This window comes from Streptomyces sp. NPDC111606 (assembly GCF_055656945.1).
Map to the genome: position 1 here is coordinate 57,672 of NZ_JBVKBY010000016.1, position 45,173 is coordinate 102,844.

General features: G+C 70.8%; 41 protein-coding genes and 3 pseudogenes (1 of these 44 only partly in view). 30 read left to right on the plus strand and 14 right to left on the minus strand.

The features are described 5' to 3' along the window. The 6 genes in view from ACZ7M7_RS40595 to ACZ7M7_RS40620 are tightly spaced (at most 24 nt apart) and all read left to right on the plus strand, a layout consistent with a single transcriptional unit that may run on beyond the window. On the plus strand, nt 1-2,051 hold the 3' portion of the coding sequence (locus ACZ7M7_RS40595) for a lantibiotic dehydratase (protein ID WP_472125994.1). It extends 655 nt beyond the left edge of the window; the window shows 2,051 of its 2,706 coding nt (coding positions 656-2,706); its start codon lies off the left edge, out of view; its stop codon occupies nt 2,049-2,051. Continuing rightward, on the plus strand, nt 2,048-3,103 hold the full coding sequence (locus ACZ7M7_RS40600; RefSeq protein ID WP_472125997.1) for a lantibiotic dehydratase C-terminal domain-containing protein: 1,056 nt from the start codon (nt 2,048-2,050) through the stop codon (nt 3,101-3,103). The genes ACZ7M7_RS40595 and ACZ7M7_RS40600 overlap by 4 nt, the downstream gene beginning before the upstream one ends. Beyond that, nucleotides 3,100-4,212: a peptidase M50 gene (locus ACZ7M7_RS40605; protein ID WP_472126000.1), complete on the plus strand. Its 1,113-nt coding sequence runs from the start codon at nt 3,100-3,102 to the stop codon at nt 4,210-4,212. Before ACZ7M7_RS40600 ends, ACZ7M7_RS40605 begins: the two co-directional genes overlap by 4 nt. 24 nt (nt 4,213-4,236) lie before the next feature. After that, the gene (locus ACZ7M7_RS40610; protein ID WP_472126003.1) at nt 4,237-5,220 is read left to right on the plus strand and encodes an ABC transporter ATP-binding protein; all 984 of its coding nucleotides are present in this window, start codon (nt 4,237-4,239) and stop codon (nt 5,218-5,220) included. Then, nucleotides 5,217-5,972, plus strand: coding sequence for an ABC transporter permease (locus ACZ7M7_RS40615; protein ID WP_472126006.1), 756 nt, complete (start codon nt 5,217-5,219; stop codon nt 5,970-5,972). Before ACZ7M7_RS40610 ends, ACZ7M7_RS40615 begins: the two co-directional genes overlap by 4 nt. Continuing rightward, the gene (locus ACZ7M7_RS40620; protein ID WP_472126008.1) at nt 5,969-7,930 is read left to right on the plus strand and encodes a TOMM precursor leader peptide-binding protein; all 1,962 of its coding nucleotides are present in this window, start codon (nt 5,969-5,971) and stop codon (nt 7,928-7,930) included. Before ACZ7M7_RS40615 ends, ACZ7M7_RS40620 begins: the two co-directional genes overlap by 4 nt. A gap of 98 nt (nt 7,931-8,028) precedes the next feature. Here ACZ7M7_RS40620 and ACZ7M7_RS40625 read toward each other — a convergent pair whose 3' ends face one another. After that, nucleotides 8,029-8,205 (minus strand): thiazolylpeptide-type bacteriocin, encoded by a 177-nt coding sequence (locus ACZ7M7_RS40625; protein ID WP_053760578.1) that lies wholly within the window; start codon nt 8,203-8,205, stop codon nt 8,029-8,031. A 244-nt stretch (nt 8,206-8,449) separates the two neighbouring features. Between ACZ7M7_RS40625 and ACZ7M7_RS40630 the strand changes: the two genes are divergently transcribed. From ACZ7M7_RS40630 to ACZ7M7_RS40645, 4 genes are all read left to right on the plus strand, one after another. Then, nucleotides 8,450-9,772, plus strand: a complete 1,323-nt coding sequence (locus ACZ7M7_RS40630; protein ID WP_472126011.1) for an amidohydrolase — start codon at nt 8,450-8,452, stop codon at nt 9,770-9,772. A gap of 241 nt (nt 9,773-10,013) precedes the next feature. Further along, nucleotides 10,014-10,211, plus strand: coding sequence for a hypothetical protein (locus ACZ7M7_RS40635; protein ID WP_472126014.1), 198 nt, complete (start codon nt 10,014-10,016; stop codon nt 10,209-10,211). 181 nt (nt 10,212-10,392) lie between these two features. Beyond that, nucleotides 10,393-11,487 carry a DUF475 domain-containing protein gene (locus ACZ7M7_RS40640; protein ID WP_383611704.1) on the plus strand — a complete coding sequence of 365 codons (1,095 nt, stop codon included), beginning with the start codon at nt 10,393-10,395 and terminating at the stop codon, nt 11,485-11,487. Nucleotides 11,488-12,214: 727 nt separating this feature from the next. Continuing rightward, a complete protein-coding gene (locus ACZ7M7_RS40645; RefSeq protein ID WP_472126017.1) occupies nt 12,215-12,574 on the plus strand; it encodes a DUF6463 family protein in 360 nt (119 codons plus the stop codon). Nucleotides 12,575-12,600: 26 nt separating this feature from the next. Here the strand turns inward: ACZ7M7_RS40645 and ACZ7M7_RS40650 are convergent. The 3 genes and pseudogenes from ACZ7M7_RS40650 to ACZ7M7_RS40660 all read right to left on the minus strand — a co-directional run. Further along, nucleotides 12,601-12,960, minus strand: a pseudogene (locus ACZ7M7_RS40650) (transposase); the annotation flags it as partial. Nucleotides 12,961-13,064: 104 nt separating this feature from the next. After that, the gene (locus tag ACZ7M7_RS40655; RefSeq protein ID WP_472126092.1) at nt 13,065-13,964 is read right to left on the minus strand and encodes an MBL fold metallo-hydrolase; all 900 of its coding nucleotides are present in this window, start codon (nt 13,962-13,964) and stop codon (nt 13,065-13,067) included. 66 nt (nt 13,965-14,030) lie between these two features. Beyond that, nucleotides 14,031-14,244: pseudogene (locus tag ACZ7M7_RS40660) on the minus strand (NADP-specific glutamate dehydrogenase); the annotation flags it as partial. Between ACZ7M7_RS40660 and ACZ7M7_RS40665 the strand changes: the two are divergent. The 5 genes from ACZ7M7_RS40665 (at nt 14,212) to ACZ7M7_RS40685 (ending at nt 17,494) form a co-directional block, all read left to right on the plus strand. Continuing rightward, nucleotides 14,212-14,403 carry a hypothetical protein gene (locus tag ACZ7M7_RS40665; RefSeq protein WP_472126099.1) on the plus strand — a complete coding sequence of 64 codons (192 nt, stop codon included), beginning with the start codon at nt 14,212-14,214 and terminating at the stop codon, nt 14,401-14,403. The pseudogene ACZ7M7_RS40660 and the gene ACZ7M7_RS40665 overlap by 33 nt on opposite strands. Nucleotides 14,404-14,501: 98 nt before the next feature. Beyond that, a complete protein-coding gene (locus tag ACZ7M7_RS40670) occupies nt 14,502-16,055 on the plus strand; it encodes a GMC family oxidoreductase (protein ID WP_472126020.1) in 1,554 nt (517 codons plus the stop codon). Between the two features lie 54 nt (nt 16,056-16,109). Continuing rightward, nucleotides 16,110-16,523: a hypothetical protein gene (locus tag ACZ7M7_RS40675; protein ID WP_472126023.1), complete on the plus strand. Its 414-nt coding sequence runs from the start codon at nt 16,110-16,112 to the stop codon at nt 16,521-16,523. After that, nucleotides 16,520-16,801 carry a hypothetical protein gene (locus tag ACZ7M7_RS40680; RefSeq protein WP_472126026.1) on the plus strand — a complete coding sequence of 94 codons (282 nt, stop codon included), beginning with the start codon at nt 16,520-16,522 and terminating at the stop codon, nt 16,799-16,801. The genes ACZ7M7_RS40675 and ACZ7M7_RS40680 overlap by 4 nt, the downstream gene beginning before the upstream one ends. Before the next feature lie 48 nt (nt 16,802-16,849). Further along, nucleotides 16,850-17,494: a DUF1345 domain-containing protein gene (locus tag ACZ7M7_RS40685; protein ID WP_472126030.1), complete on the plus strand. Its 645-nt coding sequence runs from the start codon at nt 16,850-16,852 to the stop codon at nt 17,492-17,494. Nucleotides 17,495-17,731: 237 nt separating this feature from the next. Here ACZ7M7_RS40685 and pntB read toward each other — a convergent pair whose 3' ends face one another. Both pntB and ACZ7M7_RS40695 read right to left on the minus strand, forming a co-directional pair. Continuing rightward, the gene (gene pntB / locus ACZ7M7_RS40690) at nt 17,732-19,186 is read right to left on the minus strand and encodes a Re/Si-specific NAD(P)(+) transhydrogenase subunit beta (protein WP_472126033.1); all 1,455 of its coding nucleotides are present in this window, start codon (nt 19,184-19,186) and stop codon (nt 17,732-17,734) included. Between the two features lie 6 nt (nt 19,187-19,192). After that, nucleotides 19,193-20,761 (minus strand): Re/Si-specific NAD(P)(+) transhydrogenase subunit alpha, encoded by a 1,569-nt coding sequence (locus ACZ7M7_RS40695; RefSeq protein ID WP_472126036.1) that lies wholly within the window; start codon nt 20,759-20,761, stop codon nt 19,193-19,195. A 375-nt stretch (nt 20,762-21,136) separates the two neighbouring features. Here ACZ7M7_RS40695 and ACZ7M7_RS40700 point away from each other — a divergent pair, with 375 nt between their 5' ends. Beyond that, entirely contained in the window at nt 21,137-21,811 is a 675-nt protein-coding gene (locus tag ACZ7M7_RS40700; RefSeq protein WP_472126039.1) for a hypothetical protein, read from the plus strand. 84 nt (nt 21,812-21,895) lie between these two features. Here the strand turns inward: ACZ7M7_RS40700 and ACZ7M7_RS40705 are convergent, their stop codons facing one another. Continuing rightward, on the minus strand, nt 21,896-22,471 hold the full coding sequence (locus ACZ7M7_RS40705) for a DUF4383 domain-containing protein (RefSeq protein WP_472126042.1): 576 nt from the start codon (nt 22,469-22,471) through the stop codon (nt 21,896-21,898). A 59-nt stretch (nt 22,472-22,530) separates the two neighbouring features. After that, a complete protein-coding gene (locus ACZ7M7_RS40710) occupies nt 22,531-23,040 on the minus strand; it encodes a MarR family winged helix-turn-helix transcriptional regulator (RefSeq protein WP_383611731.1) in 510 nt (169 codons plus the stop codon). A gap of 73 nt (nt 23,041-23,113) precedes the next feature. Between ACZ7M7_RS40710 and ACZ7M7_RS40715 the strand changes: the two genes are divergently transcribed. The 9 genes from ACZ7M7_RS40715 to ACZ7M7_RS40755 all read left to right on the plus strand — a co-directional run bounded on the left by ACZ7M7_RS40715 (nt 23,114) and on the right by ACZ7M7_RS40755 (nt 35,755). Next, nucleotides 23,114-25,228: an MMPL family transporter gene (locus tag ACZ7M7_RS40715; protein WP_472126045.1), complete on the plus strand. Its 2,115-nt coding sequence runs from the start codon at nt 23,114-23,116 to the stop codon at nt 25,226-25,228. A 77-nt stretch (nt 25,229-25,305) separates the two neighbouring features. Next, a complete protein-coding gene (locus ACZ7M7_RS40720) occupies nt 25,306-26,199 on the plus strand; it encodes an SDR family oxidoreductase (protein ID WP_472126048.1) in 894 nt (297 codons plus the stop codon). Between the two features lie 219 nt (nt 26,200-26,418). Then, complete coding sequence (locus ACZ7M7_RS40725; protein WP_472126050.1) at nt 26,419-27,993, plus strand: SDR family oxidoreductase; 1,575 nt, start codon at nt 26,419-26,421, stop codon at nt 27,991-27,993. Between the two features lie 36 nt (nt 27,994-28,029). Further along, a complete protein-coding gene (locus ACZ7M7_RS40730; RefSeq protein ID WP_472126052.1) occupies nt 28,030-29,403 on the plus strand; it encodes a cryptochrome/photolyase family protein in 1,374 nt (457 codons plus the stop codon). A 15-nt stretch (nt 29,404-29,418) separates the two neighbouring features. After that, nucleotides 29,419-30,918, plus strand: coding sequence for a cryptochrome/photolyase family protein (locus ACZ7M7_RS40735; protein WP_472126055.1), 1,500 nt, complete (start codon nt 29,419-29,421; stop codon nt 30,916-30,918). Nucleotides 30,919-31,048: 130 nt separating this feature from the next. Continuing rightward, a complete protein-coding gene (locus ACZ7M7_RS40740; RefSeq protein ID WP_472126058.1) occupies nt 31,049-32,191 on the plus strand; it encodes a polyprenyl synthetase family protein in 1,143 nt (380 codons plus the stop codon). Next, a complete protein-coding gene (locus ACZ7M7_RS40745; RefSeq protein WP_472126060.1) occupies nt 32,188-33,759 on the plus strand; it encodes a phytoene desaturase in 1,572 nt (523 codons plus the stop codon). Before ACZ7M7_RS40740 ends, ACZ7M7_RS40745 begins: the two co-directional genes overlap by 4 nt. After that, a complete protein-coding gene (locus tag ACZ7M7_RS40750) occupies nt 33,759-34,754 on the plus strand; it encodes a phytoene/squalene synthase family protein (protein ID WP_472126063.1) in 996 nt (331 codons plus the stop codon). The genes ACZ7M7_RS40745 and ACZ7M7_RS40750 overlap by 1 nt, the downstream gene beginning before the upstream one ends. Beyond that, entirely contained in the window at nt 34,751-35,755 is a 1,005-nt protein-coding gene (locus ACZ7M7_RS40755; RefSeq protein ID WP_472126066.1) for a DUF5914 domain-containing protein, read from the plus strand. Before ACZ7M7_RS40750 ends, ACZ7M7_RS40755 begins: the two co-directional genes overlap by 4 nt. Nucleotides 35,756-35,781: 26 nt before the next feature. On the opposite strand, the gene ACZ7M7_RS40760 is transcribed toward ACZ7M7_RS40755, so the two are convergent. The 5 genes from ACZ7M7_RS40760 to ACZ7M7_RS40780 form a co-directional block, all read right to left on the minus strand. Continuing rightward, the gene (locus ACZ7M7_RS40760; RefSeq protein WP_472126095.1) at nt 35,782-37,293 is read right to left on the minus strand and encodes an FAD-dependent oxidoreductase; all 1,512 of its coding nucleotides are present in this window, start codon (nt 37,291-37,293) and stop codon (nt 35,782-35,784) included. 56 nt (nt 37,294-37,349) lie between these two features. Beyond that, nucleotides 37,350-38,081, minus strand: a complete 732-nt coding sequence (locus ACZ7M7_RS40765; protein ID WP_472126068.1) for a class I SAM-dependent methyltransferase — start codon at nt 38,079-38,081, stop codon at nt 37,350-37,352. Continuing rightward, nucleotides 38,078-39,301, minus strand: a complete 1,224-nt coding sequence (locus ACZ7M7_RS40770; protein ID WP_472126071.1) for a lycopene cyclase family protein — start codon at nt 39,299-39,301, stop codon at nt 38,078-38,080. The genes ACZ7M7_RS40765 and ACZ7M7_RS40770 overlap by 4 nt, the downstream gene beginning before the upstream one ends. Beyond that, the gene (locus ACZ7M7_RS40775) at nt 39,298-40,008 is read right to left on the minus strand and encodes an SDR family NAD(P)-dependent oxidoreductase (protein WP_472126074.1); all 711 of its coding nucleotides are present in this window, start codon (nt 40,006-40,008) and stop codon (nt 39,298-39,300) included. The genes ACZ7M7_RS40770 and ACZ7M7_RS40775 overlap by 4 nt, the downstream gene beginning before the upstream one ends. Before the next feature lie 187 nt (nt 40,009-40,195). Continuing rightward, complete coding sequence (locus ACZ7M7_RS40780; protein ID WP_472126077.1) at nt 40,196-41,239, minus strand: MerR family transcriptional regulator; 1,044 nt, start codon at nt 41,237-41,239, stop codon at nt 40,196-40,198. 166 nt (nt 41,240-41,405) lie between these two features. Here ACZ7M7_RS40780 and ACZ7M7_RS40785 point away from each other — a divergent pair, with 166 nt between their 5' ends. The 4 genes from ACZ7M7_RS40785 to ACZ7M7_RS40800 all read left to right on the plus strand — a co-directional run bounded on the left by ACZ7M7_RS40785 (nt 41,406) and on the right by ACZ7M7_RS40800 (nt 43,984). Next, entirely contained in the window at nt 41,406-42,035 is a 630-nt protein-coding gene (locus tag ACZ7M7_RS40785) for an RNA polymerase sigma factor (protein WP_472126080.1), read from the plus strand. Nucleotides 42,036-42,157: 122 nt separating this feature from the next. Further along, a complete protein-coding gene (locus ACZ7M7_RS40790; RefSeq protein WP_472126083.1) occupies nt 42,158-43,000 on the plus strand; it encodes a DUF4397 domain-containing protein in 843 nt (280 codons plus the stop codon). Nucleotides 43,001-43,217: 217 nt separating this feature from the next. After that, the gene (locus ACZ7M7_RS40795) at nt 43,218-43,643 is read left to right on the plus strand and encodes a class F sortase (protein WP_472126085.1); all 426 of its coding nucleotides are present in this window, start codon (nt 43,218-43,220) and stop codon (nt 43,641-43,643) included. Between the two features lie 80 nt (nt 43,644-43,723). After that, a complete protein-coding gene (locus tag ACZ7M7_RS40800; RefSeq protein WP_451175959.1) occupies nt 43,724-43,984 on the plus strand; it encodes a hypothetical protein in 261 nt (86 codons plus the stop codon). Between the two features lie 157 nt (nt 43,985-44,141). Here the strand turns inward: ACZ7M7_RS40800 and ACZ7M7_RS40805 are convergent, their stop codons facing one another. After that, nucleotides 44,142-44,450 (minus strand): hypothetical protein, encoded by a 309-nt coding sequence (locus ACZ7M7_RS40805; RefSeq protein ID WP_369275549.1) that lies wholly within the window; start codon nt 44,448-44,450, stop codon nt 44,142-44,144. A gap of 415 nt (nt 44,451-44,865) precedes the next feature. Here ACZ7M7_RS40805 and ACZ7M7_RS40810 point away from each other — a divergent pair. Beyond that, a pseudogene (locus tag ACZ7M7_RS40810) lies at nt 44,866-45,173 on the plus strand (DNA-directed RNA polymerase subunit alpha); the annotation flags it as partial.

Genomic DNA, 45,173 nt, shown 5'->3' on the forward strand with positions numbered 1-45,173 from the left:
GCGACGACCCGTCGATTGCGCTGCGCGCCCAGTGGCGGGGGCGGGTGCGGCTGAACGTCGTGGTCCTTGCGCGGTTCGCGGAGCAGGTCCTCGGCTCTCCCGCGCTGCGCGCCGACCTGCCGGTGCGGCTCGCGTCCGGGTGGGGCAGCGACGATCAGCGGGTGCGGTACGTGCGGCGCTGGGTCACGACCGGCGACGACGACGCGGCGGTCACCTTCGACGCGGTCAAGGACAGGCTGTTCTTCCTGCGCCGCAGCGGCACGCTGGACCGGCTCATCGCCCTGCTGAGCGAACGGGATCTGCGCTACGGCGAGGTGGTTTCCTGGCTGTGCGCCGAGTACGACGCCGACGCCTCGCTGTGCGAGACGTATGTGTCGGCGCTGCTCCAGCTCGGCATGATCCGCGTCCCGTGCCTGGACACCGACGTGCACACCGCCGACCCGCTGCGCTCCTTCCAGGACGCGCTGCGGGCACTGGACCGGCCGTGGGCTCATGACCTCGCCGGAGAGCTGGACACCACGGCCAAGCTGATCGACGCGTACCCGCACGCGGACACGGCCGGACGGGCGAGGCTGCTGCGCCGGCTGCGCGCCGCTCTGGGCGGGGCTCAGAAGCTGCTGGGCGTCGAGGAACCGTCCCTGCCGCAGACCCTGCTCTACGAGGACGCCGACGCCGGAGACGATGTGGCCTGCGGTCTGGGCGCCTGGACCGGCACGGACGGCGGCGCGCTGCGCTCCGTGGAGCGGATCCTGCCGGCCTTCGACCTGACGCTGCCTCAGCGAGTGACGTTCAAGGGGTTCTTTTTGGCCCGCTACGGCAAGGGCGGCCGCTGCGACGACCTGCTCGGTCTCGTGCACGACTTCCACGAGGACTTCTTCGACCAGTACCTCTCCTTCACCGCCAAGCGGTCCCCGTTCGACGCGCGGGGCGACTACGTGCCTGAGGAGAACTGGCTCGGGCTGGCGGACATCAAGTCCCTGGACCGGGCCCGCCGCACGTTCATCGACCGGATGCGGGCGCTGTGGGCCGGGCACGCCGCGGAGACGGACGTCGTGCTGGACGACACGCACCTCGACGAGGTTGCGGCCGAACTGGAGGGCCTGCGGGCCCCGTTCACCCCGCAGAGCCACCACCTCCAGCTCACCACAGAGGGCGGTGAGCCGCTGACGGTGCTCAATCGCTCCTACGGCGGACTGTCGTTCCCGTTCAGCCGGTTCACGCACGTCTGGGACGAGCCTGCCGGCCCCGGCCTCTCCGAACCGCTCCGGGAGCACGCCACCCGGCTGACACCGCCCGGAGCCGTGCTCGCCGAACTGACCGGCGGATCGGTGACGACCAACCTCAACCTGCACGGACGCCTGACCGAGTACCAGATCGTCTGCCCCGGCGAATCGAGCAGCGTCCCCGAGGACCGCCGTATCCACCTGGAGGACCTCCGCCTCGAACACGACGAGGACGAGGACCGGCTGCTGCTGCGCTCCGAGCGACTCGGCCGTGAGGTGATCCCGGTGTACCTCGGCTACCTGGTGCCGCTCGCCCTCCCCGAGACCCCGCGCACACTGCTTCTTCTGTCGCCCACCTCGATGGCCCCGCTCGACGTCTGGGCCGGTGTCCCGCACGGCCCGGCGCACGAGGGCGTCACCCGCCGGCCCCGGGTGCGGCACGGCAACCTCGTGCTCGCCCGGCGCGGCTGGTCCACGACCGCCGCGGCGCTGCCCGGTCGGCCGGCCGGCACGCCGGACGACGAGGCGTTCCTGGCCTGGCGGCGCTGGCGCCGCGTTCACGGGCTGCCCGCCCGCGTCTTCGTCACCGTCTCCAGCGGCCCCCGGGGCGGGGCGGGCGCCAAGCCGCAGTACCTCGACTTCGACAGCCCGCTGTCCCTGGCCGCCTTCGAAGCGCTGGTCAAGTCGCCGGACGACCGGATCGAGCTGCGCGAGATGCTCCCGGCGGAGAACGGCCTGCACGTCGTCTCCGAACGCGGCAGCCACGTGGCCGAGCTGTCGGTCGAGACCTTCACCTCACTCAGCCGTTTCGAGGAGAGCCCCGCATGACCGACCTGACCCCCACCCCCGGCGCGTGGCAGGCCATGCACATCTTCTACGCCGCCAACCCGCAGCCCCTGCTGGTGAAGTGCGTGGGCCCGCTGATCCGGGACCTGACCGGCGACGGACTGCTCGCCGGGCACTTCTTCATCAACTACTGGCTGGAGGGCCCGCATGTGCGGCTCCGGCTGCGGCCGGCGAGCGAGGAGGCGACGGCCGAGGTGCGCCGCCGGGCCGCGGAAGCCGTCGACGCGTTCCTGCGCAGCCGTCCGGCGCTGTACGAGGTCGACTCGGGGTTCCTCAACGAGTTCTACAACACCCTCTTCGAGATCGAGTTCCCGGAGGGCGACCGCGGGGAGTTCATGGGCGAGGACGGCCGGATGCGGCTGCGCCCGAACAACTCACGTTCCTACGAGCCGTACGAGCCGGAGTACGGCAAATACGGCGGGCCGGCCGGAGTCGCGCTGGCGGAGTGGCACTTCGCGCACTCCAGCGATCTGGTCATCGATGCGCTGGGCTCGATGAACCTGCACCTGAGGACCGTACTGCTCGGCACGTCGGCCCAGTTGATGATGGTGATGGCGGGCTGCTTCCTGCCCGACGAGGACGACCTCGCCGACTATCTGGAGCGGTACTACGAGTTCTGGCACCGCGCGTTCCCGGGCACGGGGTTCATCGGTTCCACGGAGTACGACCGCAGCTACGCCGAGATGGCGCCCCGGCTGGGCCGCCGTTTCGACGAGATACGCCTGGCCGTCGCCGCGAGACGGCTCGACCGGCTGCCCGCGTTTCTGCGCGGCTGGGCGGCGCACTGCCTGGAGCTGCGGCAGAAGGCGGTCGCGCTGGCCGAGGCGGGCGAACTGGTCTTCCGGTCCTGGGACGGCACCCGCGACGAGCAGGTCAACGACCCGTCGCTCGCCCTGCCGCTGCTCCTCTCGCCGTACATGCACATGACCAACAACCGGCTGCATGTGACGATCCGCGACGAGGCGTATCTCTCCCACATCCTCGGCCGGGTGCTGCGCTCGGGCACGGGAGCCACGTCGGAGGCCCTCCAATGAGACCCGACGTCTTCACCCACCGGCCCCGGCTGCGGCCGGACATCCTGCTCAGCGCGCCCCTGCTGCGCGGTCCCGCCACCGTGCACCTGATCAAGGATCCGGCGGACGGCTCGTCGTTCGAGGTGGGACCGAAGGAGTACTTCCTGATCTCCCGGCTGGACGGGGACCGCAGCCTCGAGGAGATCGGCGCCGAGTACGCCTCCGCCTTCGGGCGACGCCTCGGCGAGGCCAACTGGCGGCAGCTTCTGGGCCTGTTGGGCACCAAGCGGCTCCTCGAAGGAGCGCCCGTCCGCGACGTCCCCGCTGCCCCGCCTTCCTCGCCTTCCTCGCCCTTCACCGGCAGCCTCTACAAGGGCAGCCTGCGACTGGTCGCCGACGCCGGGGCGACGACCGAGCGACTGCACCGGGCCCTGCGCCCGCTGCTACGCCCGCCGGTCCTGATAGCCCTGCTGACGCTCTGCCTGGCCATGGAGGCCGTCCTGGCCGCGGGTACCGGCCCGCTTGTCCGGGACACGGGGTGGCTGCTGCGGCAACCGGTGGCGCTGGTCGGCGTGTTCACCCTGCTGTGGCTGAGCACTACCTGTCACGAGCTGGCGCACGGCGTGGCCGCCCGGCACCACGGCGGCACGGTGAGCGAGATCGGCCTGCGCTGGCGGCTGCCCATGGCGATCATGTACTGCCGCGTCGACAACTACCGCTTCCTCGCGAGCCGTCGGCACCAGCTGGTCATCGGCGCGGCCGGGGCCTTCGCGAACCTGCTGTTCCTGCTGCCCTTCGCCGTCTGGTGGACGGCGCTCGAGCCCGGCGACCCGACGCGCCGGGTGCTTTCGGGACTCCTGCTGCTGGGCAGCGTTCAGGCACTGGTCAACCTGGTGCCACTCCCGCCCCTCGACGGATACACCATGATCGGTCACGCACTGGGTGTGTCCAACCTCGCCCCGGAGAGCGGGCGTTACCTGAGACTGCGCCTGCGCGACCGGCAGGCCGCGGCCACCTACCCGCGCCGGGCGCGGGCCCTGTACACGGCATACGGGATCGGCTCGTCCGTCCTGGTCTGTCTGATCGCGGCCGGCCTGGTCGCGGCCGCGTTTGTCCTGCTCGCCCCCTGACGGACCTGTTCCGAGGAGCTGTTCATGACGGAGACCGAAACCGTGCCGGCGGACCCCGGCAACCGCGCGGCGGACACCGCGATCCACGTCGAGGGGGTGAGCAAGCGCTACGGCAGCCGCCAGGCGCTGGACGGGGTGTCGCTGCGCATCGACCGCGGAGAGTTCTTCGGCCTGCTCGGGCCCAACGGCGCCGGCAAGACCACGCTGGTGGAGATCATGGAGGGCCTTCGCCAGGCCGACGCCGGCACGGTCGACGTGCTGGGCGGCGCACCCTGGCCCCGCAATGTCGCGCTGCTGCCCCGGCTCGGTGTGCAGACCCAGTCGTCCGCCTTCTTCGTACGGCAGACGGCGTACGAGCACCTGGCAACCGTGGCCGCCCTGTACCGCGCGGACACGGCGGCCGTCGAGCGCACGCTGGCCGCCGTCGGCCTGGTGGACCAGCGGGCCACCCGCGTGGAGAACCTCTCCGGCGGCCAGCGGCAACGGCTCGCCATCGCCTCCGCGCTCGTCCACGACCCGGAGCTGATCTTCCTCGACGAGCCCACCGCCGCCCTCGATCCGCAGGCCCGACGCGATCTGTGGGAGGTGCTGCGCGGACTGAAGGAAGCCGGCCGGACGATCGTGTACACGACGCATCACCTGGACGAGGCCGAAGCACTCTGCGACCGGGTGGCGATCCTCGTCGAGGGCCGGATCGCGGCACTGGACTCCCCGCGCGGACTCGTCGGCGCGGCGGGCGCACCGATCTCACTGCTGCTGCCGCCCGAGCGGATGACGGTGGCGGAGGCCGAGGCGGTCCCCGGCGTCGACCGCGCGGAAGTTCGCGGCGGCAGCCTCGTCCTGGAGACGAAGGTGTCCGGGAAGGTCATGTCGGCGCTGGACGCCCTCGGCGGCCTCGACGGCGTACAGACCCGGACCGCCACCCTGGAGGACGTCTACCTCCAGCTCACGTCGAACGCGAACACCGGCGACATCCCGCACGCGCAGAACACGGAGCATCAGGCATGAGCGCATACGGCGCACTTACGGCGTCCGGCTACCGGGCCCAGGTCCGCGACACGGCCACACTCTTTTTCACCTTCGCCTTCCCGCTGGTGTTCCTCCTGGTGTTCGGGCTGATCTTCAGCGGCCAGGAGGTGGAGGAGACCGGCAGGCCGTACATCTCCTACATCGCGCCCGGCGTCATGTCGTGGGGCGTGGCCAACGCGGCGGTGTTCGGCATCGCGTTCACGCTGATGCAGTGGCGGCGCGACGATCTGCTGCGGCTGATCCGGATGACCCCGACGAGCCTTCCGACGGTCCTGGCCTCGCGGTACGTGCTGGCCCTCGCCGTGGGAGGGGTCCAGGCGGTGCTGTTCATCGCGGTGGCGATGCTGCCGGGCTTCGGCCTGGAACTCGACGCCCGCTGGCCGCTGGCGCTGCCCGTGCTGGTGCTCGGCATCACGGCGTTCCTGTCGATCGGCGTGATCATCGGCTCGTACGCCGACACGCCGGAGGCGGTGGCCGCGATCGCCAACTTCATGATGGTGCCGATGGCCTTCCTGTCCGGCTCGTTCTTCCCCCTGGACCTGATGCCGTCGTGGCTGCAGACGATCTCCCGGGTGCTGCCGCTGCGCTACTTCAACGACGCCGTCTCCGCCGCGCTCACCGGCAACGGCAGCCTCGGCGACATCGGGATCGGGTGCGCCGCGCTCGTGGGCTTCACCGTGGTCTTCGCGGCGATCGGGCTCAAGACCTTCCGCTGGAGCAACCGCGCATGACACCCGTGCTGGAGGGCCTGCCGCTGGAGCAGGCACGGCTGCGGCTGCGGTCGGCGCTGGAGGAGCGGGACGGCTCACCGGCCTCGATCCATCGAACATGGACGTCACGGCCGCACGGCCCCGGGCCCGAGGTGGTGCCCCTCGGAACACGCGCCGTGCGGGACGACCCGTATGCCGACGTGCGGCCCGGCGCACGGGTGCATCTGACGTCCCGGCAGGTGCTGGTGGGCCCCTGGGGCGGCGACGCGGACGCGCGGGCGTGCGGCACCTGCCTCGCGATGCGCTGGCAGCGGCTGCGCTCACGCACCGAACGGGACGCGCTGGAGACGGGCTCGCCATGGAGCTTCGCCCCTGCCTGGCCGGAACTGCCGGACTTCGTCACCACCGCCGTGCGCGCGCTGTACGAGGCGGTCATCCCCGGAGACCCGGATCCGCCCGGCGAGACGGCATCCGAACGTGCCCTGCCGCAGGTGTCCTGCCTCGACCTCGCGACGCTGGGCGTACGGACCTTCCCGCTGTACGCCGACCCGCTGTGCCCGCACTGCGGCACCGGCGGCTCGGACACCCGGGAGTCGGCCGAACTCGCCCTGGTCAGCAGGCCGAAGCCGGCCGAGGACAGCTACCGGCTGCGACCGGCGTCCTCCTACCGACTCGCGCCGGCGGCGCTCGCCAACCCGGTCACCGGCCTGCTCGGCGCGGGCACCTGGCTCAACATCACCTCGCCCACCACGGCCCCCGTCGCGGGCAGTGTGTTCATGCGCGGGTACGCCGGTCTGACCGACGTGACCTGGAGCGGGCAGGCCAACGGCTTCTCCGCGAGCCGGAACCTGGCCTTCCTGGAGGGCCTGGAACGGTACGCGGGAACACACCGGCGGCGCGGCACACGGCTGCTGACGGCGTCGTACAACAGCCTCGGTGAGGACGCGCTCGACCCGGCCGACTGCGGCTCCTACGCGCCCGAGACCTACCGCGACGATCCGCTCGTGGACCCCTTCGACCCGGACCGGCCGATCCCGTGGGTCTGGGGGTACTCCCTGCGAGACGAACGTCCGCTCCTGGTGCCGGCCCGGCTCGTCCACTACAGCGCGGGGCTCGCGGCGGACAACTTCGTCTTCGAGTGCTCCAACGGCTGTGCGATCGGCAGCTGTCTGGAGGAGGCGGTGCTCGGCGGGCTGCTCGAACTGATCGAGCGGGACGCCTTCCTCCTCGCCTGGTACGGCGGCATCCGGCTCACGGAGATCGACCTGGACACGGTCACCGACCCCATCGTCCGCGCGATGATCGACCGCGCCGCTCTGCAGGGCTACGACGTGCACGCCTTCGACAACCGGATCGACCTCGCCGTACCCGTGGTGACGGGCCTGGCGGTCCGCCGGGACGGCGGCCCCGGCATCCACTCCTTCGGCGCCGGCGCTTCCCTCGACCCGGCATCGGCCTTGGAGGGTGCCCTCTCGGAGGTACTGACTTACATTCCGCACCTGCCGGGCCAGGTACGCGAACGGCGCACCGAACTGGAGGCCATGGCGGCCGACTTCACGAAGGTGCTGCACCTCAAGGACCACGCCCAGCTCTACGGGCTGCCCGAGACGGCGACCCACGTGACGCCGTACCACGAGCCCACGGCGGTCCGTCCGATGGCCGAGGTGTACGCGTCCTGGGAGTCGGACGCGCGGCCTCGCACCGGCGATCTGCTGGACGATGTGGCGCTGTGCCGCGACGAGTTGGTGCGAGCCGGCCTCGATGTCGTCGTGGTCGACCAGACCACTCCTGAGCAGGAACGCATCGGCCTGCGCACTGTCTGCGTCCTGGCGCCCGGTCTGCTGCCCATCGACTTCGGCTGGTCGCGCCAGCGGGCCCTGCGGATGCCGCGCCTGCGAACTGCCGCGCGCCGGGCCGGACTGCGGAAGGCCGATCTCGCGGAGCGGGAGATCCGGCGGGTGCCGCATCCCTTTCCGTAGAGGCAACACGCCGACGGCCGGGCGCCGCTCGCCGCTCCTCAAGGAGTGACGAGCTGCACCCGGCCGTCCGCCGTGTGCCGAATCCGTGGGATCAGGGATCAGGCGCTGCAGGAGGTGGTGCTGGTGGTGGAGGAGCAGGTCGAGGTGGAGGAGCAGCTGGTGGAACCGGCGAGCACGACCTCGCTGGCGTCCGAGTAGTCCGAGATCTCGAAGGTCTCCGACTCGAGCTCCAGGATCTCGTCGGCGAGGGCGGCGAGGGTCGACTTGTCAGCCATGATCACTCCTGACGTGGTCACACCACCGGGCTCCTCCCGGGGTGTTGGGCCCCCTCATTGGACCGGGCACCACTGACGCGACCAGCTGCGAAGCACTGACAGAGCGCTGACGGTCCGCGCCAGTACCGCGCCGGGAATCGGTCAGCGAAGTGACAGCGATCTGTCAGTGACCTGTCAGTGATCTGCCACTGTCCTGCCAGCGATGTGACGGCGGTTGGCTGCCGGTCCGCCGGATCATGCCCGCATGAGCTCCACCGCACCAGTCACCACCGGCCGACACGCGCCCGTCCTGGGGCAGTTGGACACCGTGCTGCGCCCCCTCGTCGCCTTCGCGATGGACCTGCACCAGCACCCGGAACTGTCCGGCGCGGAAACCCGGACGGCGGACTGTCTCGCGGACGCGCTCGAGGCGGAGGGGTACACCGTGACGCGCGGCATCGGCGGACACGGTGTGGTCGGCGCCCTCACGAACGGCGAGGGCCCGCGGGTGTACCTGCGCGCCGAACTCGACGCACTCCCGGTCCGGGAACGCACCGGGCTGCCGTACGCTGCTGACGGCCCCCACATGCACGCCTGCGGGCATGACCTGCACATCGCCGCGGCGCTCGGCACGGCGACGCTGCTGGCGCGTGCGCGTGCGCATTGGCGGGGCTCGGTGGTGGTCGTGGGCCAGCCGGCTGAGGAGACCCTGACGGGCGCGCGATCGATGCTGGCGGACGGTCTCTACGACCGCTTCGGCCGCCCCGACGCCGTCCTCGCGCAGCACACGGCACCGCTGCTGGGCGGAATGGTGGCCCACGGGCACGGGCAGCCGGTGCTGGCGGGCAGCGTCGGCCTCGACGTCATCCTGCACGGGCGTGGCGGTCACGCGGGGGCGCCGCAACTGACGGTGGACCCGGTCCTGACCGCCGCGGCGGTCGTGATGCGCTTGCAGGGCATCGTCGCCCGCGAGAGCGCGCCGGCCGAGCAGATGACGCTCACGGTCGGTTCGCTCCACGCCGGCACGCACAGCAACGTCGTACCGGAGAGCGCGGCGCTCGGCATCACCGTGCGGGCTCTCACCCCGGCTGCGCTGGATCGCGCCGTGGCGGCGGTCGAGCGGATCGTACGGGCCGAGGCCACCGCGTCCGGCTGTCCGCGCGAACCGGAGATCACCATGGTGTCCCGCTCACCGGTGACCCTGCCGGACGAGCAGCTCACCGCGGCGATCCGGGACGCCCACCGAGAGGCGCTGGGCGCCGAGCGGGTGGCCGCGTGGCCGCCGTCGATGGCGACGGAGGACTTCGGCCTGTACGGCGATGCCGGGCGGGAGATCCACGGGTGTCCGGGGGTGCCGCTCGGCTACTGGATGGTCGGTGTGGTGGGCCCGCGGCAGTGGGCCGCGACGGCGGGCGCGGGCGGCACGGCGGAGCGCTTCGCGGCCCTCCCGTCCAACCACTCCCCCGAGTTCGCCCCGCACCTGCCGCTTGCCCTGCCGTCGGCGACCACGGCGATGACTGTGGCGGCGCTGACGGCGATGACGGCGCTGGGTGCACACGGAAGGACGCCACCGCCCGCGGCGGTGTGAAGGTCCTTGCCGGGCCTGAAGCTGCGTGCGCCGAGAACCCTCAACGGGAGGCGCTGACCGAAGGCATGGACATCACCGACTCCGGCACGCGGTCGGGCCGCAGCAGTACCGTCTCCTCGAGGAGAAGGAGGGCGACGAGATCAAGTACCACGTTTCGAGGTCCAGAAGCGGGACGAGTGGGGCATCCCCAGCGAGCACCGCGCCACGGTGTCCAGCTGCGGGCGGAACGACGGAAGCGGGCGTGGCAACCCGCGAGGACGACGCGGGTCGCGGAGCCCTCCTGAAGAAGCTGGCCCTCTGGACCGGACTCGCCCTCTGCATCGCCTTCATCGCCTGGGTGGCCTGGGGATTCCTCGAGTTCGACCACGACATCGACAACCCCCGTGAGGGCGGCTTCTCCGGCTGGCAATGCGACGCCGGCCAGGACTGCGGTTCCTGAGGACACGCCTCCCTCGGTCCGTCGAACACAACCTCCGCAACGCCGGGCTACGACCCAACTCCTGGGGCAGCGACGGCAGTTGAGCAACCCTTCTACGTAGGATGATCCCACTTGCCTAGGTCAGTGTTTCGCAAAGCCAGGTACGGCGCGGGGAGCCCCGTACAAGACGATTGGGTAGCCAGTGATTCTGAAAACGTTCGGCTGGTCGTTCGCGGTCACCGCGCTCGGCCTGGTCGCGGCGGTGTTCTACGGGGGGTGGACCGGCTTCGGGATCGTGGCGATCCTGTCCATCCTCGAGATCTCGGTGTCCTTCGACAACGCCGTGGTCAACGCCGGGATCCTGAAGAAGATGAATGCCTTCTGGCAGAAGATCTTCCTCACCATCGGCATCCTGATCGCGGTCTTCGGCATGCGCCTGGTCTTCCCGGTCGTGATCGTCGCCATCAGCGCCAAGATCGGCCCGATCGAAGCGGTACGGCTCGCGCTCGACGACAAGGACAAGTACCAGCAGTTGGTGACCGACGCGCACCCGTCGATCGCCGCCTTCGGTGGCATGTTCCTGCTGATGATCTTCCTCGACTTCATCTTCGAGGACCGGGACATCAAGTGGCTCGGCTGGCTGGAGCGCCCGCTCGCCAAGCTCGGCAAGATCGACATGCTGTCCGTCTGCATCGCGCTCATCGTGCTGCTCGTCTCCGCGATGACCTTCGCCACCAACGCCCACCAGCACGGCGGCATCCACGCGGACAAGGCGGAGACCGTCCTGATCGCCGGCATCGCGGGCTTGATCACCTACCTGATCGTCGGCGGTCTCTCCGGCTACTTCGAGAACAAGCTCGAGGAAGAGGAGGAGCGCGAGCACGAGGCCGAGGAAGCGGCCAGGAGAAGCGGCAAGAAGGTCCCGGCGGTCGTGATGGCCGGAAAGGCCGCGTTCTTCATGTTCCTCTACCTGGAGGTCCTGGACGCGTCTTTCTCCTTCGACGGCGTCATCGCCGCCTTCGCGATCACCAACGACATCGTCCTGATGTCGCTCGGCCTCGGCATCGGCGCGATGTACGTGCGGTCGCTGACCGTGTACCTGGTCCGCCAGGGCACCCTCGACGACTACGTCTACCTGGAGCACGGCGCGCACTACGCGATCGGCGCCCTCGCCGTGATCCTGCTCGTCACCATCCGGTACGAGATCCACGAGGTCATCACGGGCCTCGTCGGCGTCGTCCTGATCGCCTGGTCCTTCTTCTCCTCGGTCCAGCGCAACCGCAGGCCGGCTGAATGAGCCCGGACGTTCTCAGTGGTCGAAGGCGGTCAAAGATCGCTTGATCCTGGCGCCGGTGGGTCCGGTGGGTCCGGTGGGGCTGTCCTTCATCTCCCGAGCATCGCGGAGGACGGCTTGGGGTGCGCCCGGCCCCAGCCAACCGCACCCGGAGCCACGCCAGTGGTTCCTCGGCCCGCCGGTATGCCGTCCATGACGTTCGGGGCCGGCTGAGCGCGTAGGCGTAGGAGGTTGTAGAGGTCGGGCTCAGTCCTGCCGCGTCCTTCCCCACCGACGAGGGCGACTTGCCCGCCGACGGGGACATTCCTGGTGTGGGAGGCCTGCCTGTCGACGGTGGCTCGACCGGTCCGTCGGGGGCGGCTTCTGGAGGGCCACGCCGTTCGACCTGCCCGACTCCGCCGAGCCGTTGACCGCGGTGACACAGAAGTCGTAGTTCCGGTTGCCAGGGAACAGGAAGGTGGTTACTCCGGTCAGTGGTGTCCGAGATGGACTCATCGGCCGTGAAGGACGCCGCCCGTGTAGTTGTTGCGCACCCGCGCGCGGTAGCCAGCCGCTTCCTTCGACCCCTTCCAGTTCCGGGCTCTCGGCCTCCGCCTTGTCGGCCGACAGGAGCGAGGCCGATGCGGTGCGGCGGTAGGCGCGTACGGCGGGGTGTGGTCAGGCTTCCTGCTGACACGAGCCTGCAGGCCCGGCCCCCGGGGACGCCCGGGCCGGCCCCTACGATGAGGCCATGAAGCGACATTCAGCAGGACACTGGCTCCAGGTTGTCGGCATCGGTCACGGGGCCATCGGCGCCGTGATCTACCGCGATGTGTTCGCCGACATGGTTCGCGGAAACCTTCTTGACTCCGTGCCCGACCGGGGCGATCGCGCCGCCGCCTTCTGGTTCATGGCCGCTGCGCCCGCCCTGTGGATGGGCGGCCGACTGCTCCGGTCCGCGGAGGAGCACAAGGACATCCCGGCCCAGCGCGCCGCGGGCGTCGTTCTGACCGCCGTCGGCGTGACGGGCACCGCAGTCATGCCAAAGAGCGGCTTCCCTACCCTGGTGGGGATCGGCGGCCTCCTGCTCCGCAGGTCGCTGCGCGGCTGAGCCGTTGTGTTTAAGGTCATCGTGCAGACCAGAGGAAGATGCCTGCGACGTGGAGTCCGGCCAGGTAGATGGTAGGTCTCGCGGTCGAAGGCCGGTGGCCTGCCGCCCCGGCTGCCGCGACGTAGCCGGTGGCTCCGCTGGTCGGCGGGGACGGGGATCACTGCGGGATTGCCGCGCTTGCGCAGGTGTTCGCGGATCGCGCGGGAGGAGTATGCCTTGTCGGCCAGAAGCAGGTCCGGCCTGGTGCGGGGCCGCCCTCGCCGGCGGGGAACGCGCAGGCGGGCCATGACGTCGGTGAAGGCAGGTGCGTCGCCGGCCTGGCCTGCGGTGAGCACGAACGCCAGAGGCCGGCAGCGGCCATCGGCCGCGAGGTGGACGCGGCTCGTCCACCAGCACCTCAGCTCGGTGCTCCAGGGAACGACGGCGCCACCGGAAGATCAAGTCCCGCGAGACGACGAACTCTTTGACCATGCGCCGTCTGCGGTCACGGTCAGCCCCAATGTCTCGCACGGAATCGGCCCTGCTCCACGTCCTCGACCCGCCCTAGGCTCATGAGTCGGTCCAGGTGCTGTACGGCCGTTCTGCGCTCGACCGGCCGCACGTGTGGACCTTCGACGTGGGGTCGGTAGACAAGGCGGTGTTCGACGATTTCCTCGATCGTGCGTGGCTCGCTGAGGAAGTCCAGGAGCGCCGCTTCGCGCTTCTCCACGACAGCGGCGAAGACGTCGAGCCGGTGGCGGAACTCCGCGGGGCCCTCGATCACGCCCTTCTGGTGGGAGGTGCCGTACCAGCGCGCGTCGATGTCACGGCAACGGCGCATGGAGGCCTCGTAGTCGGGGAGGTCGCTGCCGACGTCGCCGTAGTACGGGCCGAACGACGTCAGGTCGATGTCGGCGATGAACAGGAAGCCGTCCGGCTCGATCAGGAAGCCGCTGTGGCCTTCGGTGTGGCCGGGGAGGTGTACGACCGTCACCGTGCGCCCACCCAGATCGAACACCGTGCCGTCGTCGAATGCCTTCGCGTCGGCACGTCCCTGGACGTGGAACTGGTCGCGCATCGTCCGGTCGACCTCGTCCACGTCACCGGGCGGAAGGCCGTACCCGGCGACCAGCGTCGCGCGGGAGCGCAGCGCTTCGAGGTCGCCGCGATGGATGTGGACGGGTACGTCGTAGCTGCCGAGACCGGCGATGTGGTCCTCGTGCGCGTGGCTGACGAGGACCACGTCAGCCGGCGGCGCGGCCTCGACCAGCGACAGCGACGGGTCCACGACCAGCGATGCGGTGGTGCCGCGAACGAGGAGTGAGTTGCCGTACGGATAGGCGCCCTGTCGCGGGCCGACGAGCACGCTGACGCCGCCGTACTCGACCGCTGTGTATCCCGTGGCTGGCATGTCCGTGTCTTCACACCCTTCGATTCGGCATCCGGTCGTACGCCACCTGCCGCAGCGTCCTGCGCAAATGACGCCCTGCTCCATCATGGCCTTCGCCACCCTGAGGAACCCGGCCACGTTGACGCCGCGGACATAGTCGTCGGGGCTGCATCTCCAGCGCCGAGGTGGCCACGCCGCCCGCGTTGGCCGCCTTGCCTGGGCCGAAGAGGACCCCGGCCTCCCGGAACACCTGCACGGCCTCGCTTCCATGTCGGCACCGAGGACCTGGTCGCACCGCCCGGCGCTGCGCGTCGTACTGGCAGGAAGGCCGGGCGGTGGGCGCACCTGCGGCGAGTACCCCGTCGGCCACTTCGACGTCCACCAGGGCCCGTGGCAGCGGCGCGCGCTGGCCGGCCAGCTCGACTTCCTCACGCGCGCTCTCGGTCCGGCACCTCGGTAATCACGCCCGAGAAGTGACTTCCCCTTCGCAAGTGTTCTTCCCAAGAGTGTTTTCCCGCACTGCTTTTCCGAGCTGCCTTTCCCATCAAAGGGGATGAGATGAGCATGTACGACTACGTCATCGTCGGTGCCGGATCCGCGGGCTGTGTGCTCGCGGCACGGCTGTCGGAGGACCCCGGGGCGCGGGTGGCGTTGATCGAGGCGGGCGGCCCCGACGCCGCACAGGAGATCCATGTCCCGGCCGCCTTCCCGCAGTTGTTCAAGTCCGACGTCGACTGGGACCTCGACTCCGACCCGGAACCCGGGATCGGCGGGCGGCGGGCGTACCTGCCCCGGGGCAAGGTGTTCGGCGGCTCCAGCTCGATCAACGCCATGATCTACGTACGGGGCAACCGGACCGACTACGACGGCTGGGCCGCGGCCGGGGCGACCGGCTGGTCGTACGCCGATGTGCTGCCGTACTTCCGGCGCGCCGAGGACAACGAGCGCGGCGCGGACGAATTTCACGGCACGGGCGGCCCGTTGACGGTCAGCGAGGGCAGGTCCTCGCATCCGCTCTCGTCGGCGTTCGTGCGGGCCGCCGAGCAGGCCGGGCACAAGGCGAACGACGATTTCAACGGCGAGACGCAGTTCGGTGTCGGGCGCTATCAGCTCACCCAGCGCAACGGACTGCGCTGCAGCGCGGCGGTGGCCTATCTGCACCCGGCCCTCGAACGCCCCAACCTCACCGTGCTCTCCTCGGCCCGAGCTCACCGCGTGGTGGTGGAGGGCGGCCGGGCGACGGGCGTGGAGGTGGAGCGGGGCGGCACGGTCGAGGTGGTGCGCGCCGAGCGCGAGGTGATCCTTTCCGCGGGCGCCTACGAGACACCGAAGCTGCTGATGCTGTCCGGGATCGGCCCGGCCGCCGCCCTGTCCGCGTTCGGCATCGCCGTCGTACGCGATCTGCCGGTCGGGCAGGGCCTCCAGGACCACTACATGGCGCTGCTGAACTTCCGCACCGACGCCGAGTCGTTGATCGGCGCGGCCAGTGCGGACAACGCCGCGCTGTTGCAGAGCCAGGGACGCGGCCCGCTGACCTCGAACATCGGCGAGGCCGGGGGCTTCTTCCGCAGCCGGGACGAACTCGTCGCCCCCGACCTGCAGTTCCACGCCGCGCCGGTGCTGTTCCACCAGGAGGGGCTCGGCCCGGTCGCCGAGCACGGGTTCTCCTTCGGTCCGTGTGTGCTCGCCCCGACCAGCCGCGGCGCGGTGGCCCTGCGTTCACCGCGCCCGGACGTGGCGCCCCGGATCGTGCACAACTACCTGACGACGGCCGAGGACAGGGACGCGCTCGTCGCCGGCATCCGGATCGCCCTGGAGATCGCCGAGCAGCGGGCGGTGGCCGACCTCGTGACCGGGCCGTTCGACGTGCCGGCCACGGACTCCGACGCGGCGCTCCTGGCCTGGGCACAGCGGTCCGGGCAGACCCTGTACCACCCGACCTCGACCTGTGCCATCGGGTCGGTGGTCGACCCCGAACTGCGTGTGTACGACGTCGAGGGCCTGCGGATCGTCGACGCGTCCGTGTTCCCGGCGGTGCCGCGCGGGAACACCAACGCGCCCACGATCATGGCCGCGGAGAAGGCGGCCGACCTCGTCAAGGGAGCCGCGTGATGGCGACGTCCCTGCCCGCGACCGACCGGAGGTGAGCGCTCGACCGGGCCGTCGGTGACCTGGTCCGCGGCGAGACCGCCTGGGCCGCCTGCGGGCTGCGCCGACGGCGCGAGCTGCTGGAGCAAGGCGCACGCGGCGGGCAGCGACGACCGCGTCAGCGCGGCCCTCGCGTCGTACGCCGGAGCGGAACGCATCAGCGGCGGCCGGGTACTGCTCGAAAACCTCGACCCGGCCGCCCCCGGCCCGGCGCCGGCCTCCGAGTACTTCGCCCCGGTCCTCGCTGCCCTCGAACTCCCCGGTGACATACGGCAGTTCCTGGACGAGGCGGTCCGCATCGCGAACGAGCAGTTCACCGGCACGCCCGGTCTGAACCTGATCGCGCATCGCGGCACGATGGCCGCCGGGCCGTTCTGGGCCCGGCTCTCGACGAGGCGATCGCCGAACTCCGCTACGGCACGGTCGCGTTGAACGCGTGGACCGGCGTCGGCTATCTCACCGCGACCGCCACCTGGGGCGCCTTCCCGGGCCACACGCTCGACGACGTGCAGAGCGGCATCGGGGTGGATCGTCACCAACCGCACCGCGGCGAACACCGGACGGCTGCTCGCCGACTTCGCCGCCGCGCCCCGCTGGTCCGCGCTGCCGAGGATCTTCGCCTCCGTGCTGCGCGGCTGAAAACCGACACCCGGCCGCTAAGCTTCGGCTCGCCCGAAAAGGGAGAAACCATGACCATGACCGCAATCTAGAGGAGCCTGTCGGTGCATTCCTGGCTCTCCGAACGCCGTCGAGCGGGAGTGAGCAGCCTCGTCGCGGTCTGCGTGGCAGCGTTGTTCGGCCTCGTGCTCGTGTTCGACGACGGCACGGCGCCGTTCTCGGTGGTGGATGCGGGCGTGCTGGTGCTGCTCGCCTATCTCTTCACCTATCTCGTTGTCACGCTGCCCGCGTTCTCGACCGCTTCCGAGGAACGGATCCGCAGCTGGGCGGAGCGCAGCGCCCGGGGCACGGTGATGCAGCGCTACGTGCTGGGGACCGCGCCCGGGCCCGGGGTGTCGCTCTGCATCGCGGCGGCCGCGCTCGTGGTGGCCGTCGTGTGGCGCCCCGGGCACATCGGCTCGCAGTTTCCCGTCGAACCCCGGGTGGCGGCGGCGCTCACCCTCGTCGTCACCGCCTGGATCTGCGTGTGCGTGTCCTTCGCGGTCACCTTCCAGGCCGACAATCTGCTGGAGAACGAACGGGGCCTGGAGTTCCCCGGCGGCCAGTCCGCCGCCTGGGCCGATTACATCTATTTCGCCCTGTCGGTCATGACGACGTTCGGCACGACGGATGTCTCGGTGATCTCCCGCGAGATGCGACGAACGGTGGCGGCCAATTCGGCCATCGCGTTCGTCTTCAACACGGTGACGGTGGCCAGCCTGGTGGGCGCCCTCGACACCGGCTGACCGGGACGGACGATTGTAGTCCCGCTTGGTGACGTCCCAGAAACACCCTGCCCCTCTTGTGCCAGTCAGTCAGGAAGCAGTGCCACTCGGAATTTGACGTGCCTCAAGCCGTCGGAGCGGAGGAGAAGAACCGATCAATACGGCTCCAACTCCCCCGCTCCCAAACCAATGCCGTCAAGTCAGCACAGAAACCAGTCCCTTACGATCCGCTGAGCCCGGCGGCGTAGCTGATGCTCTTCAGCGGTTCGTCCCGACCATCGCCGGAACCGGCGTGGCGGTGGCGTCCAGGCTGCGCAGGATGTCCTCGACCCGCTGCTTGGCGTCGCCGAACAGCATCTGGCTGTTCTCTCGGAAGAACAGCGGATTCTGCACGCCCGCGTACCCGGGCGCCATGGAGCGTTTGAAGACCACGACCTGGGCCGCCTGCCACACGTGCAGGACCGGCATCCCGGCAATGGGACTGGCCGGGTCCTCGGCGGCGGCCGGGTTGACGGTGTCGTTGGCGCCGATGACCAGGACGACCGAGGTGGCGGCGAAGTCGTCGTTGATCTCGTCCATTTCCAGCACGATGTCGTACGGGACGTTGGCCTCGGCGAGCAGCACGTTCATGTGACCGGGCAGTCGGCCGGCGACGGGGTGGATGGCGAAGCGTACGTCGACGCCGCGCTCGCGCAGCTTGCGCGCCAACTCCGCGACGGGGTACTGGGCTTGGGCGACCGCCATCCCGTATCCCGGGGTGATGATCACCGAGGAAGCGTCCTGCAGGAGTTCGGCGGTTTCTTCCGCGCTGATCTCCTGGTGCTCCCCGTCCTCGCCACCGTCGCTCGCCACCACAGCGTCGCCCCCGAAGCCGCCCGCGATCACCGAGAGGAAGGAGCGGTTCATCGCCTTGCACATGATGTACGACAGGTAGGCGCCGGAGGAGCCGACCAGCGCACCGGTGACGATCAGCAGGTTGTTGGCGAGGAGGAAGCCGGAGGCGGCCGCGGCCCAGCCGGAGTAGCTGTTGAGCATCGAGACGACCACCGGCATGTCGCCGCCGCCGATGGAGGCGACCAGATGTGCGCCGAGGGCCAGCGCCACCACGGTGACCGCGATGAGCAGTCCCATGTGGGGGCGCGCGACGAACGCCACGGTGAGCACGGCGAACGCGGCGAGCGCGCCCAGGTTGAGGGCATGTCTGCCCCGAAGCATGAGCGGGCGGGACTTGATCCGCGCCGACAGCTTCAGGTAGGCGACGACGGAACCGGTGAACGTGACGGCGCCGATGAACACCCCGATGAACACCTCGGCGTGGTGGATGCGCAGCAGCGAGCCGGTGATCTCCTGCCCGGTGTGGCCCCCGGCATCGACGTCGAGGTAGCCGTTCCAGCCGACGAACGCGGCGGCGAGACCGACGAGGCTGTGCATGATGGCGATCAGTTCCGGCATGCCGGTCATCTCGACGACCCGGGCACGCCACAGTCCGATGCCTCCGCCGACGGCCGTGGCAACGGCGATCAGCACGAGACCGGTGGCGGTGATGCTCCGCGAGGCGAGACCGATGGTGGCGGCCAGGGCGATCACCATGCCCGCGATGCCCCAGACGACTCCCGAGCGGGAGGTCCGGTGCTGGGAGAGTCCGGCGAGGCTGAGGATGAACAGCAGCGCGGCGACGACGTATGCGGCCTCTGCGGCCGTGGCGGTGGTCATCCGTGATCAGCCTTTCGAGAACATGCCGAGCATGCGGCGGGTGACGGCGAATCCGCCGAAGACGTTGATGCTCGCCAGCAGGATCGCGGCGAAGGAGAGCACGGAGACCACGGTGTTTCCGTGCCCGATCTGCAGCAGGGCGCCGACCACGACGATCCCGGAGATCGCGTTGGTGACCGACATCAGCGGGGTGTGCAGTGCGTGGTGCACATGGCCGATGACGTAGAAGCCGATGACGATCGCCAGGACGAACACCGTGAAGTTGCCGATGAGTTGGGGCGGCGAGAATGCGGTCACCAGGAAGAGCGCGAGCGCTCCGGCACCGACGAGGACGTACCCCGACCGGGCGGAGCGGGTGGGCTTCGCCGCGGCGTCGGGGCCTGCGGCCGGTTCCGGGCCCTGCGCCGTTGTTGTGGGCGCTGCGGACACCTGCACGGGCGGCGGCGGCCAGGTCTTCTCGCCGTCGCGGACCACGGTCATCGAGCGCTGCACCACGTCGTCGAAGTCGAGGACGAGCCGGCCGTCCTTGCCAGGGGTCAGGAGTTTCATCAGGTTGGCGACGTTGGTGCCGTACAACTGCGACGCCTGGGCCGGAAGCCTGCCGGGCAGATCGGTGTAGCCGATGATCGTCACGTCGTTGTCGGTGACGACCGCTTTCCCGGCGACCGTTCCCTCGACGTTGCCGCCCTGTGCCGCTGCCATGTCGACGATCACGCTGCCGGGCTTCATCCGGGCGACATCCGCGGCGGTGATCAGCTTCGGGGCCGGCCTGCCCGGGATGAGCGCGGTGGTGATGACGACGTCGACGTCGGCGGCCTGCTCGGCGTACAGCTGTGCGGCGAGCCGGTTGTAGTCGTCCGAGGTGGCCTTGGCGTAGCCGTCGCCACCGGCCTCCTGTTCGGACCGGACGGCCAGGAACTCCCCGCCCAGCGAGCGCACCTGCTCGGCGACCTCGGGCCGGGGGTCGGTGGCGCGGACCACGGCGCCGAGGCTGCGCGCCGCGCCGATGGCCGCGAGCCCGGCCACTCCGGCGCCGGCCACCAGCACCTTGGCCGGCGGCACCTTGCCGGCGGCGGTCACCTGGCCGGTGAAGAAGCGGCCGAAGGCGTGTGCGGCCTCGACGACGGCCCGGTATCCGGCGATGTTCGCCATCGAGCTGAGGACGTCCAAGGACTGAGCGCGCGAGATGCGCGGGACGGCGTCCATGGCGAGCACGGTGATCGGCCGGCGGGCCAACTCCTCCACCAGTTCCGGGTGGAGGGCGGGTCCGATGAGCGCGATCAGGGTCGCTCCGTCACACAGTCGGCCGATCTCCTCGCTCGAGGGGCCGTTGACCTTCAGCACGATCTCGGCCGACCAGGGGTCGCCGAGACGGGCGCCCGCCTCCTCGTAGGCCGCATCCGAGAAGCGGGACAACTCTCCCGCTCCCGGTTCGACGACCACGTGGTATCCCAGCGCGACGAGTCGGGACACGGTGGCCGGCGTCGCCGCCACCCTGGTCTCCCCCGCAGTGCACTCGGCCGGTATCCCGACCCGTTGGGCTTCCAGTTCCGGTTCCCGTTCCGGTGGGGCCATCGTCTTCCTCTCTCGTCGTTGACGCCCTGGCGTCGGGCCTGTCCGTTCCGAGCCTCGTGCTTGTCCATCCTTCGGTGCCCGGATCTTTCGCGTGCGATCCTGTCGAAGGTTGTGCACACAGCCGCTCGTCGGGAAACCGAGGTTGATCCCCCGGTGCGACGGGATTGGTGACCATGCCCACCTCGACCTCGTGCCGAAGCGGCGGGCGGCGCCTGTGCCGTGGGTGAACGGCGCCGTGCCGCACCACCGTCGGACAAGACGCCGCCGGGCTCACTCGGCATGCCGTCACCAAGGCCATCGCTCACCTCGAAGGCGAACGCCGACACCACCGGCGGGCCTTCCAAACTCGTCGAGGACTGAGGTCACACTCGGGGGATGAGAGAACTCAAGGGTGTTGATGCCGGGACGCCGCATGCGCAGTTCCTGGCGACCGAGCACTGGGGTCTGCTGGCAACTCGTAGCATGACGTGGCAGGAGATCTTCAGCCGCACCGGGACGTATCTGACGGTGCTGTCGGCCGCGGTGGTGGCGCTCTCGCTGGTGGCCAACGCGGCCGGGTTCGGGTCCGAGTTCACGACGTTCGCGTTGCTGGTGCTGCCGGTCGTCCTGCTCGTCGGGTTCGGGACGTACTTCCGGCTGATCGAGGCGGACATCGAGGACACCTGGCTGATCATCGGCATGAACCGGCTGCGGCACGCGTACGTCGAGCTCGCACCGGAGCTCGAGCCGTACCTCATCGCGAGCCACCACGACGACCCGCCAGGGATCTGGACGACCTACAGCTTCCGCCGCCGGATCGGGGTGACGCACTGGCTGTCCGGCTCCCCTGTTGTCGTCGGCCTCATCAACTCCTTCGTCACCGCCGTTCTGGCCGCGGTGGTATGCGAGGCAGCCGGCGCCGGGGACGTCCTGCGGACCCTGGTCGCCTCCGCCACGGCCATCGTGTCCGCGGTCGTCCTCGGGTTCCTCGGCCTGCGCAAGGTGCACGAGGTATCCCGCAGCTATGAGCCGCGCTTCCCCAGTGACGAAGCACGACGGTCTGCGGATTGAGGCGGCCGGGGCCCTGGTCGCAGCAACGTGTGGATCCTTGGCGGCTGTGAGCCCGGCTGCGGATGGTCCTCGGGCGAGGCCAGGTCACCTGCGCGAGTGTTCGCCCCGGGCGTCACCGCCTGTCTTGGCCCCGTGCAGCGCATGCATGGCGCGCGCCGTTCCGGGCAGCGTGGTGGCCGCAGCCCGTTCCCGTGCCGCTTGCTCCGGGTGCCTGCGCTGCCAGTAGGGATTGTCGTGCGAGAGCTTGCTGGAGACGCGGCCGTACATGCCGAAGGTCGCGATGACCAGGCCCATGACGAAACTGAAGATCACGTTGGTCATGCCGAAGTCGAGGATGTTTGCGGCGCGGTCCAGCACGAAGATGTGGGCAAAGCCGCTCAGGACGAAGAGTGAGCCCACCGCCATGTTGAGCGTGGAGGCGAAGTTGCCGCCGATCGCCGCTCCGGCGAGCAGGGCGAGACCCACGACGGTGGAGAGGACGCTGAGGGCGACGTTGGTGGACATGCCCGCGATCGTGTCGCCCGCCGTGTCGAGGGGGCTCAAGGCGTCGGCGAAGCCGAGGGCGCCGAAGGCCAGCAGGATGAGCCCGCAGAGACCGGCACCGTAGCGGTAGACGGTCGCCAGGTGATGATCGACCGGGAGTTCATCTCGTAGCTTCATGCCCCCGTTTCGCGAGTTACGGCAGGTACGGATGCGGTTCCCGGGTCCGCGACGGGTGGCTATGGCGGTCGGGTGTCCGGGCCCTGACGCACGAGGACGAGTTCACGGTTCATCTCGGCCAGGAACCGGACGACGACCGTCAGTTCGGCGGCGGTGAAGCGGCCTCGCGCGGTCTCGGTGCTGTGGGCCAATGGGCGGAAGTAGTCCCTGGCCAGGCCTTTGGCCGCCTCCGCGTAGTGCAGATGGACCACGCGGCGGTCGTCGACGGCCCGGACCCGCTGGATGTGGCCGGCTCTTTCCAATCGGTCGATGCAGGCCGTGACGGCGCCGGACGTCAGGTTGAGCTGCTGGCGCAGTCGGCCGGGCGTCATAGGGCCGTCGTCGGGGTCCGCGTCCAGGACGGCGATCAGCGCCTGCACGTCGGTCAGGTGCAGCCCCTGGGACTGGGCGAACTCCTGCGCGATGCGGTTGAACTCGCCGTTCATCCGGCGCAGCAGGACGGCGAAGGACTGCAACCCTGTCGGGTCGTCCGCCGGAAGGGGTGGGGAGGGCATGCCGGGACCGCTCATGCATGCAGTATAAGATCACTCAATGATTGAGATACTTAATCGCTGACTTATTCGACTATTGCTTGGGATGCTGATGACAGCCGCACCGCGCTGGGCCCGGTGGCTCATACCCCTCGTTCTGTTGCTCGTCTGGCTGGGCATCGGCGGCACGCTCGGCCCCTACGCGGGCAAGCTGGGCGAGGTGGCCACCAACGACCAGGCCGCGTTCCTGCCGCAGAGTGCCGAGTCCACCAAGGTGCTCAAGGCCCGAGAGGCGTTCGATCAGTCCGAGACCCTGCCGGCGATCGTCGTCTGGACCGCGGACGGCGACCGCATCACCGCGGCGCAGCAGACCGCCGCCACCCGAGCCATGGGCGCGCTCGCCGGAGAGCCCGGTGTCGTGGGCCGCCCGTCGCCCGCTCTCCTCTCCGACGACCGCCGGGCGATCCAGGCCGTCGTCCAGCTGGAACCCGACCTGGGCGCGGATCTGCCCTTGGCCCTCGATGCGGTGCGCGAGGCAGCGCAGGGTGTCCCGGGTGCGGCGGCGCAGATCGCCGGTCCGGCTGCCAGCCAGGCCGATCTGTCGGACGCGTTCGCGGGCATCGACGGGCTGCTGCTGGGTGTGGCCCTCGGCGCCGTACTGCTGATCCTGCTGCTCGTCTACCGAAGCGTTCTGCTGCCGTTCCTGATCATCCTCGGCTCCGTCTTCGCGCTGGGACTTGCCTGTGCCGTGGTCTACGCGCTGGCCGAACGGGACGTCGTCCGGGTCGACGGGCAGGTCCAGGGCATCCTGTCGATCCTGGTGATCGGCGCCGCCACCGACTACGCCCTGTTGCTGGCCGCGCGCTTCCGCGAGGAACTCGCCGTGCACGGAGACCGGGCCGCGGCCGCGATGGCCGCGGTGCGCCGCTCATTCGGTGCGATCACGGCCAGCGCCGCCACGGTGGCGCTCGGTCTGCTGGCGCTTCTGGCCAGTGACCTGACGAACAACCGGGCCCTCGGGCCGGTCGGTGCCATCGGCATCGTGTGCGCCGTTCTCTCCACGCTCACGTTCCTGCCGGCGGTGCTGGCGCTGCTGGGCCGTACCGCGTACTGGCCGTCGCGGCCGAAGCCGACGGCCCAGTCCGCGCAGGGCAGCGGTGTGTGGCGCAGGGTTGCCGCAACGGTGGACGGCCGGCCGCGTCGGGTGTGGCTGATGACCGCGCTTGTGCTGGCCGTCTTCGCGGCCTTCTCGCCTTCCCTGTCCGCCAAGGGCGTACCTCTTGACGAGATCTTCGTGAACGACGCGCCCTCGGTCGCCGCTCAGGAGGAGCTCGGCGAGCACTTCCCCGGCGGGTCCGGCAACCCCGCTGTGATCATCACCGACGCCAACCGCACCGCCGAGGTGACGGCTGCCGCCGAGGACACCGAGGGCGTGGCGGCGGCCGGCGCGGTTTCCGCATCCGGACGGCCGGGGGCAGGCGAAACCCTCGTCGTCGACGGGCGTGTGCGGATCGACGCCACGCTGGAGGCCGCCGCGGACAGCGACACGGCGAAGGCGACGGTCGAGCGGCTGCGCGAGAACGTGCACGCGGTCTCCGGGGCCGGCGCGCTGGTCGGCGGATACACGGCGCAGCAGTACGACACACAGCAGACTTCAGCCCGGGACCGGACGGTCATCGTGCCGGTCGTGCTCGCCATCATCCTGCTGATCCTGATGCTGCTGTTGCGCTCCCTGCTCGTACCCGTCCTGCTGGTCGCGACCGTCGCGCTCAACTTCCTGGCGACGCTGGGGGTGTCGGCGCTCGTCTTCGAGCATCTCCTCGGGTTCAGCGGCACGGACGCGTCGGTTCCGTTGTACGGCTTCGTCTTTCTGGTGGCGCTCGGCGTCGACTACAACATCTTCCTGATGTCCCGGGTGCGGGAGGAGGCGCTCGTGCACGGCAGTCGGCAGGGAGTGCTGCGCGGGCTGACCACGACCGGCGGAGTGATCACCTCCGCGGGTGCGGTGCTCGCCGCGACCTTCGCGGCCCTGATGGTGATTCCCCTGGCGTTCCTGGTCCAGATCGCATTCATCGTCGCCTTCGGTGTTCTCCTGGACACCCTCGTGGTCCGCTCACTGCTGGTACCCGCCCTGGTGATCGACATCGGGCGCCGGGCGTGGTGGCCCAGCGACCTGGCCCGACACGGCCCCGGACCTGACGAGGCCCTGGCGAGGCACCCTGCGTAGGTGCGGCCGGCGTGCTGACACCCCGGCCCGCGTCTAGCGTGGGCCGGGTCGGCGCCGCCGCGGAGAGGAGTCGTTCCATGCCGGTCCCTCAGAGCCCGCTGCATGGTCGGACCGCCGTCGTGACCGGCGCCGCGCGCGGCCTCGGGGAAGCGATGGCCCAGGAGCTGAGCCGCCGGGGCGCGAGGGTGGCGCTGCTCGGCCGTGAGGAGCGGACCCTCGCCCAGGTGAGGGACGCACTTCCGGGCGTGTCCGAGTGCTGGGAGGTCGATGTCACCGACGAGCACGGGATGGCTCGCGCCGCTGGCGAGATCCGTGCGCGTTTCGGACCCACCTCAGTGGTGGTCGCCAACGCGGGGGTTGCCGAGGGCGGTCCATTCGCCGAGGCAGATCTCTCGACCTGGCGTCGGGTGGTCGAGGTGAACCTCATCGGCAGTGCCGTCACAGCGCGGACCTTCCTGGCGGACCTGCTGAAGACACGGGGCTACCTTCTCCAAGTCGCCTCACTCGCATCCATCGGGGCCTCGCCCATGATGAGCGCCTACTGCGCGTCGAAGGCAGGAGTCGAGTCGTTCGCCCACGCGCTGCAGGCGGAAGTCGCCCACCAGCACGTGGGCGTGGGAATCGCCTACATCAACTGGACGGACACGGACATGGTCCGCGACGCCGACGCGCACGCGGTGCTGCGGGAGTTGCGCGGCCACATGCCGCCGCCGGCACGCAAGGTGTATCCGGTTGCGTACGTGGCCGGACGGCTGGTCACCGCGGTCGAGCGCCGCCGACCGTCGGTCTACGTGCCCGGTTGGCTGCGCTGTACCCAGCTGGTGCGGGCGGCGATGCCGCCGGTTGTCACGAGGCTGTCGCGACGTGAACTGCCGCGCCTGGCCGCCCATGAGCCGTTCACGGCCACGGGGCTGCTCGGTGCCGGAGGGCACGCCGACCAAGCGGCGAGTGCCGATGCTTCGCCCGGTTGAACGCCCGGTCGGCAGCGTCGTGCATCCGTCGACGGCGCCGCGTGCGAAGTGGTCATGTGAGGCCGGCGGATCGGGCCGGCGTCCGTCCCGTTCGCAGGAGGCGCATGAAGGTGGCGATGGGTGTGGCGGACAAGACGGGCAGCGGACAACACCGCGGCGCCGAAGCTTGGTTGTGGCGCTTTAGTGCCGCCGCGCCGGGGCCGGGTCGAGGAGGAGTCGATGGTGGAGACATCCGGACAGCCGACCGTGAAGCCGCTGAACTGCCTGGTCACCGGGGCCTCCGGGTACATCGGCGGGCGTTTGGTCCCTGAACTGCTGCGGGCCGGCCACCGAGTCAGGTGTCTGGCCCGATCCCCCGGCAAGCTTCGCGACCATCCCTGGGCCGCGGACGTCGAGACGGTTCAGGGCGACGTCACGGACCAGGGTTCCGTAGCCTCCGCCATGCGCGGGATCGACGTCGCGTACTACCTGGTGCACGCTCTCGGGTCCGGTCGTGGTTTCGAGGACACCGACCGCACAGCGGCCCGCAACTTCGCCGAGCAAGCGCACGCCCTGGGGGTCCGGCGGATCGTGTACTTGGGCGGGCTCACCCCGAAGGACGTTCCCGAACGGTCTCTCTCCCCGCATCTGCGCTCGCGGGCCGAGGTGGGACGTATCTTCCTCGACGCTCCTGTGCCCGCCACCGTGCTGCGGGCGGCCGTCGTCATCGGCTCGGGCTCGGCGTCGTTCGAGATGCTGCGCTATCTGACCGAGCGGCTTCCGCTCATGGTCACTCCCAGCTGGGTTCACACCCGCACTCAGCCGATCGGCGTACGGGACGTGCTGCGGTACCTGGTCGCTTCGGCATCCATGCCGGACGACGTCGACCGGGCCTTCGACATCGGTGGGCCGGACGTCCTGACGTACCGCGAGATGATGCGCCGCTACGCCGTCGTCGCAGGGCTGCGACGGCGACTCATCGTGCCGGTGCCGGTGCTCACCCCGCGGCTGTCCAGTCACTGGGTCGGCCTGGTCACGCCGGTGCCCGCCTCGATCGCCAGGCCCCTGACGGAGTCGCTGCGTCATGAAGTCGTATGCAACGAGCACGACATCGACCGGTACGTGCCCGACCTTCCCGGCCGGCCACTGCCCTTCGACGAGGCGCTTGCGCTGGCCCTGCGCAGGGTGCGGGAGGCGCAAGTCGTCACGCGCTGGTCGTCCGCCGCCGTACCCGGGGCGCCCAGCGACCCGCTGCCCACCGACCCGGACTGGGCAGGCGGCAGCCTCTACCTGGACGAAAGGCAACTCACTCTCGACGCGTCCGGGGAATCACTGTGGAAGGTGATCGAGGGCATCGGCGGCGACAACGGCTGGTACTCCTTCCCCCTGGCCTGGGCGGTCCGGGGCTGGCTGGACCGGTTCGTCGGCGGGGTCGGCCTGCGCCGCGGACGACGCGACGCCGAACGCCTGCGGGTGGGCGACTCCCTGGACTTCTGGCGGGTCGAGGAGATCGAGCCGGGCCGGCTGCTGCGGCTGCGGGCGGAGATGCGGCTCCCGGGCCTGGCATGGCTGGAGATGTACGCGGCGACGGACGAGGAGGGCCGCACCCGCTACCGGCAGCGCGCCTTGTTCCACCCCCGCGGGCTGCTTGGCCACGCCTACTGGTGGTCCGTGTCGCCGTTCCACGCGATCGTCTTCGGGGGTATGGCCCGCAACATCACCCGAGCCGCAGCGAAGGGCATGAGCGCACGGCGGGCAACCTCTCACCCGGACCGCATCCGTACTGCGCGCCGCGACGGAAGAAGCGGGCAGTGACATTCGGCACCGGATCGCTTTCTCGGGAGAATCGCCATGACCGTCGCGGTCGTCTTGTTCACCTCGGACCTGCGTCTGCATGACCATCCACCGCTGCGCGCAGCCCTCGCGGCGGCCGATGAGGTGGTACCGCTGTTCGTCCGTGATCCGGGGGTGCACGCGGCCGGTTTCGACGTGCCCAACCGCAGCGCCTTCCTCGCCGACTGCCTGACCGACCTCGACGCCTCGCTGCGCCGACGCGGCGGCAGGCTCGTCGTGCGCAAGGGGCCGGTCGCTCAAGAGGTCTGCTCGGTCGCCGCGGAGTCTGAGGCGACCGAGGTGCACATGGCCGCAGGCGTCACCGGATACGCCCACCGGCGGGAGGAGCAGCTTCGGGACGGTCTGCGCGCACAGGGCGTGGCGCTGCGCGTGCACGACACGGTGGTCACGGCTGTAGCCCCGGGTGCTGTGACGCCGGCCGGCTCCGATCACTTCGCCGTGTTCACCCCGTACTTCCGCAAGTGGTCCCAGGAGCGGCTCAGGGACATCTGTCCGGCGCCGCGCGCCGTGCACGTCCCTGACGCAGTGCAGGGCGAGCCGCTGCCTTCCCGCGACGAGCTGTCCGGTGTCTCGCCGGGTCTGCCCACCGGAGGGGAGGCGGCGGGACGCGACCGGTTCAACCGGTGGGCCCGCAGGGATCTGTCCGAGTACGCGGACCGGCACGACGATCTGGCGGGCGACGCCACCTCCAGACTGTCGCCCTACCTGCACTTCGGTGCCCTCTCCCCCGTGGAACTCGTCCAGCGGGCCCGCGAACGCGGCGGGGCGGGGGCGGACGCGTTCGTACGGCAGCTGTGCTGGCGCGACTTCCACCATCAGGTTCTGGCAGCGCGCCCCGACGCCTCCGGGCGGGACTACCGGACCCGAAACGACGAATGGCGGACCGAGAAGGAGGCGGCCGAGGACATCGCCGCCTGGCGGGACGGCCGCACCGGCTACCCGATCGTCGACGCGGCCATGCGCCAGCTGCGCCACGAGGGCTGGATGCACAACCGGGGGCGTCTGCTGGTGGCGAGTTTCCTGACCAAGACTCTGTACGTGGACTGGCGGATCGGCGCCCGTCACTTCCTGGACCTGCTGGTGGACGGCGACGTCGTCAACAACCAGCTCAACTGGCAGTGGGTCGCCGGAACCGGCACCGACACCCGCCCCCACCGCGTCCTCAATCCGGTGGTTCAGGGCAAACGCTTCGATGCGGGGGGAGGCTACGTGCGTCGTTGGGTGCCGGAACTGCGGGACGTGGCGGACACCCATGTCCATGAGCCCTGGCGGATGCCTGAGGAGGAGCGGTCGCAGGTGGACTATCCGCAGCCGCTGATCGATCTCGGGGACGGACTGGCACGGTTCAAACGCGCGCGCGGCCGGGACTGACGGCGGGAGCGCCTCATGCACTGGCTTTTCGGCGATCAGCTCGGTCCGCACTTCCTGCGCCCCTCCGAGGACAGCGGCCTCGGCCGTGACTCGCCGCTGCTGATGATCGAGGCCCGGTCGGTGTTCCGGCGCCGGCGCTTCCACCGGGCCAAGGCCCACCTGGTCCTCTCCACCATGCGTCACCGGGCGGCCGAACTCGGCGACCGGGTCAAGTACGTCCGCTGCGACACCTACCGGGAAGGACTGGCCCGAGCTTCGGGCAACGACCCGCTGACCGTCCACCACCCGACCTCGCACGCCGCGGTGCGGCTGGTGCGCTCGGTGTCTCACGTCAGGATGGGGCCTGCGCGCGGATTCCTGGTGCCGATGGACGCCTTCGCCGGATGGGCGGACGCACAAGGCGGCAAGAGTCTGCGTCAGGAGAGCTTCTACCACTGGGTCCGGCGCGAACATGACCTGCTGATGGACGGCGACCAGCCTGCCGGAGGCCGGTGGAACCTCGATCACGACAACCGGCAGCCTCCGCCCCGCGACGCCACCGTCCTGCCGGTCGGCCGTCCCTACCGCCCCCGCGAAGACGACATCGACGACGAGGTCCGCCACGACCTCGACCGCTGGGAGAAGGACGGCGACGTGTCCTTCGTCGGCCGGGACGGGCCACGCCTCTTTCCCGCGACCCGCACCGAGGCCCGGGCAGCCCTGCGCCGGTTCGTGGAACACCGGCTCGGCACGTTCGGGCCGTTCGAGGACGCCATGCTCGCCGCCGACCCCGTCATGAGCCACAGCCTGCTGTCGTCCTCGCTCAACCTCGGCCTGCTCGATCCCGCCGAGTGCGTGGAGCAGGCGGAGTCGGCGTGGCGCGAAGGACGGGCTCCGCTGAACAGCGTGGAGGGCTTCGTCCGGCAGATCGCCGGCTGGCGGGAGTACGTGTGGCAGTTGTACTGGCACTTCGGCGAGAACTACCGGCACTCCAACACGCTGCACCACACCGCCCCGCTGCCCGGCTGGTGGAACGACCTGGACGCGGACGACGTACGCGCGCACTGCCTGCGCACGGTCCTGTCCCAGGTACGCGACACGGGCTGGACCCATCACATCCCGCGGCTGATGATCCTCGGCAGTTACGCCCTGCAGCGCGGCTGGGATCCGGCCGCGGTCACGGACTGGTTCCACCGGTGCTTCGTCGACGGCTACGACTGGGTGATGGTGCCCAACGTCGTCGGCATGTCCCAGTACGCCGACGGCGGGCGTATGACCACGAAGCCGTACACGTCCGGTGGTGCCTATGTGAACCGGATGAGCGACCTGTGCGGGCCGTGCGCCTACCGTCCCGGGGACCGTACGGGCGCACACGCCTGCCCCTACACCGCGGGCTACTGGGCCTTCCTCGACCGGCACCGTTCCCGGCTGGAGCACAACCACCGCATGGCCCAGCCCGTGCGCGGGCTGGACCGCCTGGCCGACCTCGACGAAATCCGGCGTCAGGAGCGGTCGCGCGGCGACACCCCGCCATAGGGGCGCACGGCCCGTGGGTGGTGGTCCCCGGGCACAGCCCCGTCCCGCAGAGCAGAAACCGGCGCATCCACATCCGTCACGACGGCAGAAGTACTGGCGTGCAGGTGACGGAGAGTGAAAGGGACCGCGCATGCTTGGACTGAGGCCGACGATGGCCGAACCGGCCGGACTCGTCGACTCCCCCGCGACGGCCCTCGACGCGACCAGAAGCGTCGAAGCACTCCTGGAGCAGGTCCTCGACGCGCGGCTGTGCCAGGCCCGCGAGGTGGACCCGGTGTTCGCCGGCGATGTGGCCGACCGGGTCGCCGGGCTGATTCGGCGGGGCGGGAAGCGGCTGCGTACCGCGTTCGTGTGGTGCGGATGGCGTGCCGTCGGTGGTGCGGGCGGCCCCACGGCCCTCTTGCGCACAGGGGCCGCCCTTGAGCTTCTGCAGGCGTGCGCCCTCATACACGACGACGTGATGGACGGATCGCCGCTGCGGCGCGGCGGCCCGGCGGTGCACGTCGAACTGGCGCGCCTGCACAGGGCCGCACGGACGACCGGATCCTCCGATGCGTTCGGGGCCTGCGCCGCCGTTCTCGCCGGCGATCTGGCGCTGACCTGGGCCGACGATCTGATGACGGAAACAGCCCTGCGCTCACCGCACGGTTCGCACCTGTACGACGAGTGGCGGGCCATGCGCGGCGAGATGGTCGCCGGGCAGTACCGCGACCTGTATGCCCAGGCAACGGGCTCGTCGGACGTGGACGAGGCGCTGACCGTCGCCACGCTCAAGAGCGCCCGGTACACGGTCGAGCGACCCCTGACCCTGGGCGCGTCACTGGCCGGCGCCGACCCGCGCGTCCTCGTCGCCCTGCGATCCGCCGGACGGTGTGCGGGGCTGGCCTTCCAACTCCGTGACGACCTGCTCGGTGCCTTCGGCGACCCGTCTCTGACCGGCAAACCGGTCGACGAAGACCTGCGGTCGCGCAAGCTCACCTACCTGCTCGCCGTCGCGGTCGAACTCGCGGACGCCTCCGGGGACGACGCGGCCGCCGAAGCGCTCGCCCCTGGCACGGCCCACCGTTCGCAGCTCGCAGTCGAGCGAATGCGTGCGGCACTGGAGCGGACCGGGGCCCGGGCCGTCACGGAGTCGAAGATCGTCGAGTTGGCGGCCATGAGTCTGCGGCACTTCGAGCAGACCGGCGCGGAAGCCTCCGTACGGCGGGAGTTCGCGTCGCTGCTCGAACGGGCGACGGGCGTCGCCCTGGACCGTACCGAGGAGCACGCGTGAGGACGGTAGCGGGACCGACCGACCATGTCGTGGTGGTGGGCGCCGGTCTGTCCGGCCTCGCCTGCGCCCTCCATCTGCTCGGCGCCGGCCGCCGGGTCACGCTCGTCGAGCGGGACGCCGGCCCGGGCGGCCGGGCCGGCCGGACGCGCCTCGGCGGCTATGAACTGGACACCGGACCCACGGTGTTGACCATGCCGCACCTGGCCGACGAGGCCTTCGCGGCGGTCGGCGACAGCCTTGCCCGCCGTGTCGAGCTGGTGGCGCTGCATCCGGCCTATCGGACGTGCTTCGCGGACGGGACCTCGCTGGACGTCCACACCGACGGCGCGGCGATGGAGGCGGAGGTGCGACGCTTCGCCGGACCCGCCGAGGCAGCCGGCTACCGCGACCTGCGGAACTGGCTGGAGCGGCTCTACCAGGCCCAGATGCGGCGCTTCATCGACAGCAACTTCGACTCGCCGCTCCAGCTCTTGAACGCCGACCTGGCACGGCTGGCGGCCCTCGGCGGCTTCGGCCGGCTCGACCGGCGCATCGGCCGCTTCCTGGCCGACGCCCGGCTGCGGCGGGTCTTCTCCTTTCAGGCCCTGTACGCCGGCGTCGCCCCCGCCCGAGCCCTCGCGGCCTACGCCGTGATCGCCTACATGGACACCGTGGCCGGTGTCTGGTTCCCCAAGGGCGGCATGCACGCGCTGCCCCGTGCGATGGCCGACGCGATCGCCGAAGCCGGAGGCGACCTGCGGTGGTCGGCCGAGGTCAGGACACTGGAACGGCCGGCAGGCCGGGTGCGTGCCGTGCGTCTGACCTCGGGTGAGCGGATTGCCTGCGACGCGGTGGTTCTGACCTGTGAACTGTCCACCGCCCACCAGCTGCTGGGGCGCGCTCCCCGGCGTCCCGTTGCGCTGCGTCACTCACCGTCCGCGGTGGTCCTGCACGCCGGGACCGACCGCACCTGGCCCGGCCTGGCCCACCACACGCTCTCCTTCGGCAGCGCCTGGGAAAGCACGTTCAGGGAACTGACCCGCTCGGGAACGCTGATGAGCGACCCTTCCCTGCTCATCACCCGCCCGACGACCCACGACCCCACCCTGGCACCGGCCGGCCGGCATCTGCACTACGTGCTCGCCCCGTGCCCGAACACCTCCGTGGGGCCCTCCGCCGCCGACTGGCGGGGCCTCGGCCCGCGCTACCGCGACAGTCTGGTCGCCGAGCTGGAGCGGCGCGGCATGGGCGGGTTCGCGGACAGCATCCAGGAGGAGCTGTTGGTGACTCCGCTGGACTGGGCGGCTCGGGGTCACGCGGCGGGCAGCCCCTTCTCGGTCTCCCACACCTTCGCCCAGACGGGCCCCTTCCGGCCGCGCAACCTGGTACGCGGCGTGGACAACGCCGTACTGGCCGGCTGCGGCACCACCCCCGGCGTCGGCGTGCCGACGGTACTCATCAGCGGCAAGCTCGCCGCCGCGCGCATCACCGGCGTCACCACCGGCCGCGCCACCCACGCCAGTCGCGCTGCCCGGCCGGCCCCGCCGGCCGTCGGCGCTCCATCCGCCCCGACCGCGGAAGGTTCCTGATGACACGTCGTGAACTGGACGCCGCCGGGATCACCGATCCCGCGCTGCGTGCCGCCTACACCCGGTGCCGGCAGCTCAACGCCCGTCACGGCCGCACCTACTTCCTGGCCACGCGCCTGCTGCCGGTGGAACGACGCTCCGCGGTGCACGCCTTGTACGGCTTCGCCCGCTGGGCGGACGACATCGTGGACGACCTCGACCGGGGCCGGACACCCGACGAACGCGACCGGATGCTGGGCCGCCTGGAGAGCGACCTCGAGCAGCAACTGCACAGCGGCGGTGCGGGCGAGCCCGTGGTCCGAGCCGTGGCCGACACGGCCGCACGCTACGACATCGCGCACAGCCTGTTCTCCGCGTTCTTTGCCTCGATGCGGGCCGACCTGACCGTCACGGACTACCAGACCTACGCCGACCTGCGCTCCTACATGCACGGATCAGCGGCAGCGATCGGACTGCAGATGCTGCCGGTACTCGGCACCGTCGTACCCCGTGAAGAGGCCGCACCCCACGCGGCGGCCCTGGGCGTCGCCTTCCAGCTCACCAACTTCCTGCGCGACGTCGGCGAGGACCTGGACCGGGGCCGTGTCTATCTGCCGGCCGACCTGCTCGCCGGCCACGGCGTGGACCGGCCGCTGCTGGAGTGGAGCCGCCGCACCGGCCGCCAGGACCGGCGAATCCGTGCCGCCCTCGTCGCCGTCGAGGTCATGACCCGCGGCGTGTACCGGGCGGCAGAACCCGGTATCGCCATGCTCGACCCGCGGGTGCGGCCCTGCATCCGCACCGCGTTCACCCTGTACGGCGGCATCCTCGACGCCATCGCCGAACAGGACTACGCCGTCCTGCACACCCGCGCGGTGGTGCCTCGCGGGCGCCGCGCCGCCACGGCCGCGTCCGGAGCCGCACGCGTCGTCGAGGCACGCTGGCGCGCCCGCGGCACGGGCCCGACCCTGACAGCGCGTAGGCCCGTACTTGAGCGGAAGGGGCAGGCAGGGTGACCGACCGATCCCACAAGCGTCGCTGGACGCCACCGCTGCGGCGCCGCACACCGGACTGGGCGACGCAGACCCCCACCTGGCAGGACGCGCGGCCGGGCGTTATCGCCGACGCGCTCAAGACCGCCTCGGCGCGTCCCTCCGGCAACTGGTTCGTCGTGGGCGCCTCCCGGGACGTCCGGGCCGGCGAGCGCCCGCACGGCACAACGGTGGGCGGTGTCGAGATCGTGCTGTGGCGCTCGGACACGGGTCTGGTGCACGCGGGTCCCGGCGCCTGCCCGCACCTCGGTGCACCCCTGCGCGACAGCCGCGTGGTGTGCGGCACGCTGGTGTGCCACTGGCATGGACTGGCCCTGGACGGCGCTGCGTTCGGCGGCTGGGAGCCCTACCCCGTACATGACGACGGAGTTCTCCTCTGGGTACGGCTCGACGAGATCGGCGGCGAAGAGCCGCTCGACATGCCGGTGGTGCCGGTGCGTCCCGCGACGGGCAACGGGGTGGACGCCGTGTTCACGGCCGTGGGGCGGTGCGAGCCGCAGGACGTGGTCGCCAACCGGCTCGACCCCTGGCACGGCTCGTGGTTCCACCCGTACTCCTTCGTCGACCTGACCGTCGCCCGCGCGCCACGAGGAGGGGGTGACGACGCGTTCGTCGTCGACGTCTCCTTCCGGGTGACGGGCGCTCTGGTGGTGCCGGTCCGCGCCGAGTTCACGGCACCAGAGCCGCGTACGGTCGTCATGCGCATCACCGAGGGCGAGGGTGCCACCTCCGTCGTGGAGACCCATGCCACGCCGTTGACCGGTGAGGGGGACGGGCAGCCGCGGACCGCCGTGGTCGAGGCGATCGTCGCCGCCTCGGACCGCAGGGGGTTCGCGCTCGCACGGGCCGCCGCCCCGGCCCTGCGCCCGCTCATGCGCCGCGCGGCCGGCCGGCTCTGGCGGGACGATTTGGCCTACGCCGAGCGGCGCTGGGCGCTGCGCAGCACGGGCCGATTCCCGGGCTGAGTCCTGGCGTCGTCGGCGGTGCGGGTTCAGCGCAGTGTTCGACGTGCTGCCAGCCCGCCGAGTGCGCGCAGCACCGGGGAGCGGCCGGCCCGGGGCACCGTCCACAGCACCTGTCCCCGTACGCCCCGGCGTGCGAGCAGCGCGTTGGCCGCCAGGAAGCCGGTGGTGGCCGCTCGTTCCATCAACGCCACGGGCAGATCGCAGCGGATCGCGTCACCGGCCAGCGTCAGCCAGGGATGCGGGGTGCGCACCTTGGGGCGCTGCTGATGGGAGGCGATGGGGAAGAACGGGCAGTCGGAGCGCCATTCGTGCCGGGCGTCGATGACGTGCGCCTCGCGGGTCTCCGGGTACACCGCGTGGAGTTGCTCCACGAGCCGCTCCTCCGCCCGGCCCCGCTGCGCATCGGCGACGGCGTAGGCGTAGGCGTGCAACTCCACCACCGCTCCCCCGCTTTGGGCGGCCCAGCGCGCGGCCTCGCCCTCGTAGCGGTTGAGGACGCTGACGTTGTCCAGGCCGCCGTAGCCGCTGGTGCCGAGGAATCCCGGTCGGTCGTCACGGACGGGCCGGTCGAGCCAGAGCCGGGAGACGAGGAACGGCGGGGCGCTGCGCAGGTTTGCGATGTCGTCGCGCCAGGGGGCGGTGCCCAGGGCGGGGGATGCGGCCACAACCTGCCGCAGCCCCGCGGTGTCGAGGGCGAGCACCACCGCGTCGTGAGCGGTGGCAGCGGCGCCAGTCCTCACCGTGGCTCCCCCGCCATCGCGCGGTTGGACGGCGTCGACGGCGGTGCCGGTGGAGACGATGGCCCCGAGGCGCAGGAGATACTCGGCCAGCGGCTCCCAGAGCGCTTGCGGGAAGGGCTCGTTCGGCACGTCGAAGAGCAGGCCCTCGGCCGAGCCGAGGAAGTAGATGTGGAACATCAGCAGCAGTTCAGCGGCGGACAGCTCGCGCGGGTCGGCGAAGAAGCTGCGCGAGAACACCTCGAACGCCAGGTGATGCGCGGCCTGCGGGAAGCGGACGCCTTCCAGGAACTCCGTCGCGCCGACGTGGTCGAAGCGGTCGTACACCTCGGGCACGCGCACGTCGAGCAGCGGCAGCGCCGCCCGGGCGTCCATGGCGGCGAGGTCACGCCACCCGAAGGTGGGGCTGAGCGCGACGAATCCGAGGGCGCTGAAGGGAGGTGTTCGCGGGACACGGGCGAAGCTGTCGGTCAGGCCGCCGCTGTGCCGCAGCGGGTAGTCGGGCAAGGAGGTGAGCCGCGCAAGGGCGGGATCGGTGCGCCTCAGCAGACCGCGCAGGTTGTAGTACTGACGGAAGAAGGCGTGGAAGCCGCGGCTCATGGTCACGACGGACCCGTCCGCAAGGCGGGTGCGGTAGCCGGCGAGCCGGCCGCCGAGGGACTCCTCCCGTTCGTAGAGGGTGACGCGGGCACCCCGTTCGGCCAGCAGGGTGGCCGCGGCGAAACCCGCGATGCCCCCGCCGATCACGGCGACAGACGGCTCGTCCCCGCGCTCGAACCGATCCCGCCCGGGTACGGGCATCAGTCGCTCGGCCTTGCGGTCCCGTCCCCTGCGGGCGGCGACGCGTGCCACGCCCGTCACCGCGCCGGCTCCGCGTACTCGGCACGGCCGTTGCGGGCCAGGAAGGTGTGCACGATGCCGGTCTGCCACCCGGCGACCCGAACGGCGCGCGCGTCCGTGAACCCGTTGCGGGTCAGCCGGTCGGTGAAGACGGGTGCGGTGTCGAAGCAGCGGACGCTGCGCCACAGGTGGCGGTACAAAGTGCCGTCCCCGGTGAGTGAGCCCGCCGGGAGGATCACCCCTCGGCAAACGGCACTCCACACGGCGCGGTCCACGCGCGAGCCGCTGAGGCTGTATTCGTGGACGGCCAGGCGTCCGCCCGGTCGCAGCAAGGTCCTGAGGGCCTGCAGGACCTTGTCGGGGTCGGAGACGTTGCGGAAGAGGTAGGCCGCGAAGACTGCGTCGAAGGGCCCTTCGCCGGCCGTCGCCACGTCCTCGGCCGTCAGGTGGCGGAAGCGCACGTTCGCGGGCCACGGCTTGGCCAGCGCGCGGTGCAGCATCCCGGACGAGGCGTCGACGGCGGTGACGCGTGCTCGGGGCGCGGCGCGCAGCAGGGCCCGGGTGGAGGCTCCGGTGCCGCAGCCGAGATCGAGTACGTGCAGTCCGTCACCGTCGTCGGACAGCCGAAGTCGGCGTGCGGAGCGCAGGAGTTCGGTGCGGTATCCGGGGTTGAGCGCCGTGAGGCGGTCGTAGGCATGGGACGCGTGGTCGAAAGCGCGTGCCAGGTCGTCGTCGCGCAGCAGTGTCATGAGGCGCTCTCCGCGGATCGTTGTGCGGGACGGAAATGGCGGGGCAGAAAGGGAAGTTCGACGGCGGTGCGCAGCATCGGGCCGATGGGGGTGCGCAGTCCGACGCCCCACTCCTCCCGCAGCGTGGTCGCCCCGTCCAGGAAACGCAGCAGCCGCTCCGCGGGGATCCGGGCGAACAGGCCCGTGAAGAAGTCAGGGCCGTCGATCCGCCCGGTGTCCAAGGCCCGCAGGAGTACGGCGTCCATGGCCAGCGCCCGTCGCCGGTGGGGTGGGGGCACGAGAGGGCGCCCGGCGTCCAGGGCGGCGGCGATGGCCCGGCTCTGGCGCTGCGCGGCGGCGAAGGTGTAGCCGGTGGCGGGTCGGGTCGCGCCGCCGGCCGTGCCGATACGGAAGACAGCGGAGCCGATCCGTCGCGGGAAGCGTGCGTCGGTCATGGGGATGGCGCCTTGCTCCGCCGCTTCCACCGTGAACGCACCCAGGCGGAGGACCTCTCGACAGTAGTGGCCGAGCGCGGCCTCGTACGCAGAGGTGGTCAGCGGGCCGCGAGAGAACTCGGTGTACTCGACGAGGGCCCGGTCGTGCTCGAGGGGCAACACATAGCCGAAGGCGAGGCCGTGACGTGGCTGCGGCACCCGGAAGTCCATGAGGTCGGCGACCGAGGCGTCGAACCGCTCCGCGGCCGTGCGCACGAACCAGCCACGGAAGTGTTGCACCAGGCAGGTGCGGGCCGGCGGCAGGACGTGCAGGGGGCGGGAGTCGAACACGTGGCGGGCGCGCAGCGTCAGCGTCCGGCCGTCGGATGCCACGCAGCTGACGGCCGCCCCGTCGGCGGTGTCCCGTACGGCGCCGGCTGTCGCACGCAGGACGCGCGCGCCGGGATGCGCGGCCAGCCTGGCGTGTACGAGCTGCTCGAACTGCGGCGATCGCAGCATGCGGTAGCGCTGCGGAGCCGGGTCGACGGTGAGTTCGCTGCCGTCCGTGCCGCGGACTCGCAGGCGGGACCAGGTGGCGCTGATCGCTTCTTCGTAGGCGCTCGGCCCTTCTTCCCAGAAGCACCAGGTGCGTTCAGGAGACCGTGACGGTCCGTCCGGCGGCTCCACCACGGTGACGGAGCGGGTGGTGGTCGCGGTCAGCTGGGCGGCGAGACAGAGGCCGGCTGCCCCGCCGCCCACGATGACCACGTCCGATCGCTGATCGGGAAGGGCAGGGTGCCCGTTCACCTGGCCCGCCGTTCGACGACGGGCGCTCCACCGGGAGCCGTGCGTACGAGTTCGGCGTCCGTCTCCATCGCGTCGACGACCACCTTGACGAGGTGGCCGGGGTCGCCTCCCGGGGGCAAGGGCGGCGCCGTTCCCGCCACGGGCCGGTCGGCGAAACCGGTGTCCAGATGGCCCGGCCGCACGTCCAGCACCTGCACGCCGGTGCCCCGCACCTCGCGTCGTGCAGCAGCGAGCCATGCGCTCAATGCCGCCTTCGAAGCGCTGTAGTCGGCCATCCGTGGCTGCGGACGCTCGGCCACCACTCCGGTGAAGGCTGCGATCACCGAGTGGGGCGGCAGGACTTGGAGCGCGGCACGGAAGAATGCGGCGGGGGCAAGGAAGTTGACGGCCATCAGATGCTCGGCGACCGCGTCGTCCACCTCGTGGGAGCTACCGAAGCCCACGGCCCCGAAGGCTGTCACTACGGCGTCGAGGCCTCCGAGTCCGGCAGCGACGGCGTGCACCGCACGCGTGCAGGACGACGGGTCGTACGCGTCGAATTCTGCCGTCGGCGCCCCTGGGTAGGCGCGAGCGGCCTGGGCCAGCCGGGTCGCGTCGCGTCCGGCGAGAGCCGGGTGGGCTCCCCGGGCGGCCAGTTCGGCCGTGAGGGCGCGGCCGAGGACGCCGGTGGCGCCGGCCACCAGCACGCGCGCGCCGTTGATGTTCACGCCTCGCTCCGGGCCTTGAGTGTCGTCGCGGCAGCCGGGTCCCGGACAGGGACCCTGACTTCTTCTACGCCCCGTCTTCCGTACGCCAACCGCTCCTGGATGCACGCAGACCGCACCTGCTCACCGCGGCCTCAACCTCGCTGTGATCCGGTGCGTCCCCACTCCGGCCCGCCCACAGAAGTGCACTTCACCTCGGCATGAGGGACTCCACCGCCGTCACGGCCTCCGCCAGCCCCGTCGGGCGCGGCAACAGACCGGGCGCGGTACGGCCGGCCCAGCCGGGCCCGAGAGTCAGAACCGCGGGCCTTCTGCGAGCACCGCGCATCCCCCACTCCATGGCGGAGACGTGGTGAGCCAGTGGCCAGCTGGCGGTCGTACGCGACTGCGCCCAGAGGCAGACTGCAGACGGTCCGGTCCTGCGCACCGCCGCCACCAGCGACTCGGCGGGCACGGCTCCGCCGAACATGCGCACCGGAACGCCACGCTCGGCGAGTGCGGCGGCAAGCACCTCCAGCGGCAGCGTGTGATTCTCCCCCGGCACACAGGCCAGCAACGTGACGGCGCCCGGCCGGTCGGCCACCTCGGGCGGTGCACTGCGCCTCAGGGCCCCAGAGACATGCCACGACAGGAAGTGTTCAACCTCGACGTATCGCTCGCCCGAACTCTCCCACTTGCGGCCGACCGCCTGCAGCGTCGGCATGATCACCTCTGTCCAGGCGGCGACGAGGCCGTGCTCCTCGATCGTGCCCGCCAGCAGCTGCTGCAGAGCGGTGGCGTCGAGGCGCAGCGCCGCACGGGCCACTCCCTTGCACTCCTGGCGCACGCTGCCCAGGCGTAGGCCGCTCCCGGCTCGGCTCTGCCCGCGGGCCGCCGGTCGGGGCGGCGGGGCGGCACGCCGCCGGACCTGGTCGCCCTTCGGAGGCTCTTCGTCACGCAGCGGCTTTGTGTCACCGAGCGGCTCTTCGTCACGCAGCGGCTTTTCGTCACGCGCCAGGCGCGCGGCTTCGGCGGGGGGAAGCCCGGTCGCCGTCAACGCGCACATGCGCTCCAACCGAGCCACATCCGCAGATCTCCAGCGGCGATGCCTGCCGCCTGTGTGGGCGTCGGGACCGAGGCCATAGCGGCGGTCCCACGAGCGGATCGTCGTGGGCGCCACCCCGAGCCGCCTGGCCACCTCGCCGGTCGTCAGTCCGGCCGCGCGCCCCGGGTCCGTGTCGTCGCTACTGCTCACACCCCGCAGTGTACGACGCACAAACGACGCATGTTGCTTGCGTCGTTTCTGCCTCCAAGACTGACAGACACGCGCCGGGCACCACGGCACGCACGGCTACCCATACGACTCGCTGGACGGCTTGCGGCATCCCCGGCACATGACGAACGGCAGGAGGAACCGGGTCATGAGGACGAAGACGCGATCAGCCACCTCCTCCGCGTCACCCATCGGCGCGCCGCCACGGGAAGAGACCCTTTACGAGGACGAACTCGCCCGCGGCCTGCAAGCCGCCGACGAAGACGCATTCGCCGCGATCTACCGCCGCTGGGGCTCTCTCGTCCACACCATGGCCAGCCGATCGCTGGGCGACTCCTATGAGGCCGAGGACGTCACCCAGCAGGTTTTCATCGGGGCGTGGCGCGGGCGGGCCGGATTCCAACCGGAGCGCGGCCCCCTGGGCGCCTGGCTCGTCGGCATCACCCGCCGCAAGATCGTCGACGCACTGGCGGCCAGGACGAGGCGCCTGACCCTCATCGACGCAACAGCCCACAAAGCCGGGACGCCGCTGCCCGACGGACGGTCACCGGACGACGTCGTGGACCGTGTCCTGCTGGTGGACGAACTGTCACGACTGCCCCAGACCCAACGACAGGTGTTGTGTCTGGCCTTCTACGACGACCTGACCCACGCCCAGATCGCCGAGCGGACCGGCATGCCCCTGGGCACCGTGAAAAGCCACGCCCGCCGCGGCCTGCACCGTCTGCACGGGGCGCTGGAACAAAGCCGCGGCGACGGACCGCACGCACAAGGCTGACGGACCGCACGCACAAGTCGGGCCGCCGAAACGGCTCCGCCCGCATCCGTCTCGGCCCCGGCGCAGGAACCACGGATGAGTCCTCACACTCGGCGGACCCACTCCCCGAAGGGATGATCCCCATGACCTCCCGGCTCCCCCTCGCCATCGCCGCCACGGCCGGTACCTGCGCCCTGGCGCTCGGCGTCACCGCGCCCGCCCTGGCGGCTGACGCCGCCGACACCGACGACAAGGCCATGGTGTCCGTCTTCCATGGCGTTCCCGGGTTGACGGTCGACGTCTACGCCAACGGCAACGAACTCCTCAGCGACTTCAAACCCGGCACCGTCACCGCCCCCCAGCCCCTCGACGCGGGCAGCTACAACATCCAGGTCTTCGAAGCCGGCAAGGGCCCCGACGGCACACCTGCCATCGAGAAGAAGATCGAGGTTCCCGCAGGAGCGAACGCCACGGTCGCCGCCCATCTCTCCGCCGACGGCCAGCCGCAGCTGACGGCTTTCGTCAACGACGTGTCGAACGTCCCCGCCGGCGAAGCACGGCTGACGGTACGTCACGTGGCCGCCGCACCCAGCGTGGACGTCCGGGCCGACGGACAACCGGTCTTCAAGGACCTCGCCAATCCCAAGGAGGCCACCGCCGACGTCGCCGCCGGCACGATCTCCGCCGATGTGGTGCTCGCCGGCACGGACACCGTCGCCATCGGCCCGGCCGACCTGAACCTCGACGAGGGCACCAGCAACGTCGTCTACGCCTGGGGCAGCGCCGACGACAAGAACCTGGCGCTGAAGACCCAGACGTTCTCCGGCATGGAATCGGCCCCCAACGCCGCCCACGCGGGCGGCAACGGCGCCGCCCTCGCCGTCAACTCCTCCAGCCAGTGGCTGGCCTGGGCTGCCGTCGGCGCAGTGTCGGTGACGGCGGCGGGCGTCTTTGCGGCCCGCCGAGTCGCCGGCCGGCGTGACTGACGCCGCTCGACGGCTGACCGGCCTGGCGGCGACAGCTACCGCGCTGACAGCAGTAATCGCCCTGCAGCCGTCACCGTCAGGTCCGGCCTCCCGTCCTGCCGACTTCGGACCGGACCCGCCCCCACCTGTTCAGGCAGCCGCATCGACGCGGCCTGTGGACGACCCGGATCGCCGGCCCGAACGCCCGCGTCACGACCCGCCGCCGCAACGAGTCCAAGTGCCCGGCGTCGGCATCGACGCGGCGGTTCGTCCGGTCGGCGTGGACGAACAAGGCGCCCTCTCCATACCCGGCGATCCCACGGTGACCGGGTGGTATCGCTTCGGCCCCGCCCCGGGAAGCGCCCACGGATCGGCTGTGCTGGTCGGGCACGTGGACAGCGACACCGGCGCCCTGGGCGAATTCGCAGCGCTCTACGAGGTACGGCCCGGCGACCGGGTCGAAGTGCAGCGCGTCGGCGCAGAGCCGACCACCTACCGTGTCGCGTCACGTTCGACGGTGCCCAAGGACGAGCTCCCGTCCTCCGTGTTCCGCCGGGCCGGCCCCCCGGTCCTCACCTTGATCACCTGCGCGCCACCGTTCAGCCCCGAGCTGGGCGGCTACCAGTCCAATCTCATCGTCACCGCCAAGCCTCCACAGCCCTGAGACGGCACAAAGCACTCTGTCGCTGCGTGCGGCCGGAATCGGCGACAAGACACAGCAAGGGAACCGGAGGGAAGGGAACGGTGGCACACCTCGAGCCCGCCCGCCTGGTGGAGTTGGCACTGGGACGCGCCACGCTCAGCGAGGACACCGATGCCCTGCGGCACGTCTCCACCTGTCGCCCCTGCCGGGAGCAACTCGAACGGATGACACGGGTGGTGGTCCTCGCGCGCAGCGTAGACGCGGCCGATCTGCCCATCGCGCCTCTGGGTCGGGTGTGGCAACGGATCACTCAAGAGCTGTCGCAGACCACCGAGCCGAGACGCCGGCCGCCCAGTGGGTGAGAAGGGCCCGGCCCACCGGAGGTCGCTCACGTCGCCGATGCCCGACGCGGCCGGAGTGGGGCAGCCACACTCTGACCGTTCCCGACGGGCCGGCGGCCGGCATTCCGAGGTCGTGACGTCGTCCGACGACCTCGTCGGTGGGCCGTGCACGAGGTGGTCAGACGGCCATGCCGTAGACGATGGTGAACACGGTGCCGAGCGAGCCGATGATGAATACGCCGGTCAGTCCGGCGACGATCAGGCCCTTGCCTTGCTCGGCGCTGAACGTGTCGCGCAGGGCGGTGGCACCGATCCGCTGCTTCGCAGCGCCCCAGATGGCGATTGCGAGACAGATCAGGATGGCGAGGGCCATGACCACCTGGATCATCGTCTTGGCCTCGGTACCGAGAGCCCCGAAGGGCCCCCAGTCGGGAGCGATGCCCCCGATGATCGTATTGATGTCGCCCTTGTCAGCGGCCAACTGCATGGTGTGCCCCTCCCGTTGGTGTCCCGGTCCTCGTCCTCGTCGCCAGCTCCGGGCCGGCGTAGTCCACCGTAGCGATCGGACGCGGCGACCTCGACAGGGTCCGGCACGGCGGCCGTGGGAGCGGGTGTGCCAGGTCGGCTCCATGGCCCTCTATCCTGGGTAGGACTCCGGCAGCGACCGGGCTCTCGCCTGGCTCGCGCACTTCCGCAGCGAAGTCGGATGCGTGGTCATCTACCGACGCCCGGCGAGAATCCGTCGCCGCCGGGCTCGCTCAGGCCCGGACCGATCCGGTGCCCACCTCAAGCCGCTGATCGGGGTACGGGCGGTTCGGCCTCCAATGAGGCCGAACCGCCCGTACCCTTCGTGGTGTCTACGGCGTCACATAGCGGGCGCCCAACACTGGAGGCAATACCCCGTGCTGATTGCTCAGCGTCCCTCGTTGACCGAAGAGGTCGTCGACGAATTCCGCTCCCGGTTCGTGATCGAGCCGCTGGAGCCGGGCTTCGGTTACACCCTCGGCAACTCGCTCCGCCGTACCCTTCTGTCCTCGATCCCGGGTGCGGCGGTCACGTCCATCCGCGTCGACGGCGTGCTGCACGAGTTCACCACCGTGCCGGGCGTCAAGGAGGACGTCACCGACCTGATCCTCAACATCAAGCAGCTGGTCGTCTCCTCGGAGCACGACGAGCCGGTCGTGATGTACCTGCGCAAGCAGGGTCCGGG

Coding starts and splice junctions, on each gene's coding strand:
- pntB (WP_472126033.1), bottom strand. CDS start 19,186: ATGACCACCGCCACGGCCGCAGAGGCCGCATACGTCGTCGCCGCGCTG.
- ACZ7M7_RS40620 (WP_472126008.1), top strand. CDS start 5,969: ATGACACCCGTGCTGGAGGGCCTGCCGCTGGAGCAGGCACGGCTGCGG.
- ACZ7M7_RS40625 (WP_053760578.1), bottom strand. CDS start 8,205: ATGGCTGACAAGTCGACCCTCGCCGCCCTCGCCGACGAGATCCTGGAG.
- ACZ7M7_RS40710 (WP_383611731.1), bottom strand. CDS start 23,040: ATGAGCGGTCCCGGCATGCCCTCCCCACCCCTTCCGGCGGACGACCCG.
- ACZ7M7_RS40785 (WP_472126080.1), top strand. CDS start 41,406: ATGAGGACGAAGACGCGATCAGCCACCTCCTCCGCGTCACCCATCGGC.
- ACZ7M7_RS40720 (WP_472126048.1), top strand. CDS start 25,306: ATGCCGGTCCCTCAGAGCCCGCTGCATGGTCGGACCGCCGTCGTGACC.
- ACZ7M7_RS40790 (WP_472126083.1), top strand. CDS start 42,158: ATGACCTCCCGGCTCCCCCTCGCCATCGCCGCCACGGCCGGTACCTGC.
- ACZ7M7_RS40655 (WP_472126092.1), bottom strand. CDS start 13,964: ATGCCAGCCACGGGATACACAGCGGTCGAGTACGGCGGCGTCAGCGTG.
- ACZ7M7_RS40765 (WP_472126068.1), bottom strand. CDS start 38,081: ATGACACTGCTGCGCGACGACGACCTGGCACGCGCTTTCGACCACGCG.
- ACZ7M7_RS40740 (WP_472126058.1), top strand. CDS start 31,049: ATGCTTGGACTGAGGCCGACGATGGCCGAACCGGCCGGACTCGTCGAC.
- ACZ7M7_RS40760 (WP_472126095.1), bottom strand. CDS start 37,293: ATGCCCGTACCCGGGCGGGATCGGTTCGAGCGCGGGGACGAGCCGTCT.
- ACZ7M7_RS40615 (WP_472126006.1), top strand. CDS start 5,217: ATGAGCGCATACGGCGCACTTACGGCGTCCGGCTACCGGGCCCAGGTC.
- ACZ7M7_RS40715 (WP_472126045.1), top strand. CDS start 23,114: ATGACAGCCGCACCGCGCTGGGCCCGGTGGCTCATACCCCTCGTTCTG.
- ACZ7M7_RS40610 (WP_472126003.1), top strand. CDS start 4,237: ATGACGGAGACCGAAACCGTGCCGGCGGACCCCGGCAACCGCGCGGCG.
- ACZ7M7_RS40665 (WP_472126099.1), top strand. CDS start 14,212: ATGTCGGCACCGAGGACCTGGTCGCACCGCCCGGCGCTGCGCGTCGTA.
- ACZ7M7_RS40735 (WP_472126055.1), top strand. CDS start 29,419: ATGCACTGGCTTTTCGGCGATCAGCTCGGTCCGCACTTCCTGCGCCCC.
- ACZ7M7_RS40600 (WP_472125997.1), top strand. CDS start 2,048: ATGACCGACCTGACCCCCACCCCCGGCGCGTGGCAGGCCATGCACATC.
- ACZ7M7_RS40730 (WP_472126052.1), top strand. CDS start 28,030: ATGACCGTCGCGGTCGTCTTGTTCACCTCGGACCTGCGTCTGCATGAC.
- ACZ7M7_RS40705 (WP_472126042.1), bottom strand. CDS start 22,471: ATGAAGCTACGAGATGAACTCCCGGTCGATCATCACCTGGCGACCGTC.
- ACZ7M7_RS40645 (WP_472126017.1), top strand. CDS start 12,215: ATGAAGCGACATTCAGCAGGACACTGGCTCCAGGTTGTCGGCATCGGT.
- ACZ7M7_RS40630 (WP_472126011.1), top strand. CDS start 8,450: ATGAGCTCCACCGCACCAGTCACCACCGGCCGACACGCGCCCGTCCTG.
- ACZ7M7_RS40700 (WP_472126039.1), top strand. CDS start 21,137: ATGAGAGAACTCAAGGGTGTTGATGCCGGGACGCCGCATGCGCAGTTC.
- ACZ7M7_RS40670 (WP_472126020.1), top strand. CDS start 14,502: ATGAGCATGTACGACTACGTCATCGTCGGTGCCGGATCCGCGGGCTGT.
- ACZ7M7_RS40725 (WP_472126050.1), top strand. CDS start 26,419: ATGGTGGAGACATCCGGACAGCCGACCGTGAAGCCGCTGAACTGCCTG.
- ACZ7M7_RS40605 (WP_472126000.1), top strand. CDS start 3,100: ATGAGACCCGACGTCTTCACCCACCGGCCCCGGCTGCGGCCGGACATC.
- ACZ7M7_RS40750 (WP_472126063.1), top strand. CDS start 33,759: ATGACACGTCGTGAACTGGACGCCGCCGGGATCACCGATCCCGCGCTG.
- ACZ7M7_RS40695 (WP_472126036.1), bottom strand. CDS start 20,761: ATGGCCCCACCGGAACGGGAACCGGAACTGGAAGCCCAACGGGTCGGG.
- ACZ7M7_RS40805 (WP_369275549.1), bottom strand. CDS start 44,450: ATGCAGTTGGCCGCTGACAAGGGCGACATCAATACGATCATCGGGGGC.